Origin of the sequence: Bradyrhizobium sp. MOS001, assembly GCF_004634465.1 — a bacterium.
Taxonomy (GTDB): domain Bacteria; phylum Pseudomonadota; class Alphaproteobacteria; order Rhizobiales; family Xanthobacteraceae; genus Bradyrhizobium; species Bradyrhizobium barranii.
Genome location: NZ_SPVJ01000035.1, coordinates 1 through 54,210, shown reverse-complemented (window position 1 = coordinate 54,210; position 54,210 = coordinate 1). Strand labels below are relative to the sequence as shown.

62 protein-coding genes and 1 riboswitch (1 of these 63 only partly in view) are annotated in these 54,210 nt (G+C 65.0%); of the genes, 32 read left to right on the top strand and 30 right to left on the bottom strand.

Features of this window, described 5'->3' with window-relative positions:
- The 6 genes from CT676_RS31145 to CT676_RS31125 all read left to right on the top strand — a co-directional run.
- Positions 1-213, top strand: partial view of a glutathione S-transferase family protein gene (locus CT676_RS31145; protein ID WP_071909583.1) — the end only. It extends 438 nt beyond the left edge of the window; the window shows 213 of its 651 coding nt (coding positions 439-651); the start codon falls outside the window, past its left edge; its stop codon occupies positions 211-213.
- Positions 214-365: 152 nt separating this feature from the next.
- Positions 366-542 (top strand): hypothetical protein, encoded by a 177-nt coding sequence (locus CT676_RS44405; RefSeq protein WP_167768215.1) that lies wholly within the window; start codon positions 366-368, stop codon positions 540-542.
- Positions 543-627: 85 nt separating this feature from the next.
- Positions 628-774 (top strand): hypothetical protein, encoded by a 147-nt coding sequence (locus CT676_RS31140; RefSeq protein WP_162137015.1) that lies wholly within the window; start codon positions 628-630, stop codon positions 772-774.
- Between the two features lie 128 nt (positions 775-902).
- The gene (locus CT676_RS31135; RefSeq protein WP_085399305.1) at positions 903-1,715 is read left to right on the top strand and encodes a PAS-domain containing protein; all 813 of its coding nucleotides are present in this window, start codon (positions 903-905) and stop codon (positions 1,713-1,715) included.
- Between the two features lie 87 nt (positions 1,716-1,802).
- Positions 1,803-2,258 (top strand): GNAT family N-acetyltransferase, encoded by a 456-nt coding sequence (locus tag CT676_RS31130; protein WP_085399304.1) that lies wholly within the window; start codon positions 1,803-1,805, stop codon positions 2,256-2,258.
- 263 nt (positions 2,259-2,521) lie between these two features.
- Positions 2,522-3,463: an aldo/keto reductase gene (locus tag CT676_RS31125; RefSeq protein WP_028151823.1), complete on the top strand. Its 942-nt coding sequence runs from the start codon at positions 2,522-2,524 to the stop codon at positions 3,461-3,463.
- Positions 3,464-3,496: 33 nt separating this feature from the next.
- On the opposite strand, the gene CT676_RS31120 is transcribed toward CT676_RS31125, so the two are convergent.
- From CT676_RS31120 to CT676_RS31110, 3 genes are all read right to left on the bottom strand, one after another.
- The gene (locus CT676_RS31120) at positions 3,497-3,820 is read right to left on the bottom strand and encodes an antibiotic biosynthesis monooxygenase (RefSeq protein WP_085399303.1); all 324 of its coding nucleotides are present in this window, start codon (positions 3,818-3,820) and stop codon (positions 3,497-3,499) included.
- An 86-nt stretch (positions 3,821-3,906) separates the two neighbouring features.
- Positions 3,907-5,124, bottom strand: a complete 1,218-nt coding sequence (locus tag CT676_RS31115; protein ID WP_167768214.1) for a DUF1501 domain-containing protein — start codon at positions 5,122-5,124, stop codon at positions 3,907-3,909.
- 2 nt (positions 5,125-5,126) lie between these two features.
- Entirely contained in the window at positions 5,127-6,683 is a 1,557-nt protein-coding gene (locus CT676_RS31110) for a DUF1800 family protein (protein ID WP_135216026.1), read from the bottom strand.
- 114 nt (positions 6,684-6,797) lie between these two features.
- On the opposite strand from CT676_RS31110, the gene CT676_RS45440 reads away from it, so the two are divergent.
- Positions 6,798-7,016: a cysteine-rich CWC family protein gene (locus tag CT676_RS45440; protein WP_085399301.1), complete on the top strand. Its 219-nt coding sequence runs from the start codon at positions 6,798-6,800 to the stop codon at positions 7,014-7,016.
- A gap of 172 nt (positions 7,017-7,188) precedes the next feature.
- On the opposite strand, the gene CT676_RS31100 is transcribed toward CT676_RS45440, so the two are convergent.
- The 3 genes from CT676_RS31100 to CT676_RS31090 all read right to left on the bottom strand — a co-directional run bounded on the left by CT676_RS31100 (position 7,189) and on the right by CT676_RS31090 (position 9,076).
- Positions 7,189-7,884 carry a glutathione S-transferase family protein gene (locus tag CT676_RS31100; RefSeq protein ID WP_063985539.1) on the bottom strand — a complete coding sequence of 232 codons (696 nt, stop codon included), beginning with the start codon at positions 7,882-7,884 and terminating at the stop codon, positions 7,189-7,191.
- 185 nt (positions 7,885-8,069) lie between these two features.
- A complete protein-coding gene (locus CT676_RS31095; protein ID WP_085399300.1) occupies positions 8,070-8,300 on the bottom strand; it encodes a hypothetical protein in 231 nt (76 codons plus the stop codon).
- Positions 8,297-9,076: a sulfite exporter TauE/SafE family protein gene (locus CT676_RS31090; RefSeq protein ID WP_085399299.1), complete on the bottom strand. Its 780-nt coding sequence runs from the start codon at positions 9,074-9,076 to the stop codon at positions 8,297-8,299. Before CT676_RS31090 ends, CT676_RS31095 begins: the two co-directional genes overlap by 4 nt.
- Positions 9,077-9,383: 307 nt before the next feature.
- Here CT676_RS31090 and CT676_RS31085 point away from each other — a divergent pair, with 307 nt between their 5' ends.
- The 4 genes from CT676_RS31085 (at position 9,384) to CT676_RS31070 (ending at position 11,939) form a co-directional block, all read left to right on the top strand.
- Positions 9,384-10,301, top strand: a complete 918-nt coding sequence (locus CT676_RS31085) for a LysR substrate-binding domain-containing protein (RefSeq protein WP_063985542.1) — start codon at positions 9,384-9,386, stop codon at positions 10,299-10,301.
- Positions 10,302-10,425: 124 nt separating this feature from the next.
- Complete coding sequence (locus CT676_RS31080; protein WP_071909573.1) at positions 10,426-10,653, top strand: hypothetical protein; 228 nt, start codon at positions 10,426-10,428, stop codon at positions 10,651-10,653.
- Between the two features lie 54 nt (positions 10,654-10,707).
- Positions 10,708-10,938, top strand: coding sequence for a hypothetical protein (locus tag CT676_RS31075; RefSeq protein WP_063985544.1), 231 nt, complete (start codon positions 10,708-10,710; stop codon positions 10,936-10,938).
- A gap of 194 nt (positions 10,939-11,132) precedes the next feature.
- A complete protein-coding gene (locus CT676_RS31070) occupies positions 11,133-11,939 on the top strand; it encodes an HAD family hydrolase (protein WP_135216025.1) in 807 nt (268 codons plus the stop codon).
- A gap of 15 nt (positions 11,940-11,954) precedes the next feature.
- On the opposite strand, the gene CT676_RS31065 is transcribed toward CT676_RS31070, so the two are convergent.
- Positions 11,955-13,511: a hypothetical protein gene (locus CT676_RS31065; RefSeq protein WP_135216024.1), complete on the bottom strand. Its 1,557-nt coding sequence runs from the start codon at positions 13,509-13,511 to the stop codon at positions 11,955-11,957.
- A 245-nt stretch (positions 13,512-13,756) separates the two neighbouring features.
- Between CT676_RS31065 and uvrB the strand changes: the two genes are divergently transcribed.
- Entirely contained in the window at positions 13,757-16,729 is a 2,973-nt protein-coding gene (gene uvrB / locus CT676_RS31060) for an excinuclease ABC subunit UvrB (protein ID WP_135216023.1), read from the top strand.
- 97 nt (positions 16,730-16,826) lie between these two features.
- Here the strand turns inward: uvrB and CT676_RS31055 are convergent, their stop codons facing one another.
- Positions 16,827-17,063 (bottom strand): hypothetical protein, encoded by a 237-nt coding sequence (locus CT676_RS31055; protein ID WP_028151579.1) that lies wholly within the window; start codon positions 17,061-17,063, stop codon positions 16,827-16,829.
- A 292-nt stretch (positions 17,064-17,355) separates the two neighbouring features.
- Here CT676_RS31055 and CT676_RS31050 point away from each other — a divergent pair, with 292 nt between their 5' ends.
- The 5 genes from CT676_RS31050 to CT676_RS44400 all read left to right on the top strand — a co-directional run bounded on the left by CT676_RS31050 (position 17,356) and on the right by CT676_RS44400 (position 20,986).
- The gene (locus tag CT676_RS31050) at positions 17,356-17,808 is read left to right on the top strand and encodes a nuclear transport factor 2 family protein (RefSeq protein ID WP_085399295.1); all 453 of its coding nucleotides are present in this window, start codon (positions 17,356-17,358) and stop codon (positions 17,806-17,808) included.
- A gap of 237 nt (positions 17,809-18,045) precedes the next feature.
- Complete coding sequence (locus tag CT676_RS31045) at positions 18,046-18,486, top strand: nuclear transport factor 2 family protein (RefSeq protein ID WP_063985546.1); 441 nt, start codon at positions 18,046-18,048, stop codon at positions 18,484-18,486.
- Between the two features lie 381 nt (positions 18,487-18,867).
- Positions 18,868-19,791 carry a hypothetical protein gene (locus CT676_RS31040; protein WP_085399294.1) on the top strand — a complete coding sequence of 308 codons (924 nt, stop codon included), beginning with the start codon at positions 18,868-18,870 and terminating at the stop codon, positions 19,789-19,791.
- 215 nt (positions 19,792-20,006) lie between these two features.
- Positions 20,007-20,429, top strand: coding sequence for a hypothetical protein (locus CT676_RS31035; protein WP_071909569.1), 423 nt, complete (start codon positions 20,007-20,009; stop codon positions 20,427-20,429).
- A gap of 419 nt (positions 20,430-20,848) precedes the next feature.
- Positions 20,849-20,986, top strand: a complete 138-nt coding sequence (locus tag CT676_RS44400) for a hypothetical protein (protein WP_014492018.1) — start codon at positions 20,849-20,851, stop codon at positions 20,984-20,986.
- Between the two features lie 42 nt (positions 20,987-21,028).
- On the opposite strand, the gene CT676_RS44395 is transcribed toward CT676_RS44400, so the two are convergent.
- The 3 genes from CT676_RS44395 to CT676_RS31025 all read right to left on the bottom strand — a co-directional run bounded on the left by CT676_RS44395 (position 21,029) and on the right by CT676_RS31025 (position 22,306).
- The gene (locus tag CT676_RS44395; protein ID WP_166103493.1) at positions 21,029-21,175 is read right to left on the bottom strand and encodes a hypothetical protein; all 147 of its coding nucleotides are present in this window, start codon (positions 21,173-21,175) and stop codon (positions 21,029-21,031) included.
- Positions 21,176-21,374: 199 nt separating this feature from the next.
- Positions 21,375-21,854 (bottom strand): MaoC family dehydratase, encoded by a 480-nt coding sequence (locus CT676_RS31030; protein ID WP_085399293.1) that lies wholly within the window; start codon positions 21,852-21,854, stop codon positions 21,375-21,377.
- Positions 21,854-22,306, bottom strand: coding sequence for a MaoC family dehydratase (locus CT676_RS31025; RefSeq protein ID WP_085399292.1), 453 nt, complete (start codon positions 22,304-22,306; stop codon positions 21,854-21,856). Before CT676_RS31025 ends, CT676_RS31030 begins: the two co-directional genes overlap by 1 nt.
- 156 nt (positions 22,307-22,462) lie before the next feature.
- On the opposite strand from CT676_RS31025, the gene CT676_RS31020 reads away from it, so the two are divergent.
- Positions 22,463-22,759: a DUF4282 domain-containing protein gene (locus tag CT676_RS31020; protein ID WP_063985551.1), complete on the top strand. Its 297-nt coding sequence runs from the start codon at positions 22,463-22,465 to the stop codon at positions 22,757-22,759.
- Between the two features lie 160 nt (positions 22,760-22,919).
- On the opposite strand, the gene ychF is transcribed toward CT676_RS31020, so the two are convergent.
- The 4 genes from ychF to CT676_RS31000 form a co-directional block, all read right to left on the bottom strand.
- Positions 22,920-24,017, bottom strand: coding sequence for a redox-regulated ATPase YchF (gene ychF, locus CT676_RS31015; RefSeq protein ID WP_135216022.1), 1,098 nt, complete (start codon positions 24,015-24,017; stop codon positions 22,920-22,922).
- A gap of 54 nt (positions 24,018-24,071) precedes the next feature.
- Complete coding sequence (gene pth, locus CT676_RS31010; RefSeq protein WP_085399290.1) at positions 24,072-24,677, bottom strand: aminoacyl-tRNA hydrolase; 606 nt, start codon at positions 24,675-24,677, stop codon at positions 24,072-24,074.
- A 61-nt stretch (positions 24,678-24,738) separates the two neighbouring features.
- A complete protein-coding gene (locus tag CT676_RS31005; RefSeq protein ID WP_071909565.1) occupies positions 24,739-25,455 on the bottom strand; it encodes a 50S ribosomal protein L25/general stress protein Ctc in 717 nt (238 codons plus the stop codon).
- 198 nt (positions 25,456-25,653) lie between these two features.
- Positions 25,654-25,914 (bottom strand): accessory factor UbiK family protein, encoded by a 261-nt coding sequence (locus CT676_RS31000; RefSeq protein WP_071909564.1) that lies wholly within the window; start codon positions 25,912-25,914, stop codon positions 25,654-25,656.
- Between the two features lie 167 nt (positions 25,915-26,081).
- Between CT676_RS31000 and CT676_RS30995 the strand changes: the two genes are divergently transcribed.
- From CT676_RS30995 to pgeF, 4 genes are read left to right on the top strand one after another with little or no spacing between them, the layout of a single operon-like run.
- Entirely contained in the window at positions 26,082-26,813 is a 732-nt protein-coding gene (locus CT676_RS30995; protein ID WP_085398497.1) for a dienelactone hydrolase family protein, read from the top strand.
- A gap of 14 nt (positions 26,814-26,827) precedes the next feature.
- A complete protein-coding gene (gene lgt / locus CT676_RS30990) occupies positions 26,828-27,673 on the top strand; it encodes a prolipoprotein diacylglyceryl transferase (RefSeq protein ID WP_085398495.1) in 846 nt (281 codons plus the stop codon).
- A 21-nt stretch (positions 27,674-27,694) separates the two neighbouring features.
- On the top strand, positions 27,695-28,813 hold the full coding sequence (locus CT676_RS30985) for an SAM-dependent methyltransferase (protein ID WP_085398494.1): 1,119 nt from the start codon (positions 27,695-27,697) through the stop codon (positions 28,811-28,813).
- Complete coding sequence (pgeF, locus tag CT676_RS30980; protein ID WP_085398493.1) at positions 28,810-29,577, top strand: peptidoglycan editing factor PgeF; 768 nt, start codon at positions 28,810-28,812, stop codon at positions 29,575-29,577. Before CT676_RS30985 ends, pgeF begins: the two co-directional genes overlap by 4 nt.
- Positions 29,578-29,615: 38 nt before the next feature.
- Here pgeF and CT676_RS30975 read toward each other — a convergent pair whose 3' ends face one another.
- Positions 29,616-30,188 (bottom strand): hypothetical protein, encoded by a 573-nt coding sequence (locus CT676_RS30975; RefSeq protein ID WP_135216021.1) that lies wholly within the window; start codon positions 30,186-30,188, stop codon positions 29,616-29,618.
- Positions 30,189-30,275: 87 nt separating this feature from the next.
- Here CT676_RS30975 and CT676_RS30970 point away from each other — a divergent pair, with 87 nt between their 5' ends.
- From CT676_RS30970 to CT676_RS30950, 4 genes are all read left to right on the top strand, one after another.
- A complete protein-coding gene (locus tag CT676_RS30970) occupies positions 30,276-30,890 on the top strand; it encodes a hypothetical protein (protein ID WP_085398491.1) in 615 nt (204 codons plus the stop codon).
- 193 nt (positions 30,891-31,083) lie between these two features.
- Positions 31,084-32,037 (top strand): ribose-phosphate pyrophosphokinase, encoded by a 954-nt coding sequence (locus CT676_RS30965; RefSeq protein ID WP_028151562.1) that lies wholly within the window; start codon positions 31,084-31,086, stop codon positions 32,035-32,037.
- 254 nt (positions 32,038-32,291) lie between these two features.
- Positions 32,292-33,320 carry a putative zinc-binding metallopeptidase gene (locus CT676_RS30955; RefSeq protein ID WP_063985560.1) on the top strand — a complete coding sequence of 343 codons (1,029 nt, stop codon included), beginning with the start codon at positions 32,292-32,294 and terminating at the stop codon, positions 33,318-33,320.
- Positions 33,317-34,351: an ATP-grasp domain-containing protein gene (locus CT676_RS30950; RefSeq protein ID WP_063985561.1), complete on the top strand. Its 1,035-nt coding sequence runs from the start codon at positions 33,317-33,319 to the stop codon at positions 34,349-34,351. Before CT676_RS30955 ends, CT676_RS30950 begins: the two co-directional genes overlap by 4 nt.
- A gap of 145 nt (positions 34,352-34,496) precedes the next feature.
- Here the strand turns inward: CT676_RS30950 and CT676_RS30945 are convergent, their stop codons facing one another.
- The 9 genes from CT676_RS30945 to CT676_RS30900 all read right to left on the bottom strand — a co-directional run bounded on the left by CT676_RS30945 (position 34,497) and on the right by CT676_RS30900 (position 43,911).
- Positions 34,497-34,955: a carbon monoxide dehydrogenase subunit G gene (locus CT676_RS30945; RefSeq protein WP_085398490.1), complete on the bottom strand. Its 459-nt coding sequence runs from the start codon at positions 34,953-34,955 to the stop codon at positions 34,497-34,499.
- A gap of 10 nt (positions 34,956-34,965) precedes the next feature.
- Positions 34,966-35,805, bottom strand: coding sequence for an XdhC/CoxI family protein (locus CT676_RS30940; RefSeq protein ID WP_085398489.1), 840 nt, complete (start codon positions 35,803-35,805; stop codon positions 34,966-34,968).
- Between the two features lie 11 nt (positions 35,806-35,816).
- Positions 35,817-37,025 (bottom strand): VWA domain-containing protein, encoded by a 1,209-nt coding sequence (locus CT676_RS30935; protein ID WP_135216020.1) that lies wholly within the window; start codon positions 37,023-37,025, stop codon positions 35,817-35,819.
- Positions 37,022-37,888, bottom strand: coding sequence for a MoxR family ATPase (locus CT676_RS30930; RefSeq protein WP_085398487.1), 867 nt, complete (start codon positions 37,886-37,888; stop codon positions 37,022-37,024). The genes CT676_RS30935 and CT676_RS30930 overlap by 4 nt, the downstream gene beginning before the upstream one ends.
- Positions 37,889-37,890: 2 nt before the next feature.
- Positions 37,891-40,311, bottom strand: a complete 2,421-nt coding sequence (locus CT676_RS30925) for an aerobic carbon-monoxide dehydrogenase large subunit (protein WP_135216019.1) — start codon at positions 40,309-40,311, stop codon at positions 37,891-37,893.
- On the bottom strand, positions 40,308-40,808 hold the full coding sequence (locus tag CT676_RS30920; RefSeq protein WP_063985567.1) for a (2Fe-2S)-binding protein: 501 nt from the start codon (positions 40,806-40,808) through the stop codon (positions 40,308-40,310). Before CT676_RS30920 ends, CT676_RS30925 begins: the two co-directional genes overlap by 4 nt.
- A 13-nt stretch (positions 40,809-40,821) precedes the next feature.
- Positions 40,822-41,685, bottom strand: coding sequence for a xanthine dehydrogenase family protein subunit M (locus tag CT676_RS30915; protein ID WP_085398496.1), 864 nt, complete (start codon positions 41,683-41,685; stop codon positions 40,822-40,824).
- Between the two features lie 365 nt (positions 41,686-42,050).
- Complete coding sequence (locus tag CT676_RS30905) at positions 42,051-43,253, bottom strand: MHYT domain-containing protein (RefSeq protein ID WP_085403431.1); 1,203 nt, start codon at positions 43,251-43,253, stop codon at positions 42,051-42,053.
- 100 nt (positions 43,254-43,353) lie between these two features.
- On the bottom strand, positions 43,354-43,911 hold the full coding sequence (locus tag CT676_RS30900) for a 6,7-dimethyl-8-ribityllumazine synthase (RefSeq protein WP_071909551.1): 558 nt from the start codon (positions 43,909-43,911) through the stop codon (positions 43,354-43,356).
- Positions 43,912-43,985: 74 nt separating this feature from the next.
- Positions 43,986-44,161, bottom strand: a riboswitch (FMN riboswitch).
- 387 nt (positions 44,162-44,548) lie between these two features.
- On the opposite strand from CT676_RS30900, the gene CT676_RS30895 reads away from it, so the two are divergent.
- Together CT676_RS30895 and proC are read left to right on the top strand one after the other, a co-directional pair.
- Positions 44,549-45,049 (top strand): YbjN domain-containing protein, encoded by a 501-nt coding sequence (locus CT676_RS30895; RefSeq protein WP_028169834.1) that lies wholly within the window; start codon positions 44,549-44,551, stop codon positions 45,047-45,049.
- 191 nt (positions 45,050-45,240) lie between these two features.
- Positions 45,241-46,077 carry a pyrroline-5-carboxylate reductase gene (proC, locus tag CT676_RS30890; protein WP_244623315.1) on the top strand — a complete coding sequence of 279 codons (837 nt, stop codon included), beginning with the start codon at positions 45,241-45,243 and terminating at the stop codon, positions 46,075-46,077.
- A gap of 150 nt (positions 46,078-46,227) precedes the next feature.
- On the opposite strand, the gene CT676_RS30885 is transcribed toward proC, so the two are convergent.
- From CT676_RS30885 to CT676_RS30865, 5 genes are all read right to left on the bottom strand, one after another.
- Positions 46,228-46,620 carry a hotdog domain-containing protein gene (locus CT676_RS30885; RefSeq protein ID WP_063985570.1) on the bottom strand — a complete coding sequence of 131 codons (393 nt, stop codon included), beginning with the start codon at positions 46,618-46,620 and terminating at the stop codon, positions 46,228-46,230.
- 206 nt (positions 46,621-46,826) lie between these two features.
- A complete protein-coding gene (locus tag CT676_RS30880) occupies positions 46,827-47,075 on the bottom strand; it encodes a tautomerase family protein (protein ID WP_071909549.1) in 249 nt (82 codons plus the stop codon).
- 55 nt (positions 47,076-47,130) lie between these two features.
- Positions 47,131-48,783: a histidine--tRNA ligase gene (gene hisS / locus CT676_RS30875; protein ID WP_085403339.1), complete on the bottom strand. Its 1,653-nt coding sequence runs from the start codon at positions 48,781-48,783 to the stop codon at positions 47,131-47,133.
- Positions 48,784-48,867: 84 nt separating this feature from the next.
- A complete protein-coding gene (locus tag CT676_RS30870; protein WP_085403432.1) occupies positions 48,868-49,392 on the bottom strand; it encodes a DUF2314 domain-containing protein in 525 nt (174 codons plus the stop codon).
- 138 nt (positions 49,393-49,530) lie between these two features.
- A complete protein-coding gene (locus CT676_RS30865; protein ID WP_085403340.1) occupies positions 49,531-50,613 on the bottom strand; it encodes a branched-chain amino acid aminotransferase in 1,083 nt (360 codons plus the stop codon).
- Between the two features lie 336 nt (positions 50,614-50,949).
- On the opposite strand from CT676_RS30865, the gene CT676_RS30860 reads away from it, so the two are divergent.
- The 4 genes from CT676_RS30860 to CT676_RS30845 all read left to right on the top strand — a co-directional run.
- The gene (locus CT676_RS30860; protein WP_063985573.1) at positions 50,950-51,492 is read left to right on the top strand and encodes a MarR family transcriptional regulator; all 543 of its coding nucleotides are present in this window, start codon (positions 50,950-50,952) and stop codon (positions 51,490-51,492) included.
- Entirely contained in the window at positions 51,489-52,220 is a 732-nt protein-coding gene (locus CT676_RS30855; protein WP_028169830.1) for a response regulator transcription factor, read from the top strand. The genes CT676_RS30860 and CT676_RS30855 overlap by 4 nt, the downstream gene beginning before the upstream one ends.
- Before the next feature lie 18 nt (positions 52,221-52,238).
- Complete coding sequence (locus tag CT676_RS30850; RefSeq protein WP_028151545.1) at positions 52,239-53,627, top strand: ATP-binding protein; 1,389 nt, start codon at positions 52,239-52,241, stop codon at positions 53,625-53,627.
- A 208-nt stretch (positions 53,628-53,835) separates the two neighbouring features.
- A partial coding sequence (locus tag CT676_RS30845; RefSeq protein WP_135216017.1) for a transposase occupies positions 53,836-54,210 on the top strand: 375 nt, incomplete at its 3' end.

Here is a 54,210-nt window from a genome sequence, read left to right as displayed (position 1 = left end):
ACCAACGCCTATTTCGCCGCCCGCCAGCTCACGGTCGCCGACATCGCGCTCTACGGCTACACCCACCTCGCCGAGCGCTGCGACTACGACCTCTCGACCTTCCCGGCGATCCGGGACTGGCTGAAGCGCGTGGAAGCTGCACCCGGCTTCGTGGCGATGGACTGGCGGCCCGCCGACGTCGACGACCCCGCCAGTATCGCGGCGGGCGCCTGACGGCGCGCTGGCTCCGGGAATAGCGGGCATAAGGACAGCCTATGCCGCATTCTCGCCATTTTCGACGCTATGGCCGCCCCAATATTGCCGGTTGAAACGGGGAAATTGTTCGAGTCGCGGGTGATTCGCTCGCACGTTGAAGGATTTAGACCATGATTCGGGCGTCCGGCACGGCAGGCTTTCGGGGCCAAACCGCTACCGTTTCGTCTTCCCGGCTGACCAACGCGGTCGTGGCCTCGCTCGCCGTCGCCGCGCTCTCGCTGTGCCTGATCGTCACCCTGACTGTGCTGTCGACCAAGGCGACCATGGCGATGGGTCTGCCGGTCTGATCCCCGTTTCATCCCGGACCCGCCTTCAAGGTGCCACGCGGCCCGCGCCGACCGGCATCGCGACAGGACACCGATGAAATCGCCTGTGGTAGTCGTTGCAATCACCCTGACTGCGGCCATCCTGGTCGCGGCATCGCTGTTGATTTTCACCGGCGTGCGCAAGAGCTCGGGGACGTCGACGCTGAATGCGCCGGCGCAGCAGCAGCGCCTCAGGCACGCGCATTTGGCCTAAAATCATCCGAAAGCTTTGCCCTTGCCGGCAAGTGCTCCTTAAGCGCACCGCATGAAATCGCATCGCATGGGCGCAACGATCGGCCAGTGTTGCGGCCTTACCTCGTTCGGGAGGAGCGAGACTGGCCCATGCGGTTCGGATGGCGTGCGATCTCCGGTCCGGCGCTGACAGCGGCAATTGCGCTGCTGGCGATCCTGCTCGATCGCTATATCCATGTTCCCTCGCCTGCGCCCCTGTTCGTCTGCATCGTGGCGCTCGCCGGCTCACTGTCGGGTCTCGCTTCCGCCATGACCAGCGCCGCCGTCGCGGTGATCGGCGCGGCGTTGTTCTTTCTGGCCCATCGGGCCCTGCCGGGCTATGCGGCGGCGGATCTGGTCCGGCTCGGCCTCCTCGCCGTGACGACTGCCGGCACGGCCGCAATCACCGGCCTGATGCGCGAGCGGCTGCTCGGCACATTCGCCGCCGAGCGCCAGAGCCACGCCACCGCCGCGCGGCTGTCGGCCGCGCTCGACCAGGTCGATATCGGCATCGTGCTGCTCGACGCCGAAACGCGTGCCGAATTCATCAACCGCGCATTTCGCGACTATTTTGCGCTGCCGGACGAAGTGGCCGACGGCAAGCCGCCCTTCATTGCGCTGATGTATCACGGTCGCGACACCGGCGCGTTCGAGCTGCCCGAGGATGAGCTCGGCACCTTCATCGCGCAGCGGATGCAAATGGTGCGGATCGGCGATGCCACGCCGATCAACATCGCCTTGCGCAATGGCGAGGTGCTGCGCTTCGTCTGCGCCGTCCTGCCCGATGGCGGGCGCATGCTGGGCTACACGCCCGTGACCGACCTCGTGCGCCACACCGACCCGCCCGCGCGCGCCGAGTACTACCGCTCGCTGCGCGATCCCGCGGGCCGCAGGCTGATGCGGTACTTGCGCGTCGCGGAGTGATGCGACGGCGCGATTGATCGGCAGTGCGATCATCACGTATGAAGGACGCTTCATCGCCTTGCGTCCTCCGAGATCGCGGAAACCCACATGTCGCTCACCATTCGCTCCGTCACGAAACAGGACTACGATCAATGGCTGCCGTTGTGGGATGGCTATAACGCTTTCTACGGCCGCTCCGGCCCGACCGCGCTGGCCCCCGAAATCACGCGGATGACGTGGCAGCGCTTCTTCGATGGCTATGAACCGGTGCATGGGCTGGTCGCCGAGAGCGACGGCAAGCTGCTCGGCATGACGAACTATCTGTTTCACCGCAGCACCACGGCGATCGAACCGTCCTGCTATCTGCAGGACCTGTTCACGCTGGAGGCCTCGCGCGGCAAGGGCGTCGCCTCGGCGCTGATCTACGACGTCTACGAGCGCGCAAAGCTCGCGGGGTCCCCGCGGGTCTACTGGCAGACGCACGAGACCAACGTCACGGCGCAGAGCCTGTACGACAAGGTCGCCGAGCGCTCCGGCTTCATCGTCTATCGCAAGATCTTCTGATCGCGGCAGTCGCGCAGTCCCTGTGGATAACTCTGCCTGTCACCCGCGCGTAACATAGCGGGACTACGTTGCACCTGCGTCTGATCAGGCCCCCCGTCACCGATCAAGCGCCCCAAAGCGGTCCCCGTCAGTCGCCGCGTCTGACAGGGGCCGCATTTTTTTTGGCTTCAGTTCCCGGCAGCATGGCAGCAACGCAAGGCGACGCCTTGCCGCTAGCGGGCAGCGCAGCCACAATGGCCCGCTTTCTCCTGACAGGACCTCCCATGGAAATTCGTAATCTCGGCGCCTCCGGCCTGCGCGTGTCCGCGGTCGGGCTCGGCTGCAACAATTTTGGCCAGCGCATCGACCTGGAGGCCTCGCGCAAGGTGATCCATCGCGCGCTCGATCTCGGCATCACGCTGTTCGACACCGCCGACATCTATTCGGCCATGGGCGGCTCGGAAAACGTGCTCGGCGCCGTGTTGGGCGATCGCCGCAAGGACATCGTGCTGGCGACGAAATACTCGAAGCCGATGGCGGAGGACGGAACCAAGCAGGGCGCTTCGCGCCGCTACATCATGGCGGCCGTGGACGCGAGCCTGAAGCGGCTGAAGACCGATTACATCGATCTCTACCAGCAGCACGATTATGACCCGCTGACGCCGATCGAGGAGAGTCTCCGCGCGCTCGACGATCTCGTCCGCCAGGGCAAGGTCCGCTACATCGGCAATTCGAACTTTCCCGCGTGGCGGATCGCCGAGGCCGAGTACGTCGCGCGCGCGATGAATGTCAGCCGCTTCGTCTCCTGCCAGGACGAATATTCCCTGGTCGTGCGCGACATCGAGAAGGACCTGCTGCCGGCAGCAACGGAATACAAGCTCGGCCTGTTGCCGTTCTTCCCGCTCGCAAGCGGACTTCTGACTGGCAAATACAAAAAGGGTGAGTCCGCACCCGGCGACACCCGCTTTGGCCAAACTCCGCGACTGCGCGACCGCTACGTCACCCCGCGCAACGAGGCGATCGTCGAGAAGCTGCAGGCCTTTGCGCAAGCGCGCGGACACTCGATGCTCGAGCTCGCCTTCTCGTGGCTCGCCGGCCGCCCGCAGGTCTCGAGCGTCATCGCGGGCGCCACCCGCGTCGAGCAGATCGAGCAGAACGTCAAGGCGATCGCGTGGAAGCTCAGCGCCGATGAGATGGCGGAGATCGACAAGATCACGCAGGGCTGATGTTTAAAGCGCGGCGCGTTACTTCGCGGCGCGTTACTTCGCGCCGCGTCCCACCGTCTGCATCACCTCAAAGCCTTCGAACTGGGGATGGCCGAGATAGAGTGGCTTGTTATCGCCAGCGCGCTGATGCGCCGCGCGAAACGCCTCCGACTTGGTCCAGGCCTCGAACGCGGCGTGGTTCGCCCAGATCGTGTGTGAGGCATAAAGCGTGTGGTCCTCGAGCTCGGGGCCGCGCAGCAAATGGAATTCGACGAAGCCCGGCACCCCGTCGAGAAACGTGTCGCGCGAGAGCCAGACCTGTTCGAAAGCGGTTTCAGAGCCCTTGGTGACGCGGAAGCGGTTCATGGCGATGTACATGGGGGTGATCTCCTGATGCTCGGCTCATCATGTCGTCATTCCGGGACACACCGCAAGGCGCGGGCCCGGAATGACGGTGGCTGTTATTACACCACCAGTCCCTTCATCGGCCGCGCAGCGGCGCTGTCCGGGAACACCGTCTCCGCCAGCACGCGATCGGACAGGCCGAACTGTCCCTGCAGCACGCCCTTGATTACCGAGCGCAAATCCGTGGTCGGCTTGAGGTCGCGGCCTTCGTAGAGGTTGGCGAGCTTGAGGCCGGGCCAGTCGGAGATGACGCGGCCGCCTTTCACTGCGCCGCCGGCGAGCAGCGCGATCGTTCCGGTGCCGTGATCGGTGCCGTCGGTGCCGTTGATGCGCGCGGTGCGGCCGAACTCGGTGGCGACGACGATTGCGGTGTCGCGCCAGCGCTCGCCGAGGCCGCTTTCGAACTCGGCAAGCGCGCCATCGAGGCCGCCGAGCAGGAAGGCCAGACGCCCGACCGGACCGCCTTCATTGGCATGCGTGTCCCAGCCGTCGAAGGCGAGCGCGGCAATGCGAGGGCCGTCGTCGGCCGCCATCAGTTTTGCGGCGCCGCGCGCGACCTGGCGCATCTGCGCGACCTGATTGCCGGGCTTCGGCTTCATGTCGTCGCCACTCGCGGCCTTCTCTAGCTGGAGGCCCTGCGACAGCGCGGAAGCCAGCGCGGGATCGCGGTGGCGATAGAGATCGACCAGCCGCATCGCGGTGTCGTCGTCGGCTTGCGGCAGCGCCACCGGCGCCCAGCCGACGGTCGGCGCATTGCCGCGCAGCACCAGTGGCGTGGTCGGCCCGACCGCGAGCCCGCTCGACACACGCTCGCCGCGCGGCAGCGCTTCGAGCGCGCGATTGAGCCAGCCGGATTGCACGCGGCCGGGGCCGGTATAGCCGCTTTCGAGCACGTCCTGGCCATCGAAATGCGAGCGGTCGCGATAGGGCGTCGCAACAGCATGGATCACCGCGGCATGCATGTCGCGATACATGCGCGCGAATTCCGGCATCGCCGGATGCAGCGCGAAGAAAGGATCGAGCATGATGGCGGGATGCGCGCCGTCGGCGGCAAGCGCGATCGAGCCGTGCAGGCCGGCATAATCGGGGTCACCGAGCGGCGCGACGGTCGAGAGCCCGTCGAGCGCGCCGCGCAGGATCACCACGATCAAGCGCGGATCGCGCCCGCCGGCCGCGCGCGCGAATTTCGGCAAATAAGCCCATGCCGCGAAGGATGCGCCGCCGAGCAGGAGGCCGCGGCGCGAGGTGAGGAGCCGGTTCTCGACGCAGTCGATCATCATCATCTCCTCTGCATTTCCGGCGACATCAGCAGCAGCGCCAATGCCTGTTGGCGCGATTCCGCCCGTTCGATGGTTTTGCGCGTCTCGATGGACGCCGCATCAGCGGCGGCGAATTCGAGCAAGTCGAGCGGATCGATATTGGGCCCAAGCCGCGCGCCCATTTGTGCCGCGATGTCGAGCCGGAGCTTGATGCCTTCGGGTGCGGCCCAGGCCGCGCTGGTATCCGGGAAGCCATTGGGACCGGCCGGCGACCACAGTGGCTGGCCGAGCAGATTGAGATTGTTGAGATAGCCGCCGGGATCCTCCGGCACGCGCGCGAGCAGCCGGCCACTCGCGACCACGAAGTCGTAGGGCGAGCGCATCTTGGTCAGCGGCGCCTTCCACGCTTCGTCGGAATCGACGAGCGCCGTCGCCATCGCCTTGAGATCACCGTCGGTCTTGACGAAGACGTCGCGCAATCGCGCCACGAGGGCCGGCGGCGGATCGTCGGCAACGAAATGGCGGACGAATTTGGTGGCGATGAAATTGGCGGTCGAAGGGTGGCGCGCGATGTCGGCGAGCGCGGCCTCGCCTTGCGCGAGTCCGGTCGGCTCGTAGGTCTTGCCGAGCAACATCTGCGGCCCGGGCTGATGCGCGTTGGCGTTGAACGCGAAGGAGCCGGGCGTGCCGAGCTGCCCCTGCCTTCCGGCAAAGGTCCAGCCGGTGATGATGCGCGCGAGCGAGGTGACGTCGTCCTGTGTGTAGCCGCCGCCGACGCCGAGCGTATGCAGCTCCATGATCTCGCGCGCGAGATTTTCGTTCAGCCCGCGCTTGCGGTTTTGCCCGGCGCGCGAGTCCGGCCCGAGCGATTGCTGGTTGTCGAGGAAGAACAGCATCGCCGGATGCTGCTCGACCGCCCTCAGCATGTCGGCGAAGCGCCCGAGCACATGCGGCCGGATCGCCTCGCGCTCGAACGCGCCGGCCCAGATCCGCGCCAGCTCGCCCTTGCTCGCGGAGATGCAGAAATGGTTGGACCAGAACACCACCAGCCGCTCGGTGAAGCCGCACTCGACCAGCGTCGCGCGCTGCAACCGCGCCAGCGCCTCGGCACGAAAAGTTTTCTGGATCACGTTGAGCGGCTGCGGCGCGGGCTTGGCGGCAGGGGGCGCGGCAGCGTTGGGCTGCATGGCGTCCGGTTTCGCCGCATTGTCGGCGGGCTTGGCCTCCGCCATCTGGCCGGCGATCTCGGTCGCGGCCGCATTGAGCGAGAGATTGCGGCGCAGCCCCGGCTTCGGATCGGCCGGTGCCTGCTGCGCCCCTTCAGCGGGCGCAGCAGCCTTTGCGGCCTCGCGCGCCTGCTTGACCTGGTCCTGATAGGCGAACACGGCCTGGCCCAGCTGCGGTGTCGATTGCAGGCCCGGCGCCTCCAGCAGCACGCCGTTGGGGCGCGCGAGTTCCGCCTTCACGAAGCCGCGCGGATCGGAGGCCGCGTTGATGAGATCGCCGGACGCCCCGCCGCGCGCTCCGAAACCGAAACGGTTGAGCGCGACGAGGGCAGCTTGCGAATCGCGGGCCATCGATGTGTCCTTCGCGCGTTGCCAACCGCTTTCCGAGTCTGAGCGCAGCGCCTAATATACCGTAGCGGGAGATGAACCCGGCATGAAAATGACGGCGAAGCCTTTGGGCAAATCATGACAAATCCGAAAGAATTTCCCTCCGAATTTCCCTTGCCGGAACCGCGCCGCCTCGCCTGCTCCCGTTGCGGCACCGAATTCGGCTGCGATCTCTCGGGCACCTGCTGGTGCGCGGAGGAAACGGCGCGCCTGCCGATGCCGGTCAAGGGCGAGGATTGTTTGTGCCGGGAGTGTCTGAGGAAGGCGGCGGCGGAGGCGGTGAGCGCGGCTCGTTAAGCGTGAGAGGATCGCCACAACCTCGGTGTCGTCCCTGCGGACGCAGGGACCCATAACCACAGGAAGGCGTTTGGCGAAGACTCGTCGTTCGGTATGCGACCATCCGCAACATTCAGATCACGCGGTATGGGTCCCTGCGTTCGCAGGGACGACGGTGTCGAGAGAGCCTGCCTTACACCGCGTGCCCCGGCGACTTCCGCGCCATGCCGTCGAACGCGTCGAGCAGTTTTTCGCGCCACGCATAGACGGGATCATCCACTTCCAGCAGCCTGAACGGGCTCACCACACGCGCCCATTGAAAACCGCCGAACACGATATAGTCGGCATAGTTCGGCGCGCTGCCGCCGAGATAGGCCTGCGTCTTGAACGTCTGCCGCATTACTTCGAGCGACTTGCGGAACGCGACGACGCCGGTCTCGCGGCTCGCCTGGACCTCTTCCAGGGGCTTGCCGAACCGCGCCTCACGCGACTGGCGGAAATAGGCGGCGTCGACCTGGCCGAGGTTTTTCGGGATGTCGGCGACGATCAGCAGAGAGAGGCCGCCGACGATGGCGATGTCGCCCCAGGCATTGAGCATGCGCGCCATGGCGCGGCCGCCCTCGCCGCCGAACAGCGACGGCTGGTCTGGAAAATTGTCTTCGAGATAGTTCGCGATCGCCCAGGAATCGATCACGGGCTTGTCATGATGCAGGAGCACCGGGACCTTCTCCGAGCCGTGCGGCGAAATCGCGCCCTTCTCGGTGAAGCGCCAGGGCAGCGATTCCGCCGACAGCCCCTTGTGCGCCAGCGCCATCCGCGTGCGCCAGCAATATGGGCTGAACGGGCGCGCGGCATCGGTACCGACGAGTTCGAAGAGCTTGAGCGACATGAAAGGCCTTCCCTGCCAGAGCCTCATCCTGAGGAGCGCGGAACGCGCGTCTCGAAGGATGAAGGCCCGATCTCGGCCTCGCCCTTCGAGACGCGCGCAAGATGCGCGCTCCTCAGGGTGAGGGTCTCCCATTCTGGATTGCTTCGCTTGCGCTCGCAATGACGATGTGGCGGCGGAGGTGTGTGTCACCGCCCGTTCGTGCGCAGCAACTTCTCGCCGTCCGTCGTCACCGCGATGATCAGCCCCACGCCTGCAATCGTTTCGCGGGTGACGTAGCCGCGCTCGGCGGCGTCTTCCCAGATCGTGAGACGCGGGCATGAGGTCTTCCAGGTCGCGATCACCTCGGCATAGGCGCGCGGCTCGCGCGCGATCCATTCGACGAAGTCCAGCACCAGCGGGTCGGCCATCTCGCTCATTGCAAACCTCCCTTGTCGAAAGCCGCCAGCACCGGGGTACGAAGCAGGAGCCAGCCGCCATAGGCGATGTAGTAGCAAGCGATGGTGGTGATCAGCTTGTTCGACCAGGCCACGAATTGCTGGTCGGTCATGGCTTCGAGGATGCGCCGCGCCAGCGTGGTGCCGAGCATAGAGGCTGCGATCGCGACGCCGGCGAGCACGGGATCGAGGCTCGCGGCCTGGTCGATGATGCGGCCGAAATAGACGAGCTTGGTGAAATGGCTGACGAGCTGGCACATCGCCTTCGTCGCCACCTTCTCGCGCCGGCCGAAATCGCCGCCGAGGAAGAAGGTGTCGAGCAACGGGCCGGACACGCCGGTCATCAGCATCAAGCCCATGCAGATCGTGCCATAGACGGTGCCCTGCCAGAGACGGTCGGGATCCGGCTTGATGTTCGACGGCAGCAGCCGCGCCATGAACGGGGTGATGCCGAGCAGCAGCAGCGCCATCGGCTTGTCCGGCACATAGCGGGTGAGCGACCAGGCCGCGAGCGCGACGGCAGCGCCGACCATGTAGTTCGCGACCGGCCGCCAGCGGATATGCGCGCGCCACAGGAACGCGCGCCAGCCGTTCGAGGCCATCTGCGTGATCGCATGCAGCACCATCGCGGTCGGCAGCGGCATCAGCGCCAGCAGCACGCCGATCAGGATCAGCCCGCCCGCCATGCCGAACAGCCCCGACAGGAACGCGGTGGTGACCATCAGCAATCCAAGGGCAGCGATCATGATGGGCGTCACGAGAGATTCTCCTGCAAGCACGTAAGGGACGAAGGCTGCATCACTCCCTCGCCCAGCTTGCGGGGAGAGGGTGGGGTGAGGGGGAGTCTCCGCAAGGAAGGTGGCAGAGGGACTCGCGGAGAGTCCCCCTCACCCGGAATTTGCTCTCGCAAACTCCGGCCTCTCCCCGCGTGCGGGGAGAGGCGAAGAACGCGGCGGCGGCCCCGAAACACAACTTGGAATTACTCTCATTCTTGTGCCTCGCTTGCCCCGGCTGCGCAAACTGAGTTATCTTGGCCTTGCATCAGCTTTCCTGAGGGTGGGTCATTTGCGGCGGCTGCTGTTTCTCAACGGCATCAAGGCATTCGAGGCGGCGGCGCGGACCGGCAGTTTTGCGGCGGCCGGGCTCGAGCTCAGCGTGTCGGCGGCGGCCGTCAGCCGCATGGTGCATCTGCTGGAGGAACGTCTTGGCGTCGCGCTGTTCGAGCGCAAGGCCAACAAGCTCGTGCTGACGCAGGCAGGCCGCGCCTATCAAGGCGGGCTGACGCCGATCTTCGACGCGCTGGCAAGCCTCACCGCGCAGGTGACGGCGCCCTCCAGCGTCCGCGTGCTCACCATCGGCGTCGGCCACACCTTTGCGATGCGCTGGCTGATCCCGCGCCTGTCGGAGTTTCGCAGCGAGGAGCCCGACATCGAGGTGCGCTTCACCACCGGTGGTGCCGAGGTCCCATTCGGCGAGGACTGGAGCTGCGGCATCAAGCTCGGCACCGGCGACTGGCCCGGCCTGGTCGCCGAGCCGCTATTCGCCGGCGACCTCACGCCGGTCTGCGTGCCTCGCCTCGCCACCGGCCTGAAGCGGCCCGCCGACCTCAAAGGGCCAGGCCTGATCCGCGTCACGCATTCGCCGGAGGATTGGCCGATCTGGCTCAAGGCGGCGAACCTCACCCGCATCAACGCGCGCGGACCGGAATTCCAGTTCTACGGCCAGGCGCTCCAGGCCGCCGCCGACGGCCTCGGCATCGCCATGGGCATCCGGCCCTATATCGACGACGATCTCGCCGCCGGCCGGCTGGTCGCGCCGTTCGATCTCTCGGTTCCCAAGGGCATGCGCTGGTACCTGCTGTATCGCAGTTTTCAGACCGAGCAGCGCGACTTCGCCGCGTTCCGGCGCTGGATCATGCGGGCGGCCTCGGAGCCCGCCGCACGCCCCGCCAGGCGGATCGGCCGCGCCGCGCCGCGGAACTGACGCCCGTTCCACGAGGCCCTGGGCAAAAAAGCCGGCCGCTTGTGAATGGCTTCACATACTGAACCCGCCAAACGTGGTCCCCTGACCCTTCAACAAGACACTTACGGAACATTTGGGGACTACAATGACGACCATCTACGACGGCTTTGACATCGAATCCTTCGAGGCCGGCAAAGGCCTCTGGCATGCCCGCATCCGCCGCGCCGATCTCAGCCCCCTCGCCATCGACGGCGTGCTGTTTCCGGCCATGGAAGTCGGTTTCGCCTGGCCGGATCAGAACGCGGCGATCGCCGATGCCAAGCACCACATCGACCGCTTCCGCCGGCGGGCCGACGACCACGACGACGAATAAGCGCGGGACTCCAAGCGAACCAAGGGACAGCGCAGCATAAAGGGGGAACCGGTCATGTCAGTCATCGAATTCGAAGACACGCCGCGGCCGAGAATCTATGCCCGCAATGTGCTGTCGAAATGTCCCGAATGCGATGGCGATCTCGCGGTGCTTCGCGTGATCGGCGGCCGCGCCGGGTGCGAGTACTGGACCATGCGCTGCACCGATTGCGGCGGGATCCATCTCGACATCCTCGAGCCGCACCGGGCGAGCAACGACGACGAGGCCCCGCCGCCGGCGGCGTAAGGCGCGACCGGCGATCCGGTCGCACGCTCGCAATCGCAATTCCATCCGGCCCCTGCAACTGCTATGCTGGCGCAGCAACCGCGCGCGCAGGCGAGGCATGACGGATGATCAAGGCTCTGCTGCTCGATCTCGGCGATACACTGATCGACTCCGCCAGTGAAAAACCGTTTCCCGGCGTCGAGGACGCGCTCGGCGTGATCGAGACCTTCGAGACGGCGGACCACGCGCCGCTGGTCGTGTGCCTGGTCTCGGACTACACGATGCCTGAACCGCGGACATCACGGGCGATCGCTGCGACCTTTGCCGAATACCTTGAGTTGCTCGACAGGACCGGCCTGCGGCGCTTCTTCGAACCGGTCGAGGAACGCGTGACGCTGTCGACCCATGCCGGCGCGAGAAAGCCCGATGCCTTGGTGTTCGAGACAGCCTTTAAGCGCGCCGGTGTCGATGGCGGCTTGAATCAGGCGCTGTTCATCACGGAAAATGCCGAGCATATAGCGGCCTGCCGCAAACTTGGGATGAAGACCCTGCGATATGGCACCGATTTCACATCCTGGTCGCAGGCCCCCTTGCTGATCTCGCAGGACATTGGCGCCGCCGGTTTCAAGAACAGCGAAGCGGTGTTCAGACCCGCTTTGGCCGACCGTGGCCTGAAGCTTCAATCCATCGAGGACCTCAGCCCGAACAAGCTCCGCGGCACTGCACGCAATCTGGTGCAGCTGCATTCGCCCGACCTCGGCAGCTTCAACGACGTGCATGTTGAGTTGCCGGTGGAGGTCGCGGCGAGCCTCGATTCGGCCGGTCGCATCACCACGGTGCACTCGACGCCCCGTCCTGACGACGTGGCCGAGGCCATTCTGAATGTGCAGTCGCTCGCGGCCAACAAGCAGATCGCCGACGGTCCGCCCGATCCCGCATCGCCCGTGCTGCCGACCTATCGGGTGGAAACGGATTCTGAGGGGCGGCGCATTCTGCGCCGCCGCCGCTTGACGGCCTTTTGACCGCAGACCGCCGCCTCAAATGCAGCAGCCGCACAGGAAGCGGATGCGGGTCAGCACCTTTTTGCCGCCGACCGTGCGGATGACGTGGGTGCGAATATTGTTCGACGACGCATCGTCGGCCGCGGCGGCGGCCACCAGCCCTTTCTTCTTCGCCGTCTTTGCGGCCGCCTTCGGCTTGCCGTCGAGCTCGATGCGACCGTTCCTGAGCAGCGTCTCGACGAAGGCGCCGACCTCGTCCTCCGTGCGATTGTGCTCTGGCAACGCGCCGAGCACCGCCGCACGGGCGCCGGAGCGGCCGATCAGAACCGGCTCCGCCGCGAAGGCGACCACGCCGCGAAGTCTGGTGTCGATATCGCCGAGCGGGACTTCGCGCCGATGCACCGCTTCCGCCACGCCCTCCCCGAGCATGGCGAGCGGGCGGATCGCGAATCTGGCGCCCTTCGCGCCGATCCGCTCGCGCAGATCCGAGAGCGTGCTCGGCGCGATCGTGGCGCTCGCCTTCAGGATCTTGGGTGGCGGCCCCGCCAACGCCGCCGTCGGCGCGGTCATGGCGGCGCTGCCGAGCATGATGTCGTGATCGGAGAACGCCTTGCCGATGATCTCGCGATTGGCGCCGTTGTTGATCTGGCCGTCGGCCTTGACCATGGCCCGGCCCACGGACTGAAAATATCGCGCCGTCTCCGGCGTCTGCCGCACCGCTTCGACCAACAGCCTGCCGCAGGTCTGCGCGGCGGTCAGCAGCGCCGCCTCGCTGCCGGCGCCGCTCGCCGCGAACACGCCGCGGAGCGTGTCATAGAATGCGCCGGTGAAGACGCGGCTGAAATTGTGGCTCTCGCGCGTGAGCAATTCGGGCGGATCTTCGAACTTGCCGGCCGGCAAGGTGCTGGGCAGCTGCCATTTGAACGTATTCAGCGCCCGCCGCGGCTTCGAGGGGTTGACGTTGCCGAACTGCTTGAGAATGGCGGCCGACAGATATTCGGAACTCGCCTCGACGAAATTCGGCTGGGACAGGTCGGGCGTGATCTGAAGCAGCTTGATCCGCGTCGCCTGGTCCGACAGCGCGGTCAGCAGGGCAACCACGTCGCCGAACGCTTCGTGAAACGCTCCGACCTCAGGTAGCGGGCTGTTGAACAGCTCCGGCCGCTGGGAATCGAGCAGGGCGTGGCCGACCTCATGGCTGACCGTGTCGGTGCTGGCCGCGGAGAAGGTGGTTGTGGTGCCGTCGTTGAAGTCGAAGAACCGAACACCTTGCGTGTCGTAATAGGCATTCAACCGCCGGGGGCCGACCGTTTCACCGTCATTGTAGGTCAGGCTGATGTCGATGCGAGGCCCTTGCGACCATCTGGCGAGGTTGCCGGCATAGGTCTCCCAGGCCTCCACAGCGGCGAGCGCCGCTTCCCGGCTCTGCCAGAACAGAAAGTCCCGCTGATTGACACCGAACGGGGCCTCGGCCGCGTGAGCCTCATAGTTGAAATTTGCACGCCCGGCCGGACGGTCGGGCCGCGCGTCCTGCTGCCGTTGCGGCATGTCGGTCACGGCATTGGGGTCGTTCGGGATGAAATTGATTGTCATGGAATCTACCCGCTGTTGAGGCGACTGGCCGCGCCTGCGGCCGAAAGCGCCGCCGAGATGCATGAAAATGGTCAGATCATCGCGCAATAAAGACTACCTAAAGTAGCGCCATTGCCGTCCGACGCAACGACAAATTTGTCGCGTCGGGGCGATCATGGCTCCTGCTGCCAACCTGCTGTCAGCAGCCTGAGCACGGAAGGGCATTCGCCCTTTTCTGAAGCGCTGACTCGTCCCATATTCGGGGCATGGCGAAGAAACCTGCTCCCCCGAAATCCCCCAAATCCAAAGCCCCGAACTCGAAGGCACATCGGCCCGACGTGCAGCCGATCGGGCCGGCGCTGGCCGAACTTCTGAATCCCGCGATCAATCGCGGCGATGCCGGGCTGGGATCGGGCACCGGGCTGCAGCCGCCGCCGGACAATTCGCGCGACCGCCGCGCCGGGGGCGAGGCCGCCGCGCACCGGGCGCGCGCCTCGACACCGAGAGATTTTCCGCAGGATAATGCCAAGAATCTGACTAAGCCGATGCCGCTGCGGCCCAATCCGCAGCCGCCGGGGGCGCGTGCGTCGGAGAGCGGCGGCTTCGACGAGGCGCCGCAGGCCAATTACGGCACCGCGGCCACGATCCCGACGCTCGATCCGGAACTGGCGCGGCAGCTCGGGATGCCGACAGAGGAGGACGATGCGGAAGCGCTGGCGCGTCCGCCGCGCAACAAAATGGAGGCGCTCGGGGTCAAGGCGACCGCGGATGCGCTGGAATCGCTGATCCGCGAGGGCCGTCCGGAGTTCCGCAGGGACGACGGCTCCACCAAGGTGTGGACGCCGCACCGGCCGCCGCGCCCGGAAAAGTCCGAAGGCGGCGTGCGCTTCGAGCTTAAGTCCCACTATGAGCCGCGGGGCGATCAGCCGACCGCGATCAAGGAGCTGGTCGAGGGCATCGAGCGCAACGACCGTTCGCAGGTGCTGCTCGGCGTCACCGGCTCGGGCAAGACCTACACCATGGCGCAAGTGATCGAGAAGACGCAGCGTCCCGCCATTATCCTGGCGCCGAACAAGACGCTCGCCGCCCAGCTCTATGGCGAGTTCAAGAGCTTCTTCCCTGATAACGCGGTCGAGTATTTCGTCAGCTATTACGACTACTATCAGCCCGAGGCTTATGTCCCGCGCACGGACACCTACATAGAAAAGGACTCGTCGATCAACGAGCAGATCGACCGCATGCGCCACTCGGCGACGCGCGCCCTGCTCGAGCGCGACGACGTCATCATCGTCGCCTCGGTGTCCTGCATCTACGGTATCGGCTCGGTCGAGACCTACACCGCGATGACGTTCGCGCTGAAGAAGGGCGAGCGCATCGACCAGCGCCAGCTGATCGCCGACCTCGTCGCGCTCCAGTACAAGCGCACCCAGGCCGATTTCACCCGCGGCACGTTCCGTGTGCGCGGCGACGTCATCGACATCTTCCCCGCGCACTATGAAGACCGCGCCTGGCGCGTGAATCTGTTCGGCGACACCATCGAGACCATCGAGGAATTCGATCCGCTCACCGGCCACAAGCAGGACGAGCTCGAATTCATCAAGATGTATGCGAACTCGCACTATGTGACGCCGCGCCCGACGCTGGTGCAGGCGATCAAGTCGATCAAATCGGAGCTGAAGCAGCGGCTCGACCAGCTACACGACCAGGGCCGTCTGCTGGAAGCGCAGCGGCTGGAGCAGCGCACCACCTTCGATCTCGAGATGATGGAGGCGACCGGAAGCTGCGCCGGCATCGAGAACTATTCGCGCTATCTCACCGGGCGCCTGCCCGGCGAGCCGCCGCCGACGCTGTTCGAATACGTCCCCGACAACGCGCTGGTGTTCGCCGACGAAAGCCACGTCACCGTGCCGCAGATCGGCGGCATGTTCCGCGGCGACTTCCGCCGCAAGGCGACGCTCGCCGAATACGGCTTCCGCCTGCCCTCCTGCATGGACAACCGCCCGCTCCGCTTCGAGGAGTGGGACATGATGCGGCCGCAGACGGTCGCGGTGTCGGCGACGCCGAGCGGCTGGGAGCTGAACGAAAGCGGCGGCGTGTTCGTCGAACAGGTCATTCGCCCGACCGGACTTATTGATCCTCCCGTTAATATCCGCCCCGCCCGCACCCAGGTCGACGATCTCGTCGGCGAGGTCCGCGCCACCGCCCAGGCAGGCTATCGCTCGCTGATCACGGTGCTGACAAAGCGCATGGCGGAGGATCTCACCGAATATCTGCATGAGCAGGGTATTCGCGTTCGCTACATGCACTCCGATATCGACACCATCGAGCGTATCGAGATCATCAGGGATCTTCGCTTGGGCGCCTTCGACGCGCTGGTCGGCATCAACCTGCTCCGCGAGGGTCTCGACATTCCCGAATGCGCACTGGTCGCGATTCTGGACGCCGACAAGGAAGGCTTTTTGCGCAGTGAAACGTCCTTGATTCAGACCATCGGCCGCGCCGCGCGCAACGTCGACGGCAAGGTGATCCTCTATGCCGACCAGATGACGGGCTCGATGGAGCGCGCCATCGCCGAGACCAACCGGCGCCGCGAAAAGCAGGTCGAGTACAACACCGCCAATGGCATCACGCCGGAGAGCGTGAAGAAGCAGATCGGCGACATCCTCAACTCCGTCTACGAGCGCGACCACGTGTTGGTCGAGGTCGGCGGCCACGACATGACCGACGACGTCATCTCGATCGGCCACAATTTTGAAGCCGTGCTCGCCGATCTCGAAACCCGCATGCGCGAGGCCGCCGCCGATTTGAACTTCGAGGAAGCCGCCCGCCTCCGCGACGAAGTCAAACGCCTGCGCGCCACCGAGCTCGCAGTGGTCGACGACCCCACCGTCAAGCAGCGCACCGTGCAGGGCAAGGCCGGCGCCTATGCCGGCACCAAGAAGTACGGCGACGCCGCCAACCTCCCCGTCAGCGCGATGAAGAAAAAGACCGTGAGCTCCGCACTGAAAGCCAGCGGCGGCGGCAGCGGCTCGAAGGTGCACAAGCCGCATCTCGACGAGATGCACGGGCCGGAGTCGTTGCCCTATCGCGAGAACCCGAGCCTGCCGGCAAAGCCGTTCGGCAGCACGAGCCGGATCATCCAGCCGACGGACTCGAGGCAGTCCGGGCCGGAGTTCGGACCTGCGCCGAAGTCGACGGGTGGACAGCCGGGACGGCGGGGTGGGTGGAAGAAGAGGTAGGCGGCGGAGTATCGTCCGCGCTTGTCGTGGTTATGGATTCCGGGCTCGCGCTTCGCGCGCCCCGGAATGACGAGGGAGCATGTGGTGCCGTTCGCGCCTACAACTTCCCCTGCCCGTTTACCTGACCCTGCTGTTGCTGCTGCTTTTCCTGCTCCTTGGCGTGATGCCTGCCGTAGAGGCAGCCGGCGGCGGCGCCCAGGACGCCGTGATGGCCGGCATAGTGGCCGGCGACGCCGCCGACGACGGCGCCCTTGATGCAGCCCTTGGCGTTGGCGGCGGAGGTCGCGCCCAGCATCAGAAGTGCTGCGGCGACGGTGAGAAGCGGGGATTTCATGATCGATGTCTCCGGATCGGTTTCGGTGTCTCAACGAGCACCGACGGGCGCGGGTTCCCGTGTGCCGTGCGTGGCGGACGCGCCCACCGGCATGCACGCGGCGTCATGCGGGACGCGAAAGCCCGCTCGAATTCTTGCAGGCGGCCATCAACACAAGCTTTAATTGCATTTCATGAACCGGGCTTTGCATCGGCGCGTCATATGATCCGGACACCATTGTTTTTGCGGATTGCTGGACCCGCAGAGCGCGCATTGGCGTTTGCAATCGACACCCCACGAGGGCGGGAGCGGCATGACGGTTGGATCGCTGAACAGGCAACGCGTGCTGCATCTGCTGGACAGCTTTGCGCGCGGCGATATCGAGGCCGCGCTGTCGTGCTGCACCGACGACGTCGACTTTCTTACCCACGCGCCGATCGACGTACTGCCGCACATGGTGCCGCGCCACGGCAAGCAGCAGCTGCGCGATCTGTGGCAGACCGTCTGGTCGCGCTATTCCGAAATCCGCTACAGGGCGCCGCACATCCTCGCCGAGGGCGACGAGGTCGCGACCTACATGCACACCTACTTCAAGAAGCGCAGCAACGATCGCGTCGTGCAGTTCGACATGGCGGTGTTCTACAGCTTCCGGGGCGGACTGGTGGCGCAGATCCGCGAGATCATCGATTCCTACGATCTGGTGCAGCAGGTGCTGGAGCGGGAGATCGGGCCGCTGATCGTGGGCGCGCGGGCGGACGGGGGATGATCCTTCGCGCTCGCCCCGTTCTGACGGGCAGAGGTGGAGCAGAGACCGGGAGATTACGGGGTTCTGTTGTAAATCTCACAAACCCGCATCAATTGTGCATTGCGAAAACGTGAATTGCGTTTTGGCCGAAATCGCCTATTTTATTTGTATACGAATGAATTGAGCGGCCCCCGCACCTTTTCTGTGCATGGGGTTGCTTTCCGTTTTTTCTGCAAGCCAGCTTCAGGACGCCCCCAAATGACAGAGCACAGCCTCTGGCGTTTCTCGCGCGCGTTGCATCGCGCGGTGAACGACCGGGATTTCAGGGACATCGAGGCCCTGATCGACGAGGACGTCGAGTGGGCGATCTACGGCCCGATCGACATGTTTCCGTTCCTCGGCGCGCGCCAGGGCCGGGACGCCGTGCTCGACGTCATCCGCCAGCTCGCCGACAATTTCCACGTCCGCCGCTTCGACCGCGAGAGCATCATGCTCGGCGTGGATTCCGCCGCCTCGATGCTGCGCTATTCGCTGACCGCGCTGGATTCCGACAAGCCGATCAGCTTGCGGGTGGCGCAGTTCGCCCAGTTCAGGGCGGGCAAGCTGATCAGCATGCGCGTGCTGGTCGACACCTTCGATCTGGTTGAACAGGCACTCGGCCGCGCCATTCATCTGCCGAAGATGACCCGCGTCGGCTGAGGGGGACGCCAACGGGCCCCGCTTGCCGGGACCGATGATTGATGCTCGCCCGACCCGCGTCCTGGCCTCCAGCCCCGCCGGATGCCGTCGTGGCGAAGCTCGTCATCGGGCGCGCCTTTCGCGCGGCCCGTTGGTTCGCCATTCCAGTGGTTTGAGCATGATCTCCGCGCAAACGCGTTCCGCGTTTGTCGCGAGGGAAAACCGCTGCACACTTTGCGCTGGCGCGGCCCTTCGGGTCCGGATCATGCTCTGGCCGAGGCGAGCCGCCACAATTTCGCAACGATAGATCACCATGTGTTGAGCGGACGGAATGGCGCATGGTCATCACCGAAGGCCGCATTATAGTGGCGGCAGGCATGCGCTGGGCTCGCGGGCAGGACGATGGAATTCTCGACAGGTTTTGGCTGGACCAGGCTGCCGGTGCTGGCGGCCGCATTCATTTTGGGCTCGGTTCTGACGGTCTCGGCGCAGATCATCCCGCCCTTCTCGGCGGCTGCGCCTGACGACGAGGCCGAGACCGAAGCCACGGAGACCGCCGCAGCTCCCGACGTCAACGACCCCGACATTTTAAAGGGCATCGACGTCGACAAGCTCGACTGGAGTCAACTCGCGGTCGACGCCGGTACCGGCAACGACGTCATGGCCGCCAAGAAGCGCGCCCAGGCCGCGGCCAAGGACGGCCTGAACTGGTCGTCGAACGCGAACGCCAACGGCTCCTCCGCGGTGACGGTGAAGCAGTCGGTCTCCTCGTTCTGGGACGCCCGCATCGGCGCCGACATGACGGTGACGAGCGAGCCGCGGACGATGTCCGAGCTGCTGGCGCAGAAAGCCACCAATGGCGGCAGCCTGCCGCAATCCTCCGGCAGCGCCTGGGCGGCCGCGACCGCGCCGGGCGCCGGCTCGATCTGGGACAAGACCGCGGTGGAAGCCCGCGTCGATCCCGGCGCCGAGCAGAGCAAGATCGGGGCGTCGCTGATCAAGTCGGTGCCGCTGTCGAGCGACACGTCGCTGACGCTCCAGAACGGCTACAGCGTCAACCAGCAGGGCACCACCGCGGTGCCCGGCATCGGCGGCCACATCACGCGCAATTACGAGACCGAGCAGAGCGCCAAGGTCACCCTCACCGACACCGGCACCAGCATCACCGCCGGCCAGTCGCTGTCGACCACCGACGACAAATGGCTGCGCAAGGTCGGCGCCGAGCAAAAGCTGTTCGACAACGTCACCGTCTCCGGCTCGGTCGGCGAGACCTCGCAGGGCGCGATCAACAAGAGCCTGACGGCGGGCTTCAAGAAGAGCTGGTAGCAGTCCTGCGCCCCCCTCTGCCATCATCCCGGGATAGGTTCGTTTTCCCAGCAGTTCAGACTCTCGTAACCATACGCCACGGCAAAGCCCCCGAATCGTCCGCCCTTGCCGTATCTCGGCCAAGTTGCGGTCAAAATCCGACGCCCTAGTCGGATGACCGAACTCGTCGTGCGGGGGACACTCGCGCTGCGCTCAACGCGAACAGGGGAATAACGATGAACGCCATGCGTCCGGAAAAGACCGAACCCACCGAGACCGAGACGGTCGACACCAACCTCGCCGCAGTGACGGAAGTCGAAGCCGGCATCCGCGACTTCGTCCGCAACGACATCGCCTATCTGCGCCGGCCGGCATCGGGAACCACCGACACGCCGCCGCTCGATCCGAGCGCGGAAGCCACCGTCACCAACGTCAACTCGCTGATCCAGCGCGTCGCCGGCACCTCGCTCGCCGAGATCGAGAACCTGATCTCCGAGCTCGAGAGCCTGCGCGACCTGCTCCATGCCGAGGGCCAGCGCGTCCAGCGCGAGATCTCCGGCTACGCCCAGCTCAGCCAGGCCGCGATGAAGTCGACCCGCATGATCGCCGACAACGTCGCGCAGTGGAAGCGCGCCGCCGACGGCCTGCGCAACAGCTGATCACTCACGTCAAGCATCACCGGCCGCCGCGTTCCGCAAAGGACGCGGCGGTTTTGATTCGCGGGGAGTTGGGTGCGCACAAGCTCCCCACGATAGGTGTCATCGCCCGACTTGCCGCCTTCGCTAAGGCTTCGGCGGCCGAGTGAGTTCTTGGCCCGGCGAAGCCCTTGGCGGAGACGGGATCGGGCGATCCAGTATTCCAGAGACAATGAGGCAAGAGCCGGGACGCCGCGGCGTACTGGATGCCCCGGTCAAGCCGGGGCATGACAGCGGAGGGTGTGGCTGCGAAAGATTGAGGCAGTGGACATGCGTTCACGCAGTCAATGCAGCCGACCCGGTTCGCTTTGAACCCTCCGCGCCCCAGCGCCGACCAATGCCAAGCGCCCGCAGCCTTGCGGCCGGGCCTGGGGACATTTCAGATGGAAAGCATTCGGCCCGACAACACGGACCCTATCCCGCTGCGGCCCGCGCCGAACCAGTTCGGCACGATCATGCTGCGCTTCGTCGGATTGCTGGCGGTGGCGATCGCGGTGCTGGCGTTCGTCTATAGCCGCTGACGGCGGAGGCCGGACGTCCGGCCCCGAAGAGTTAACGAGCCCTTAACGGCTCGCGTCGACCGTCGAGGCTTCCAGGGTGTAGCCGCCATCGGCATAGCCCTTCACCACCATGCCGGCGACCAGCATCACTGCCAGCGTCGCGGTCGCAAAGATAAATCCCACCAGCTTGAGTGCGCCGCGGTCTGCCATGGTCCTCGTCCCCTGTTCTCTGCCCAATTCGTTTCAATTAGACAGCGACAGGTTCATAATTGGTTAGCAACTCGATGGTTCCGCCAACTGCTTCGCGGGTCATCATGTTGAGCAGGCTTATGGCAGCCGCCCGGAATCGCGTCCATAGCGCGCGGGCAACACTCGCGCATACATTTGGACCGTTCATCCTGGAACAGGTCTAACCGCCCTTCCGCATCGGCACGAAGGCGCTGGCGGTGATGGAATAGACCTCCTCGCCGCGCTGGTTGGTGCCGGTGGTGCGGGCCGTCAGAATGCCCCAGCCGGGGCGCGAGGCGGAGCTGCGCTTGTCGATGACTTCGTTGACGTAGGCGACGGTGTCGCCGGCGAGCACCGGCCTGATCCAGCGCAGGTCGCGAAAGCCCGGCGACGGCCCCCACACCGCGACCTCCTCGCCGCGCGAAGCGGCCTCACGCGCCAGACGCTGGCCATCCGCGACAAGCAGGCTCATGCAGGCCGAGCCGACATGCCAGCCCGAGGCCGCAAGGCCGCCGAACAGCGAGTTCTTGCCTTCCTCCTCGTCGAGATGGAAGCGCTGTGGATCGAACTTTGCGGCGAAAATCTTGATGGACTCCGCGGTGAACGTATAGGCGCCGATCTCGCGGCGGTGGCCGATCTCGATCTCCTCGAAGAAGGGCATCAGACTGCTCTCTCGCGCCGCTTGATCAGGATCGGCGAGGTCATCTCGCACAGCGCCTCGTCCTTGGCGTTGCGCACCGTGCATTTGAACTTGACGATGCCGAGCTCCGGCCGGCTCTTCGAGGCGCGCGCCTCCAGCACGTCGACGTCGAGCATGAGATCGTCGCCGGGCCGCAAGGGTGACAGCCAGCGCACCTCGTCGACGCCGGGCGAGCCGAGCGAAGCGGCGCGTGTGATGAAGCCATCGGCCATCATCCGCATCATCAGCGAGCAGAGGTGCCAGCCCGAGCCGGACAGGCCGCGCAGCATGCTGTTGGCCGCGGCCTCCTCATCGAGGTGCATCGGCTGCGGATCGAACTCGGCGGCGAAAGCCAAGATCTCGTCGCGGGTGACATGGCGCGGGCCGAATGTTCCGAACCGGCCGGGCGGGAAATCTTCGAAGGTCAGGGTCATCTCGGGAATGCTTTGAGGGAATGACAGATTGTGGCCGCACTTTGCGGCAATCTCAACCCGCCGGCCCGCATGGCTCGTGCTACATATGGGGTGTCGGCGTTGGTCTTGAGTCGGATCAACCGGCAGGCCGAGGCCCGATTTGCCCTGGGGAGAGCAATGTTTTCATTCAGCGACCTGTTTCAATGGGACCGATTCATAACCCCTACGATCATCAAGACCTTCTACTGGCTGGTGATCGCACTGATCTGCCTGTTCGGCCTTTCCGGAATCTTCTCCGGTCTCGCGACGATGGCGATCAGCCCGTTCGGCGGCTTCCTGGTGCTGCTGTCATCGATCGCGAGCATCGTTGTCGGCATCGTGTTCTCGCGCATCGCCGCGGAGCTGATCCTGATCGTCTTCCGCATCAACGAGCATCTCGGCGCGATCCGCGACCAGGGCGGCGGGGCGCGGTGAGGCGGCTGCAGGTGCCGTAGGGTGGGCAAAGGCGCAAAGCGCCGTGCCCACCATCCTTTCGCGATTTGAGAGAGACGTGGTGGGCACGCTTCCGCCTTCGCTCTTCGAGCTACGGCGGACAAGTCGCTTTGCCCACCCTACAGCACCGCTCTTTCGCGTCTTACGTATTGAACCTGAAATGCATCACGTCGCCGTCGGCGACGACGTATTCCTTGCCTTCGAGACGCAGCTTGCCGGCATCGCGGGCGCCGGCTTCGCCGTTCAGCGCGACATAGTCCTCATACGCCATCGTCTCGGCGCGGATAAAACCCTTCTCGAAGTCGGTGTGGATCACGCCGGCCGCGCCCGGGGCCTTGGTGCCGCGATAGATGGTCCAGGCGCGCGCTTCCTTCGGGCCCACCGTGAAATAGGTGATGAGGTCGAGCAGGGTGTAGCCGGCGCGGATCAGGCGATCGAGGCCGGCCTCTTCGAGACCCAGCGTCTCCAGGAAGTCGGCGCGTTCCTCGCGTGAAATGGTGGCGATCTCGGATTCGATCTTGGCGGAGATGACGACGGCAACGGCGCCTTCCTTGGCCGCCTGCTCCTCCACCGCCTTGGAGAACGAATTACCCGTGGCGGCCGAGCCTTCCTCGACGTTGCAGACGTAGAGCACCGGCTTCGACGACAGCAGGCCGAGCATCCCGAAGGCGCGCTCCTCCTCCGCCTTGCGCTCGACGAGGCGGGCGGGCTTGCCCTCGCGCAGCAGCACCAGCGTGCGGTTGACGAGGTCGAGCTGCTCCTTGGCGTCCTTGTCGTTGCCCTTGGCTTTCTTCGTGAGGTTGTCGACGCGCTTCTCGAGGCTGTCGAGGTCGGCGAGCATCAGCTCGGTCTCGATGGTCTCGATGTCGGCGAGCGGGGCGATCTTGCCCTCGACATGCGTGATGTCGGAATCCTCGAAGCAGCGCACGACATGCGCGATGGCGTCGACCTCGCGGATGTTGGCGAGGAACTGGTTGCCGAGGCCTTCACCCTTGGAGGCGCCGCGCACGAGGCCGGCGATGTCGACGAAGGTCAGCCGGGTCGGGATGATCTGCGCCGATTTGGCGATGGCCGAGAGCTTGTCGAGCCGCGGATCGGGCACGGCGACTTCGCCGACATTCGGCTCGATGGTGCAGAACGGATAGTTCGCGGCCTGCGCCGCGGCCGTCTCGGTCAGCGCATTGAACAAGGTCGACTTGCCGACATTCGGCAACCCGACGATCCCGCATTTAAATCCCATGGTCGTCCTCTATCCGTATTCGTCATGGCCGGGCCTGACGGAGAAAACGGTGCCCTATTCCTTGCCGTTCTCGTCCTTGGTCAAAAAGCCCTTCGCCTGCATGGCGAGATGCACCCTGTTGGCGAAGGTCGCGTCCGTGCCTTTGGCAACCAGTGCCGCGTGCTCGGCCACCGCCTCGCACAGCGTCGCCACCCAGTCGTTGTCGGCCTTGGCGAAGTCCGACAGCACGTGGCCGTGCACCAGTTCCTTGACGCCGGGATGACCGATGCCGAGCCGGACCCGGCGATACTCGTTGCCGATGTGCGCGGAGATCGAGCGCAGGCCGTTATGGCCGGCGATGCCGCCGCCGATCTTCACCCGCACCTTGCCCGGCGGCAGTTCGAGCTCGTCATGGAACACGGTGACGTCGCCGGGCGCGATCTTGAAGAAGCTTGCCGCCTCCTGAACGCTGCGGCCGGAGTCATTCATGTAGGTTGTCGGCTTGAGCAGGATGATGCGCTCAGTACCGAGCGCACCTTCCGAGGTCTCGCCCTGAAACCTGCGGCGCCATGGTGCAAAGCCATGCCGCCGCGCGATCTCGTCGACGGCCATGAAGCCGATATTGTGCCGGTTACGTGCGTATTTCGCGCCGGGATTGCCGAGCCCAACAAAGAGTCGCATGACGCGGCGCGCCCCTCGCTCGGCGCGCGATCAAGGACCGCGCGCCCAGCTCTTTGAGAGATTACTTCTTCTTGTCGCCGCCGGCGGGAGCCTTGGCAGCCGCAGCCGGAGCAGCAGCACCCGCAGCCGGAGCCGCAGCGCCAGCCGCCGGAGCAGCCGCAGCAGCGCCCGGAGCTGCAGCCGCAGCCGCGGCCTTCTGCTCTTCGGCGTAGCCGGACGGCGGCACGATGGTGACGAGGGTCGCGTCCTCGCGGGTCAGCGCCTTCACGCCGGCCGGCAGCTTGATGTCCGACAGATGCAGCGAGTGACCGATTTCGAGTGAGCCGACATCAGCCTCGATGAATTGCGGGATGCTCTCGACGCCGCATTCGAGCTCGATCGAATGCGCGACGATGTTGACGGCGCCGCCGCGCTTCACGCCGGGCGAACCTTCCGCTTTCACCACATGCAAGGGAACGCTGATGCGGATGGTGGCACCTTCGCCGAGACGCATGAAGTCGACATGGATCGGGAAATCCTTGACCGGATCAAGGTGATAGTCACGCGGGATCACGCGGTGCTTCTTGCCCTCGAGGTCGATGTCGACCAGCGTGGTGAGGAACCGGCCGGCGAGGATGCGCTGGCGCAGTTCACGATCGTCAACCGAGATCGGGAGCGGGGGTTGCTTGTTGCCATAGATCACTCCGGGCACTTTCCCGGCGCGACGCTCAGCCCGGGCGGCCCCCTTGCCGCTCTTCGGACGTGCGGTCGCCTTCAATTCCTTGACGGTCGTCGCCATAGTCTAAGTCCTTGTTTTTGCAAAAGTTAATGGGCCGCAGCGCGGCCCATGGTGCAGTTCGCAGCAAGCCTCCAGGGGTGCGGGGGCCGCGAACTTGGCGGGCTTTTACCCGGAAGATGCGGAAATGACAAGGAGAATGGCCCGCCCGGCGGGGTCCCCACCCTCCCCTGGAGGGGAGGGTAAGCGAGAACGGCGGCCTTATGTCGGCGTTCCGCCGAACTTGGCCTCCAGCGCCACGATGCGCGCCTTCAGGGCCTCGTTCTCCTCGCGGGCGAGGCGGGCCATGTCCTTGACCGCCTCGAACTCCTCGCGCTTGACGAGGTCCATGTCGCGCAGGAATTTCTCGGCCTGGGTGCGCATCACGGTGTCGAACTCGCGCTTGACGCCCTGGGCGGCACCGGCGGCGTCGTTCATCAGGCGGCCGATCTCGTCGAAAAACCGGTTGTTGGTCTGGGTCATGTCGGTCTCCTGGCGGCCTCAGATAAACTTTGCGCGAACGCGCGAAAAGACAATGGCAATCCGGGCGAAACGGTTCAAGGGCCGATCGGCGGTATCCTTGTCATGCCCCGGTTTCCTTGCAATCGTATTCAACGTCCCTGCATAACAAGAATCAGAAGGCGCACGAGATGATCGATCAGCAGATCGCGATTCCCACCAAGGACGGCCACACCGCAACCTTCATCACCCATCCCGAACGCGGCGGGCCGTTTCCGATCATCCTGTTCTACATGGATGCGCCGGCGATCCGCGAGGAGCTGCGCGACATGGCGCGCCGGCTCGCCACCTCGGGCTATTACGTGATGCTGCCGAACCTCTACTACCGCTCCGGCGTGATGGAGCTCGGCGCGCTGCCGGCCGATCCGAATGCACCCGAGCGCAAGCGCATGTTCCAGCTCATGGCCTCGCTCAACATTCCCATGATCATGGAGGACACCAGGGCCCTGCTCACCTATGCCGAGGGCCAGGCGGCTGCCAATACGAAAATCGTCGGCACCGTCGGCTATTGCATGAGCGGCCGTTACGCCGTCAACGCGGCCACGCACTTTGCCGACCGCGTCAAGGCCGCCGCCTCGATCTACGGAACGCATCTGGCGACCGACGAAGACAACAGCCCGCATCTCGCCTCAGGCAAGACCAAGGCCGAGCTCTATTTCGCCTGCGCCGAGACCGACATCTACGCGCCCGCCGAGGTCATCGAGAAGGTCAAGCAGGGCATGAGCGGTGCCAAGGCCGAGGTCGAGATCTATCCCGGCACGCATCACGGCTTCGCCTTCCCCAAGCGTCCGGTCTACGACCGCGACGCTGCCGAGCGGCATTGGGAGCGTCTGCTGGCGCTCTATCGCCGCAATCTCGTTTAAGTCTAGAAGGCCTGATGCCCTTTCTGCTCATCGACTTTCCCGCCTTCAAGCCGATCGCCATCGAGATCGGTCCGTTCGCGATCCGCTGGTATGCGCTGGCCTATATCAGCGGCATCGTGTTCGGCTGGCTCTATGCGCGCTCGCTGCTGAAGAAAGAGCGCCTGTGGAGCGGCCCCGCGCCGATGTCGCTGGTGCAGATCGACGACTTCATCCTGTGGGTCACGCTCGGCATCATCCTCGGCGGCCGCACCGGCTACGTGCTGTTCTACAATCTGCCCTTCTTCATCGATCACCCCGCCGCGATCTTCAAATTGTGGGAGGGCGGCATGTCCTTCCATGGCGGCTTCCTCGGCTGCGTCGTCGCGGTGATGTGGTTTGCCTATCGCAACCGCATCTCGATCCTGTCGCTGGGCGACATCACCACGGCAGTCGCCCCGGTCGGGCTGCTGCTCGGGCGCATCGCCAATTTCATCAATGGCGAATTGTGGGGCCGCGCCGCCGACCCCAGCCTGCCCTGGGCGATGATCTTCCCCAACGATCCGACGCAGCTGCCGCGCCATCCGAGCCAGCTCTATGAGGCCGGCATGGAGGGCATCCTGCTGTTCACCGTGCTCGCGATCATGATCCGTTTCGGCGCCCTGAAGCGGCCCGGCATGATCCTCGGCGCCTTCATCCTGATCTATGGCCTGACCCGCATCGCCGGCGAGCATTTCCGCGAGCCGGACGTCCAGCTCGGCTTCCTCTGGGGCGGATTAACCATGGGCATGCTGTTGTCGATCCCGATGCTTATTGTAGGCCTCATACTTATTGTATTGGCTATCAGGCGCGGCGCGCCGAAGCCCGCCGGGGCTATCAGTTAATTCCTTTCGAGAAGACAGACCGTGACCGAACAGCCGCTACTCAACGAGATCAGGGCGCTGATCAAATCCTCAGGGCCCATGCCGGTCTGGCGGTACATGGAACTGTGCCTGATGCATCCGCGCTATGGCTATTACGTCTCGCGCGATCCGCTCGGGCGCGAAGGCGACTTCACCACCGCGCCCGAGGTCAGCCAGATGTTCGGCGAGCTCCTGGGGCTGTGGACCGCCTCGGTGTGGAAGCAGATGGGCTCGCCGCAATTCCTGCGGCTGATCGAGCTCGGCCCCGGCCGCGGAACCATGATGGCGGATGCGCTGCGCGCACTGCGCGTGCTGCCGCCGCTCTACCAGGCGCTTCACGTCCACATGGTCGAGGTCAATCCGGTGCTGCGCGAGCGGCAGAGTGCGACGCTGGCGGGCGTGCGCAACATCGCCTGGCACGACAGCATCGACGACGTGCCCGAAGGGCCGAGCATCATCCTCGCCAACGAATATTTCGACGTGCTGCCGATCCGCCAGATGGTGAAGCGCGAGAACGGCTGGCACGAGCGCGTGATCGAGATCGATCCCAACGGCAAGCTTCAATTCGGCGCGGCCGCCGACCCGACGCCGCGCTTCGACGTGCTGCTGCCGCCTCTGGTGCGCGCCGCTCCCGTTGGCGCCGTGTTCGAATGGCGCCCCGACGGCGAGATCATGAAGCTCGCCACGCGCGTGCGCGACCAGGACGGCGCGGCGCTGATCATCGATTACGGCCATCTGCGCAGCGATGCCGGCGACACGTTCCAGGCGATCGCGCGCCACACCTTCACCGATCCCCTGAAGGCGCCGGGCCAGGCCGACGTCACAGCCCATGTCGACTTCCAGGCCCTGGCGCGCGCGGCCGAGGATGTCGGCGCCCGTGTGCACGGCCCGGTGACGCAGGGCGATTTCCTCAAGCGCGTCGGCATCGATACCCGCGCAGCTGCCCTGATGCAGAAGGCGACGCCTGAAGTCGCCACCGACATTTCGGTGGCGCTCAAGCGCCTGACCGATACCGGGCGCAGCGGCATGGGCTCGATGTTCAAGGTGCTCGGCATCTCCGAGCCGCGGCTGACCGGCATCGCCGGCCTCAGCGATCTCGAACGGGCCGGAGGCGCTTCATGACGCTTGCTTCGTCGCTGCTGTCGGCCGTGCCCGGCCTGCGCCATGCCTTCTTCACCCGCGAGGGCGGTGTCTCAGGCGGGATTTATTCGGCGCTCAATGGCGGGCTCGGCTCCAACGACGATCCGGCGCATGTCGCGGAGAACCGCCGCCGCATGGCCGAGCATGTCGGCGTCGCCCCGGAGCGCTTCATCAGCCTGCACCAGATCCATTCGCCCGATGTCCTCATTGCCGAAGCGCCGTGGCCGAGCGGACCGCGGCCGAAGGGCGATGCGCTGGTCACGAAAACACCCGGCATCGCGCTCGGCGTCTCCACCGCCGATTGCGGGCCGGTGCTGTTCGTCGATCCCAACGCGCGCGTGATCGGCGGCGCCCATGCCGGCTGGAAAGGCGCGCTGACCGGCGTGCTGGAACAGACGATCTCGGCGATGGAGAAGCTCGGCGCCACGCGCAGCGGCATCATCGCCGCGATCGGCCCCTTGATCCGACAGGACAGCTACGAGGTCGGCAACGAGTTCGTGGCCCGCTTCATCGAGGCGGACGCGGACAACGCCATGTTCTTCATCCCGTCGGTGCGCGCCGGACACGCGATGTTCGACCTCGCCGGCTTCATCCGGAAGCGGCTCGAAGCCGCCGGCATCCTGATGATCGACGATCTTGGCCTGGACACCTATGCCGACGAGCGCTTCTTCAGCTATCGCCGCTCGGTACATCGCAAGGAGCCGGATTACGGCCGCCACATCCACGCGATCGCGCTGGAGAATTAAGAACGAATTCGGCCTAGTTCTTGCCGCAACCCATTAGGTTAGTCGCTGCATCTTTCGAACAATGGCGTTTCATTCTTTCCGCGAAGCCATTTAGTCGGCAAATCAACGTACATTTGAGCTGGTGGAGGCGGCGGCGGCGGTCGGACCTCGAAACCTTCATCGACTTCGATCTTCTTCCAATCGTCGCGATGCGCGGAGAAAGTCCGATATTTGTCGCCGACCTTGAGCAGAACGATCTCCCAAACCTCGCCCGGCTGACGCCACCAGATCAGTGTCGTGCTGGGTGGAGGGTCCTGAACCGACACGATCTTGATCTTGTCGTCGGCAATACGCGTCGCCGAATAGATCGCGCTGATGAATGTCCTTACTTGCCCAGGTGTGAACGTCCCGATCACATTCCTTGTCGTCGGCGCTCCGGAGGACGACGCGATGTACGTCAATCGCGCGCCACAGCGGTTGTTCTCACAGGCCTGATACGGATCCCGTTTGCAATCAACCGACCAGGTACCGGTCAGTCCGAAAGCCCGGATTGCCTCGGCCGCACTTTCTGCCGCCGCGGCCCGCCCCACGATGAGGCAGGCAACGATTACCCCCAAAGTCGCTCCCCTCATCGACAATTCCTCGGCCGGATCGGCCCAATGATGTGTCCTTCCTGCCCTAGACCTTAATCGATTTTAACGATATCGCTGCCCCTCATAATGAGGGACGCGTCATTCATCCTGGGCCGCGCGGGTTCGCGTGTGCTGGCGGTCATGCTGCTGGCAGCGGCGGTCGCGCTTGGCGGCTGCGCCGGCGGCGGCGGTGCCGCCAACTCCTATGCGATGGCGCCGAGTACCGGCTCAGGGGCGACCGTGGCCTTCGAATCGATCGACGGGCCGCCCCCGCAGGTGTTCGACCGCATGGTCGGCGTGCTCGACAGCGAATCCAAGCTGCGCAGCCTGTCCGTCGTCTCCCGCGAGGGGACGGCTGCCTATCGCGTGCGCAGTTACCTCTCCGCCCAAATCGTGCGCGGCAAGACCGTGATCGCCTGGGTCTGGGACGTCTACGACGCCAACCAGCAGCGGGCATTGCGCCTCTCCGGCGAGGAATTGACCGCCGCCAAGGGCGGCCGCGATCCCTGGGGCGCCGCCGACGACCTCGTGCTGCGGAAGATCGCCCAGGCCGGATTCAGCGGACTTTCCAACATGATCAACGGAACGCCGGACGCGCCGAGCACTGTTCCCGGCTTGCGGGGACCGGCGGTGGCCAGCGTGATCCCGGAGGCTCCGGCGGCCGAGATGCCGGCCTCGGCGCTGGGCTATGCCGAGCGATAACCCCCGCGAAACCACGGCCCCAAGTTGCGGCCAAACCGTTGGCCCGACTCAGGATTTCGGAGGGAAAACGTAGCATGCCGGGTTGCCATTGCAGGCCCCGGCCTGATATTTCCTCGCCCGTCGTAACCGTGCTTCCAGTGGGTATTCTCTGATGTTGAACGTCGTATCCAGCAAAGCGCGGGAGGAAGCGTCCATGTCGGCCAAGAACGGCTCCATCAAGCTTGTCGCCGGCAACTCAAACCCGGCTCTCGCGCAGGCGATCGCGCAAGGCCTCGACCTGCCGCTAACCAAGGCCGTGGTACGGCGCTTCGCCGACATGGAGATCTTCGTCGAGATCCAGGAGAACGTCCGTGGCTCGGATGCTTTCGTCATCCAGTCGACCTCGTTCCCCGCCAACGACCATCTGATGGAACTGCTGATCATCACCGATGCGCTGCGCCGCTCCTCGGCACGCCGCATCACCGCGGTGCTGCCCTATTTCGGCTACGCCCGGCAGGACCGCAAATCGGGTTCGCGCACGCCGATCTCGGCCAAGCTCGTCGCCAACCTGATCACGCAGGCCGGCGTCGACCGCGTCATGACGCTCGACCTGCATGCCGGCCAGATCCAGGGCTTCTTCGACATCCCGACCGACAATCTCTACGCGGCACCGCTGATGGTGCGCGACATCAAGGACAAGTTCGATCTCTCCAAGACGATGGTGATCTCGCCTGACGTCGGCGGCGTGGCGCGCGCACGTGGCCTTGCCAAGCGCATCAACACCCCGCTCGCGATCGTCGACAAGCGCCGCGAGAGGGCGGGCGAATCCGAGGTCATGAACGTGATCGGCGACGTCGCCGGCTACACCTGCATCCTGATCGACGACATCGTGGACTCCGGCGGCACGCTGGTGAACGCGGCCGACGCGCTGATCGCCAAGGGCGCCAAGGACGTCTACGCCTATATCACCCACGGCGTGCTCTCCGGCGGCGCGGCCGCCCGCATCGCGGGCTCGAAGCTGAAGGAGCTCGTGATCACCGACTCGATCCTGCCGACGGAGGCGGTGACCAAGGCTCCGAACATCCGCACGCTTCCGATCGCCAGCCTGATCTCGGACGCCATCGCGCGCACCGCGGCGGAAGAGTCGGTGTCGAGCCTGTTCGACTAGTTTTTCCGATCCCGGAAGGTCTCGTAGGGTGGGCAAAGGCGCAAAGCGCCGTGCCCACCTTTTCTTTTTATATTGAAGGTGGTGGGCACGCTTCCGCCTTCACTCTCCGAGCTACGTCGGACAAGTCGCTTTGCCCACCCTACGGCGTTGAGCGCTGACGCGCCGCAGCCCGCTTCGCAGCCCCACGGGTTGTTGCCCGCCGCCGCCCATGACATCATCCGGATACCGAGTCATCCCTGCCCCCTGGATTCCTGATGCCGCGCCGGAAATTTGCCTGGGAGAAGCTGTCGGATGACGAGTTGCTCAAGCAGCGCCTCTCCAGCCTGAGGGTTACGGTCAAAGGCACCTGGCTCGAGGACTGCGTCAGCACGCTCCATGAGGAGCTCGAAGAGCGGGGCATCCGGCTGCGACCGCACACATGGATCTCGAGCGAATGGTTCAGTCCGGGCGATGTGCCGGGCATCGCCATCCCCTTCTATCTCGCCCATCCCCGTCTGATGAAGCTCGAGAAGAAGATGATGTTCGACGTCGAGGGCGGAACCTGGCGCGAGTGCATGGGTATCCTCCGTCACGAGGCCGGCCATGCCGTGCAGCACGGCTATCAGCTGCAGCGCCGCCGGCGCTGGCAGCAGCTGTTCGGCCCGTCGTCGAAACACTACCCGCGCTACTACCGGCCCAATCCTGCCAGCAGGCGCTACGTCCAGCACCTCCGGCTGTGGTACGCGCAAAGCCATCCGGATGAAGACTTCGCCGAGACCTTCGCGGTGTGGCTGCGCCCACGCTCGAACTGGCGGACGCGATATGCCGGATGGCCGGCGCTGAAGAAGCTCGAATATGTCGACGAGCTGATGCACGAGATTGCGGGAAAGCGGCCGCTGATCACGACGCGGGAGCGTGTCGATACGCTGGGCCGGCTCAGCCAGACGCTCGAAGACCACTACAAGAAGAAGCAGGCGTTCTACGCCTTCACAGCGCCGAAGACCTACGACCGCGACCTCTCCCGGCTGTTTTCAGCCGATCCACGGCATCACCGCTCAAAGCCGGCTTCGGCCCTGATCAGACGGCACCGCGCGCAGATCAGGCAGCTGGTCGCGCGGTGGACGGGCGAGAACCAGCTCACGCTCGATGCCGTGCTCGATGATATGATCTCCCGCTGCCGTGAGCTCGATCTGCGCGCCGTCGGCCCCGAACAGAAGCTCGTTCTCGATTTCACCGTCCTCGTGACCGCCAAGACGATGCACGCGCTGTTTGGCCCGTCTCGGCGCAAATGGATCGCGCTATGAGACGCTCACGCATTCTGGTGCTGATGCATCCGGACTTCATGCCTCCGGACTCCTCCGACGGATACACGCCGCAGGAAATCAACAACTGGAAGACGGAATACGACGTGGTGAGCACCTTGCGTGCGGCCGGCCACGAGGTTCGCGCCCTCGGTGCGCAGGACGAGATCAAGCCGATCCGCGAGGCGATCGAAGAATTCAAGCCCCACGTGGTCTTCACGCTGCTCGAGGAATTCCACAACAACGTCGCCTACGACCAGCACATCGCCAGCTATCTCGAGCTGATGAAGGTCCCTTATACCGGGTGCAATCCGCGCGGCCTGATCCTGGCGCGCGGCAAGGATTTGTCCAAGACGCTGGTGCATCACCGCCGGATCGCAGCGCCGGCCTTCGCCGTCTTCCCGATGCGCCGCAAGGTGAAGCGCCCGACGCGCCTTGCGCTGCCGCTGATCGTCAAGAGCCTGAACATGGACGGGTCCTTCGGCATCTCGCAGGCCTCGATCGTCGATACCGACGAGAAGCTCGTGGAGCGCGTCGCCTTCATCCACGAGCGGGTCGAATCCGCCGCCATCGCCGAGCAGTTCATCGAGGGGCGCGAGCTTTATGTCGGCGTGCTCGGCAACAACCGGCTGCGCGTCCTGCCGGTTTGGGAACTGAAATTCGGCAGCATGGGCGGGCGCAGATCACGGCACATCGCCACGGAGAAAGCCAAGCACGACACCGACTATCAGGAGAAGCTCGGCATCGTCGACGGGCCGGCCAAGGACCTCGCGCCCGAAGTCACCGCGCGCATCCAGCGCGCCGCGAAGCGCATCTACCGGGCGCTTGGCCTCGACGGCTACGCACGCATCGATTTTCGTCTCGCCGCCGACGGCACGCCGTATTTCATCGAAGCCAATCCCAACCCCGAGATCGCCAAGAGCCAGGAGTTCGCCACGGCGGCTCAACATGCCGGGCTCAAATATCCGGATCTCCTGCAGCGCATCCTGACGCTGGGGATCAGCCGGGCCAAGGCGGGGGTGTCGTTGGGGTGATGGCGGCTTGCGCGACTATCGTAGGGTGGGCAAAGGCGCAAAGCGCCGTGCCCACCTTCTTTTGTAGCGATGAAGACGGTAGGCTCGCTTCCGCCTTCGCTCTTCGAGCTACGGCGGACAAGTCGATTTGCCCACCCTACGGCAGCTAGCCTGCCTCGGCCTTCGCGCTCACCACGTCGGCAAATGACTTGAAGAACTCCCCCGCCAGCTTCGTCGCGGTCGAATTGATCAGCCGTGCTCCCAACTGCGCGAGCTTGCCACCGATCTGCGCATCGACTTCGTAATGCAACACCGTCACGTCGGCGCTCTCGGATTCCAACCGCACCACCGCGCCACCCTTGGCGAAGCCGGCGACGCCGCCGGAGCCCTCTCCTGAGATACGGTAACTGTTGGGCGGATCGAAATCGGACAGCGTCACCTTACCGCTGAACGTCGCCTTCACCGGGCCGACCTTGAAGACCACCGTCGCGGTCATCTCGTTCGGCGCGGTCACCTCGAGCGACTGGCAGCCCGGGATGCACTGCTTCAGCACAGCGGGATCGTTCAGCGCCGCCCACACCTGCTCGCGTGAGGCGGGAATTCGCTGGCTGTCGTTCATCTGCATGATCGGTGTCTCACTCTCTGCTTGCTGTTTGATTGGCCGCGCGCTGGCCACGCCGGCGTTCTCTGGTGATCTCGGCGAGGATCGACATTGCGATCTCCTCCGGCGTGATCGCGCCGAGATCGAGGCCGGCCGGCGCCTTGAAATCGTCGATCGCAGCCGCGCTGGCGCTCTCTGCAAGGAGTTTTGCGCGCAGCGAAGCCATCTTGCGGCGGCTGCCGACGAAGGCGTGATAACAGGCTTTGGTCGCGACCGCCGCGCGCAAGGCGGCCTCGTCGCCCTTGCCCTGCGTCGAGACGACGACGAAGCGCTTGGAGTCGTTGAGCTCGCCGAGCTGATAACCATCGATGACCGCGTCGGCGTCCGGCTGCGCCGTGAGATCGGCGGACGGCGCAGCAAACGTGACGTGATAGCCGAGCACGCGCGCCTGCGCCGCAAGCGACAGCGCCACCGGGCTCGCACCGAGAATGACGAGCGAGGGATGCGGCAGCACCGGCTCGACGAAGATGTCCATCGTGCCCTTGCTCGGGCACATGTTGCTGGCAAAGCGGATGCCGTCGCGGCTCTCCCCCGCGCTGACGCCGAGCTCGGCCAGCAGGTTCTCCGGCTGCACCGAGACCATGCGCGGCTCGCCATCGGCGAGCGCCTCGCGCGCCGCCTTCAGCACCGCGCCCTTGGCGCAGCCCCCGCCGATCCAACCCGCGACGATGGTGCCGTCGGCGGCGATGATCGCCTTGGCGCCAGCCTTCGCCGCGGTCACCGACACCGTGCGCACCACCGTCGCGAGCACGAAGGCACGCTCGGCGGCCTTCATCTGAGCGACTACATCAAGCACTTCGACATGAGCGGTCATCGGAAGCCTCCTCAAAGCTTCGCTAAATAGGGTTCGAGCGCTCGCAGGCTGCTCAGCGAATTCGCGGGCGCATAGAGATCGACATGCGGCAACGCAGCTCTTATGCCCCGCGCTTCGGGCGTGTAGCCCTCCCACGCCATCATCGGGTTGAGCCAGACAATGCGGCGACAGCGCCGGTGCAGCGCCGCCATCTCGCGGCCAAGCAATGCGGCATCGCCGGTCTCGTAGCCGTCGGACACGATCATCACGCAGCTGCGGGAATGGATCACGCGCGCGGCGTGCCAGCGATTGAAGGTTTGCAAGCACTCGCCGATCCTGGTGCCGCCGCCCGCGCCTTGCGCCATGATCGAGAGCCGGTCGAGCGCGCGGCCGGCGTCCTTCTCCTTCATCGCGTCGGAGACGTAGGCGAGGCGCGTGTGGAACAGGAACGCCTCGGCCTCACGGAACTGGTCGAGCACACCGTGGATGAAGCGCAAGAAGACTGCCGTGTACATGCTCATCGAGCCCGAGGCATCGAGCAGCACGACCAGCCGCAACGGCTTGTCCTTGCGCTGGCGTTTCACCAGGCTGATGGGAACGCCGCCATGGCTGATGTTGCGGTGAATCGTGCGGCGGAGATCAAGCCGGTAGCCACGCCGGCGCGCCAGATCGCGCCGGGTCAGCCGCGTCCGCATTGCCTTGGCGAGCGCTGCTGCGGCCTCATGGGCCTGCGCGACCTGGTCTGGATCGCTCAGCTTTCGGAAATCGACCTCGGCAAAATTGTCGGCGCGTGAAGCACCTTCCATGCGGCCCTCGCCGGAACGGCCTTCCGGCGCGTCGTCGGAGGACGGAAGCTGGTCTACGGCGGACTGGTTACTGCCCTGCTCCGCCGCGGCATCCTGCAAGCTCTTCAGCGAGGGATTGCTGGCGCCCGGTGTTGATCCATTCGTGCGGGAGCGCGAGCGCACGCGCTTGCCCAACCAGAACGCGTCGAACAGACCGTCGAACTTGTCCCAGTCGGATTTGCGTGCCGAGAACAGGTGCTTGAACGCCGTGCGCAGCAGACCCGGCCGCGCCGCATAGCCCGATGATATCAGCGTCGCCGCATCCTGCCCTTCGGCGAGCCCGACGCGAAAGCCGGCCTCGCGTAGCGTGCGCAGGAACGCCGCAAGCTTCGCGGAGACGAGGCGCGAGACCTCGTTGAGGTCATCATATCCGGGGCTGGAGCCACAGCAGCTCATGCGACCTTTCCCAGCAGGCGCTGTGTCACCTCTGGCGTGACACGGGCGCGGTCTTCGTGAGTCTTCAACAGGCAGACGAGCGTCTCATGCACAATCTCGGGTGCGTCGTGAAGATTGGTTACGTCGAGGCCGACGAGAGCTGCCGCCCAATCCAGCGTCTCCGCCACGCCCGGGACTTTTCGCAGCTCCTCCTTGCGCACACCCTCGACCATGCGCGCGATCTGGAGCGACAGCGACGGGCTCGCGCCCATGACGCGCGCCAGGATGATGCGGGTCTCGCGGTCGACGTCGGGATAGTCGACATAGTGATAGAGGCAGCGCCGGCGCAACGCGTCGGAGAGCTCGCGCGTGCCGTTCGAGGTCAGCACGACATGCGGGATGGTGATTGCGGGAATGGTGCCGAGCTCGGGGATCGAGACCTGGAAGTCCGAAAGCAGCTCCAGCAGGAACGCCTCGAACTCGTCGTCGGCGCGGTCGATCTCGTCGATCAGCAGCACCGGCGCCTTCGGCCGACGGATCGCGGCGAGCAAGGGGCGCTCGAGCAGGTATTTTTCCGAGAACACCTGGTCCTCGATGCTATCGCTGCCGCGATGGGCCTGGATCGCCAGCAATTGCCGCTGGTAATTCCACTCGTAGAGCGCGGAGGACTGATCTAGGCCCTCGTAGCATTGCAGCCGGATCAGCTCGGTCGCATGCACTTTTGCAAGTGCTTTCGCCACTTCCGTCTTGCCGACGCCCGCCTCGCCCTCGAGCAGCAGCGGACGCCGCAACAATTGCATCAGCGAGATCGCAGTCGCGAGGTCCGCATCGGCGATATAGCCCGATGCGGCCAGCGCTTGCGCGATCTCATCACGGCCCTTCATCGCTACGCCACCGCGCCCAGATCCTTCGCCGCCTTCCAGTTGCGCCAGAAATCATGCGGCATCTGGATGTGCGTGCTGCCCAGGAACGAGAACGCGTCGTTGACGGCATTGGAGAAGGCCGGCACACCGCCGACATTCGGGCTTTCGCCGACGCCCTTGGCGCCGATCGGGTGATGCGGCGACGGGGTGACGGTGAAGTCGGTTTCCCAATGCGGCGTCTCCACCGCAGTCGGCATGAAGAAATCCATAAACGAGCCGGTGACGACGTTACCTACCTCGTCGTAGCGGATCTCCTGGCCCATCGCGATGGCGAAGGCTTCGGTCAGGCCGCCATGCACCTGCCCCTCGATGATCATCGGGTTGATCCGGGTGCCGCAATCGTCGAGCGCATAGAAGCGCCGGACCTTGTACACGCCGGTATCGACGTCGATGTCCATCACGCAGAGATAAGCGCCGAACGGATAGGTCATGTTGGGCGGATCGTAATAGCTCACCGCTTCCAGTCCCGGCTCCATGCCCGGCGGCACCGAGTTGTACGCCGCCCAGCAGATGTCCTTCATCGACATGAACTTCTCCGGCAGGCCCTTCACCCGGAAGCCGTCGATGTCGAATTCGAGATCGTCCTCGTGGACCTCGAGCTTGTAGGCCGCGATCATCTGCGCCTTGGCCTTGATCTTTCGCGCGGCCATGGCGATTGCGGCACCCGCGACCGGCGTCGAGCGTGAGCCGTAAGTGCCGAGCCCATAGGGCGCGGTGTCGGTGTTGCCCTCCTCCACCATGATGTTATCGGCGGGAATGCCGATCTCGGTGGCGATGATCTGGGCCCAGGTGGTCTCGTGGCCCTGGCCCTGGCTTTTTGAACCGACCCGCGCGATGCCGGCCCCGGTCGGATGCATCCGGATCTCGCAGGAGTCGAACATCGCAATGCCGAGGATGTCGCAGTTCTTCGACGGGCCAGCACCGACGATCTCGGTGAAGAAGGAGATGCCGAGCCCCATGATCTCGCGGGTCTCCCCCCGCGCGAACGCGGCACACTTCTCCGCCTGCTCCTTCCGGAGCGCGGCGTAGCCGGTCGTCTCCATCATCTTGCGCATGGCGGTGTGGTAGTCGCCGGAATCGTATTCCCAGCCGAGCGCCGAGTGATAGGGGAACTGCTCCGGCTTGATGAAGTTCTTCAGCCGGAGTTCAGCGGGGTCCATGTTGAGCTTCTGCGCCAGAATATCCATGGCGCGCTCGATGCAGTAGGCCGCCTCCGTGACGCGGAACGAGCAACGGTAGGCGACGCCGCCCGGCGCCTTGTTGGTGTAGACGCCATCGACAGCCAGATGTGCGGTCGGGAAGTCATAGGAGCCAGTGACGATGTTGAAGAAGCCGGCCGGCCATTTCGACGGGTCGGCGCAGGCGTCGAACGCACCGTGATCGGCGAGCACGTGGACGCGAAGGCCGGTGACCTTGCCGTCCTTGGTCGCGGCGATCTCGGTGGTCATGTGATAGTCGCGCGCGAACGAGGTCGCGGTGAGGTTCTCGATGCGGTCCTCGACCCATTTCACCGGCTTGCCGGTGACGATGGAGGCCACCGCCGCACAGATATAACCGGGATAGGCGCCGACCTTGTTGCCGAAGCCACCGCCGATGTCGGGCGCGATCACGTGGATCTTATGCTCCGGAATTTTTGCGATCAGCGCCACCACGGTGCGGATCACGTGCGGGGCCTGGAAGGTGCCGTAGATCGTCAGCTCGCCCTTGATCTTGTCAAAAGAGCAGACGCACTGGCAGGTTTCGAGCGGCGACGGATGGGTGCGGTGATAAGAGATCATCTCCTTGATCGTGACCTCCGCCTTCCTAAAGGCGGCGTCTGTGAGGTCCTTGTCGCCGACGGTCCACTCGAAGATGTGGTTGTCGTGCTTGCGCGGACCATGCGCGCCGGACATCTTGCCGACGAGATCCTCGCGCAGCACCGGCGCGTTCGCGTCCATCGCCTTGAAGGGATCGACCAGCGGCGGCAGCGGCTCGTATTCGACGATGACCGCGTTGATGCCGTCATCGGCCGCATAGCGGTCGGTGGCGACGACGAAGGCGACCTCCTGATTCTGAAACAGCACCTTGCCGTCGGCCAGAACCATCTGCACGTCGCCGGCCAAGGTCGGCATCCAGGCGAGGTTCACGGTCTTCAGCGTCTCGGCGGTGATCACCGCGAGCACGCCGGGCACCTTCAGCGCCGCGCTGTCGTCGATCTTCTTGACGCGCGCATGCGGGTGCGGCGAGCGGACGAAGTCGCCGTGCAGCATGCCGGGCAGCTTGACGTCGTCGACGTAATTGCCCTTGCCTTGGGTGAAGCGGATGTCCTCGACGCGCTTGCGCTTGCAGCCCATGCCTTCGAGTGCGGCGGTGCGTTGTTCCCGCGTGGGAGTGAGGTCGTTCATTCTGCGGCCTCCTGGAATTCCACGCCGTTGATCTTTGCGGCGGCGTATTGAATGGCTTTGACGATGTTCTGGTAGCCGGTGCAGCGGCAGATGTTGCCGGAGATGCCCATCCGGATTTCCGGCTCGCTCGGCGAGGGATTTTCCTTCAGCAGCCGATGCGCGCGGACGATCATGCCGGGCGTGCAGAAGCCGCATTGCAGGCCGTGCATCATGCGGAAACCTTCCTGCAAGGCCGACAGCGTGCCGTCGGCGTTGGCCATGCCTTCGATCGTGGTGATGTCGGAGCCATCGGCCTGCACCGCGAACATGGTGCAGGACTTCACCGACATGCCGTCGATGTCGACGGTGCAGGCGCCGCAATGCGTGGTCTCGCAGCCGATATGGGTGCCGGTCATCTGCAGATTCTCGCGGATGAAATGCACCAGCAGCGTGCGCGGCTCGACGAGGCCTTCGACCTCGGCGCCGTTCACCTTCATGGTGACGTGTGTTTTAGCCATCGATCCCCCTCCCTTACTTCGCGACAGCGGCGGCGCGCTGAAGCGCGCGCGTCACCATGATGCCGCCGACATGTTTTCGGTATTCGACCGGGCCGCGGGCATCCGCAGCTGGTGCCATGATCGCTGCGGCCGCAGCGGCGGCCTTCTTCAACGTCGCCGCATCGAGGCTGGTGCCAATCACGGCCTTGGCGGCATCGGCAGCCAGCAGCGGCGTCTCGTGGACGTTGGTGAGCCCGATCGCGCAGGTCGCGACCTTGCCGCCGGACATGGTGAGAACCACGGCGGCGGCGGCGGTGGCGTAGTCACCGACCTTGCGCTTGAGTTTTTCGTAGGCGTAGCCGTGGCCGGCCGCGGGCACGGGAACCGAGACGGAGGTCAGGATCTCGCCGGGCTCGAGCGCGGTGAAATAGGCGCCCTGATAGAAGTCGGCCGCCGCGACGTCGCGGGAGCCACCCGGGCCTTCGAGGCGATAGGTTGCCCCCAAGGTCATCATCAGCGCCGGCATGTCATTGCCGGGATCCCCATTGGCGACATTGCCGCCGATCGTGCCGCGGTAGCGCACCTGCGGGTCGGCGATCAGCAGTGCCGCTTCATGCAGGATCGGCATCGACTGGGCGATTTCGTCGGAGGCCAGCAGCTCGTGCTGGGTGGTCATCGCGCCGATGACAAGATTGTTGCCGTCGCGGCTGATGCCCTTGAGGGCGGCGATGCCGTGCAGGTCGATCAGATGGGCGGGGGTGGCGAGCCGAAGCTTCATCATCGGCACCAGACTGTGCCCGCCGGCCAGCGGCCGGGCATCCTCGCCGAGGTCTGCCAAGAGCTTGACGGCATCGGCGACACTCGCCGGCCGGTGATAGCTGAATGAGCCTGGGATCATCATCTCCTCCTCGTCGTCCTCTTGCGCGTGACGGCGCGGACGTTGGAGGGGACGGTCACTCCGAGAGGGGCAACCCGCAATCATTCGGGCACGGAACAGCGGATTTCGCACGAGTTGCGGCGGGGAACGCACGAATTGCGTCAGGTGAGGCGACGTATGGCGCGGCGGCCACCTACCCTCCCCTGGAGGGGGAGGGTCGACCGCGCGAAGCGCGGGCGGGGTGGGGTGATCTCTCCACTCGGGGGGTATTCATCGCGGAGGGACCGTCACCCCACCCCGCTCCGCACTACGCTCCGCTCCATGCGAAGCGACCCTCCCCCTCCAGGGGAGGGTAAGAAAGAACGCGCCTCCCGTGCGGCCCGACTCTACGCGTGCCGCCGGTTCGCTAGGCCCAACCTTGCCTTCACCTCAGCTATCTTGGCACGGCTGACCGGGACCCGATGCGGCGACGGACCGTCGAGCTCGAGCACGGCGCCATCCCCCTCTTTGCGGACCAATGCGACATGGGGGATGGCAACGATATGGCTGCGGTGCACCCGGAGGAACAACGAGGGATCGAGCTGGGCCTCGGCCTCCGAGATCGACCAGGGGCACATTCGCTCGCGGGTGCCGTCGTGAACACGGGTGTAATGCGCATCGGCCCGGACGCTGCGGACATTGGCTGTCTCGATGAAGTGCGTGCCGTCGGCGCTCTCGACCGGCAACCGGGGAACCGGCGTGCGGGGCGGCTGGCCGAGACCGCCGAGCGGGGCCACCGGGCGCGGAGCTGCAGCCGGCGCAGCGATCAGTTCGATGGCGGCCGCCGCGACCGGCGAAGCAGCCGGTTCGGCAGCAACAGAGGTCGACGTCTGACGCCGCTGGTCGGGAACCAGCGACAGCAGGAAGCCGGCTGCGATGACGAAGCACAGCACCGCAACGATGATCGACAGGATTTGCTGCGACGCGGCAAGACCGCCGCCGGCATGGTGATGCGCCGCGCCGGTCAGCGGCTCGAAATGCATGCCGAGCATCGCCGTGTAATGCATGCCGGAGACGGCGATGCCGAACGCAACCGAACTGACGATCAGCCGGACGCCCTCCTGCTGCGCCAGGAAGGCGCGCAAACCACCATAGGCGGTGACGATCGCGACCACGACCGAGAGCAGCACCATGGTCCGGTCGTGGACGATGCCGAAGTGACCGGCGAGACCATGAATGCCGACATAATGCATGCTGGCGATGCCGACGCCGAGCAGGACCGCCGACGAGGCCACTCGCTTCAGGGATGGCTCGCCGATCGAGACAAAGAAAAGAGAAATGCCGACCACCAGCGCGCAGATCAGGAACGAGATGATGGTGGGAAGAACGAGATAGACCGTGTCCGGCGGCAGCGGCGCGGCCAGCATGCCGACGAAATGCATGGTCCAGATGCCGACGGCCAGAAATGCCGCCGCACCCGCGAGCAGAACGCGGTTGCTGACGCCGGGCGTGTTGCGGATGCGAGCAGCAAGCGCAAAGCCGGTATAGCCACCCAGACTCGCGATCGCCACAGAGAGCGCGACGAGATAGGGATCGTGTCCTTCGAACATGATCTTGTCGGCCGCCCGTCTCCACGGCACGGCCTCCTCCCGCCGCCGACTTTATAGGGACGGCGACGGGATTGACAATCAGCGGCGTGTGAGCGGACGGCTACACAATGCCCGCCGCGACCTGACCGCGCAGGCGCTCCAGGCCGAGCAATGTCTCGGCACAGGCTGCGGCGACCTCGACGCCCTTGATCGCAAAATGCCTGCGGAAGAAATCGTAGTGCACCTCGGTCTCGTGGAATTGCTGCGGCGTCAGCACCGCCGAGAACACCGGCACCTCGGTGCGCAGCTGCACGTCCATCAGCGCCTTGATCACGGTGTCGGCGACGAACTCGTGTCGGTAGATGCCGCCGTCGACGACGAGGCCCGCCGCGACGATCGCGGTGTAGCGCCGCGTCTTGGCGAGGATCTGCGCATGCAGCGGGATCTCGAACGAGCCCGGCACCTCGAACACGTCGACATGATTGAGGTGACGTGCGGCCGCCTCCTTCACGAAGGCGATGCGGGCCTCCTCGACCACGTCGCGGTGCCAGCAGGCCTGCACGAAGGCCACCCGCTGCGGTTTCGCGAAGCGCGGATGCTCGGGTGCCGGATCCTGCGGAACCGGCGGTTGGGTGACTTCGGAAGTTTCGGTTTGGGGGTCTTGCAACATCTGATTCATGGCTTTCCTTCAAAGGACCAGAATCAGGGCACACGGAACGACAAGCAGCCGCACCTTGCGATGCGTCTGCCACCGACCGTTCTCTTTCATCCGGACTTTAACCGTCGGCTTCGGAGTTGCACCGAATCTGCTGACCCTTCCCTTCGGCAAAATTCCTTTTCAGGAAGATCCTTGGGGGAAGGCGCTCGCGGGCTTGGGCCTTGCGACCCTTACCGCCGGTGGGGACTTTCACCCCGCCCTGAGAACATCGGCCGCCCGGGATGAACGGCCTGACCGGAAATATGACGCCACCCGGCGGCCGCAGCAAGCGCGTTCCGCATGAAAAACCGCATGGTCCCATGCCGCCATGACGGGTGTGGCCTCGCCCGGCGGAATTAACGATTGGCGCGCCATCGGCGAATCCGATTCCGATTTGTTCTCATTCGTTAAGAATTGTGGCGGAGATGAGCTGTGGACGAACGAGTCCTGGCTTGTGGACGGACTCGGCAGCCAGTTGCGCAGATTCCGCAAATCACATCACTTGATCCGCGATAGGCTCGCGCTGATCCGAGGGGATCGCGACAGCGACGTTGAGGGAGCGCGCCGGGCCGACCGAGTGCGTATCAAAGACAACAAAAAGGCAAGAGGTCGAGACGGAATGTCCCTGCTCGAAGGCACTATCGATTCCAGAAATCACCCGCTCGCGGTGGTCGAGGACATCGCTGCCAGCAACAACTGGCCGTTCGAACGCTCCGGCGAAGACGAGCTCACGATTGTCTCCAAGGGACAATGGACCGACTATCAGATCTCCTTCACCTGGATGGGTGAGATCGAGGCGCTGCATCTGGCTTGCGCCTTCGACATGAAGATTCCGGTTGCACGGCGGAGCGAAGTGCAACGGCTGGTCGCTGCGGTCAACGAGCAATTGTGGGTCGGCCATTTCGACCTGTGGACCAACACCGGCATGATCATGCACCGCCAGGCCCTGGTGCTGCCGGGCGGGCTCACCGCCTCGACCGCGCAATGCGAAGCCATGCTCGCCGGCGCCATCCACGCTTGCGAGCGCTACTTTCCGGCGTTCCAGTTCGTGGTGTGGGCCGGCAAGACCACCGCGCAGGCGATGGACGCGGCGATGTTCGACACGGTGGGAGAGGCGTAAGGCCTCTCTCCAAGATGGTGAGGGGCGCGCGCGCCCTCCTCAGCATCGTGCCGGACAGGCGGAGCGCAGATCCGGACCCATACCGCGTGATTTCTCCGTATCGCGCGATGCTTGTTGCTCCGCCCTCCATCCACTAGAACCGCCTGTGGTTATGGGTCCCGGCCTTCGCCGGGACGACACCTTTGTTTGTGGTGACCACAGTGGCAGACAGCAGCACTCTCAAGAACATCACCGGCACCATCCTCCTCGCCGGCGCCGGCAAGATGGGCGGCGCGATGCTGACCGGATGGCTTTCGGGCGGGCTCGATCCGCGCCGCGTCGCGGTGATCGATCCGCACATCTCACCTGAGATCACCGCGCTTGCCGCCAACGGCGTTGCGCTCAATCCCGATGTCAGCGCCGTCGGCACGGTCGAGACTCTGGTCGTCGCGGTGAAGCCGCAGATGTTCCGCGAGGCCGGCGCCAAACTGAAGCAATTCGTCTCGGACAAGACCTCGGTGGTCTCGATCATGGCGGGAACCACGATCGCATCGCTCGAAGAGGTCTGCGGTGGCGCCGTGGTGCGCGCGATGCCGAACACGCCGGCCGCGATCGGTCGCGGCATCACGGTCGCCGTCGCGGCGAAGAACGTCAGCACCACGCAGCGCGCGGTAGCCGATGCGCTGCTGCGTGCCACCGGCTCGGTCGAATGGGTCGAGGATGAAGGCCTGATGGATGCGGTCACCGCGGTGTCCGGCTCAGGCCCGGCCTATGTGTTCCTGCTCGCCGAAGAGCTCGCGCGCGCCGGCGTCGAGGCCGGACTGCCCGAGGCGCTGGCGACGAAGCTTGCACGCGAAACCGTCGCCGGCTCTGGTGAACTTCTGCACCAGTCGGAGCTTCCCTCCAGCACGCTACGCCAGAACGTCACCTCGCCCGGCGGCACCACCGCCGCGGCACTCGGCGTGCTGATGGGCGAGCCGGGCCTGCGCGATCTGATGATCCGCGCAATCGCGGCCGCGACGAAGCGGTCGAAGGAGCTGGCGAAGTAAGCAGGTGTCGTAGGGTGGGCAAAGCGGCTTGTCCGCCGAAGCTCGACGAGCGAAGGCGGAAGCGTGCCCACCAACTTCGTTCGCGATCCCGAAAAGATGGTGGGCACGGCGCTTCGCGCCTTTGCCCACCCTACGGCATCGCGCTCGCCGCTACGCCCCGAGCCGCTTGTTGAACATCTCGACATTCACGAGCCCGCGCGCATGGCGGCCCTCGCCGAGCCTGCGCGTGCCCTCGAACGCCTCGACCTCGAAACGGATGACGCGGCGCTCGACCGCGACCACCTTCGCGGTGGTCCGCACCGTCGCACCGACGAGAGCGGCTGCGAGGTGGCGGATGTCGACTTCGGTGCCGACGGTGACCCAGCCCGGCTGAAGCGCGGCGCGGATCGCATCGCCCGACGTCATCTCCATCTCCAGGATCATCATCGGCGTCGCATAGACCATGGGCATGCCGGGCACGAAATGCCCGACCGTCCGCTCGGCCGGCACCACCAGCGTGCGCTCGGCGCTCATGCCGACCTTGATGAAGTCGCGTGCGTCCATGGGGGCCTCAAACTCCGCCGTCGTCCCGGACAAGCGCAGCGAAGCGGAGCGCCGATCCGGGACCCATAACCACAGGGAGTAGTTTGGCGAAGACTCGGAGTTACCAGCTCGCCAAATAACCACTGCCTGTGGTTATGGGTCCCCGCTCCCGTGCGCAATTGCGCACTCGGCGGGGACGACAGTGGAGACTGCCGATATAGCGCTGGCTACTTCTTCGCAGCCGCCGCGCGCTCCACAAACGTCTTGCCGCCCTTCATCTTGTGACGGAGCGGGGCTTCGTTGATCTGGATGACGACGGCATCGGCATCGACGCCGAGATTCTTCACCAGGGCCTGGGTGATGTCGCGCATCATGCCGGCCTTCTGCTCGTCGGTGCGGCCTTCGGCCATGCTGACGGTAATCTCAGGCATCGTTCTCTCCCTTGCGGCCGAACACCGGCCATTGACGGTCGCCATCAAACAAGACGTGGATGCCGGGGACAAGCCCGGGCGTGACGGCCTTCCGGAATGGCTATCCCCACTTTACGTCATGGCGGCCCAGGACTTCGCGCACCTTGGCGACGAGGTCGGCTTCGCTGCACGAGAACTGCGCCGGGCGGCTCTCGCGCCACTCCTGGTTGGAGGCGATCGCGGCGGCGGCCTTGGCGCCTTCAATCAGATCCTTGATCTGCAGCTCGCCGCGCGCCTTTTCATCCGAGCCCTGGATGATCACGCAAGGGCTGTTGCGGCGGTCGGCATATTTGAGCTGGTTGCCCATGTTCTTGGGATTGCCGAGATAGAGCTCGGCTCGGATGCCGGCAGCGCGCAAGGACGCCACCATTTTCTGATAGTCGGCGACGCGGTCGCGATCGAACACGGTGACGACGACGGGGCCGAATTCGGGCCGCGTGTCGAGCTTGCCGAGGAGCGTCAGCGCGGCCTGAAGCCGTGATACGCCGATCGAGAAACCGGTCGCCGGCACCGGCTCGCCGCGGAAGCGCGAGACGAGGCCGTCGTAGCGGCCGCCACCACCGACGGAGCCGAACCGCACGGGCCGGCCCTTTTCATCCTTGGTCTCGAGCAGCAGCTCGACCTCAAGTACGGAACCCGTGTAATATTCGAGACCGCGGACGACTTCGGAAGCAATACGTATCCGCTGAGAGCCATAACCAGCCGACGTCAAGATAGAACAAATCTGCTCAAGCTCCTCTAGCCCCTGTAATCCGGTTGGAGAATTCAGAAGTGGTCGCCAATTTGTGAGCAAAGTGTCGTTAGAAAAGAAGTAGCCGGGGGCACCATCATCTGCGGCCCAAGCTTGATTGTCGGACAAATGCTGTTTGAACTGCGCGGGACTTAAGCACCAGTCGTCTTCGTAGGGCTGGTTGTCGCTATCAACTCTTACCCAAGACTCATTGTGTCCGCCTGCAACACGAAAGACTATCTCCATTTGATCTGGAGTAAGGCCCGCGCCCTTAGTAAAATCCCCTTTGCCTTCCTCACCGCCATCCCAACGACCAGGTCCGAGCAGTTTCCTGATGTCGTCGGTTGAAAACTTATCAAGTTTATCGATTGTCCTCAGAACGGTGAGCCTACGTACCGCATTTTCTTCGCCGCCCAGTCCAATGGATTCCAATACCCCATCAAATATCTTGCGACTATTGATCTTCACTACGTAGGAGCCGCGAGGAACTCCCAATGCCTCCATCGTGTCCGCGGCCATCATGCACATCTCTGCATCCGCCGCCGGCGTCGCCGAGCCGACCGTGTCGGCATCGAACTGCATGAACTGGCGGAAACGGCCGGGGCCGGGCTTCTCGTTGCGGAACACGTAGCCGACGCGGTAGCTGCGGTAGGGCAGGACCAGACCGTCGGTGCCGTATCGCTCGCCGACATAGCGGGCGAGCGGCGCGGTCAAATCGTAGCGCAAGCTGATCCACTGCTCGTCGTCGTCCTGGAACGAGAACACGCCCTCGTTCGGACGGTCCTGATCGGGCAGGAACTTGCCGAGCGCGTCGGTGTATTCCATCGCCGGCGTTTCCACGGGCTCGAACCCGTAGAGCTCGTAGACGGTGCGGATCTTCTCGACCATCTCGCGCGTCGCCCGGATCGCGGCGGGGTCGCGATCCTCGAGCCCGCGCGGCAGGCGCGCCTTCAGTTTCTGGGGTTTTTTGGGTTTCTCGGCCATGCGCGGCGTTTACCAGCCGACGCGCGGTGCGGCAACCGAAGTTCGCTTTACTTCGCCCCGCTTGCGGGGAGAGGGGAAGAGAATCTACGGCTGCTCCATCCGGGCCCTCAGGGCATCCGCGTCGGCCTTTGGCAGCGACTTCAGCGTCGGCTTGATGGTTTCGCCTCCGACGATCTTGCCGTTGCGCATGAACATCCAGTCTGAAATGTCCGCTTCGCTGAACTTGACCGCGTCGCCGGCCCGTTTGCCCGGCAGATCGCGCGGCTCGTTGGCGAAGAGGCCCGAATAGGTACCGTTCGGCAGCTTCTTCACGTCACCGATCCAGATATGCTCTCCGCCCCTGCGGGTCGAAAAGCGCACCTTCAAGGCGTGCCCGCTCTCCGACGGCTTTGGCGCGTCATAGGACGCCCAGAAGGTGGGAAGCGTACCGCGGGCGCGCGCGATCGCGGTGTTCATCTCGGGATCGGTGGTGCGCACGTCGACGATCGGCGAGCGGTCTTGCGCTACGACCTCCGGCATGGGCCCGATGGTCAGGATGCCGAAAACGCTGACGCCGGTGATTGCGGCGAGAACGACCCATTTCATGGGCTGGGAGAGTTTTGTTGCCATGTTCGCGATGTCCAGGATGCTTCGATGTCTCCTGGCTTTGTCGCGTGTCGGCAGCAGCACGTTCATAGCGCAATAAGCCACAAACGTTGCGCGTTTCCCCTCTCCCTTGTGCGAGAGGGGAAACGTAATCGCCGTCGATCAAAACACCTTGCGGATCCAGTTGTGCGGATCGTTGGTGCGGCCGTACTGGATGTCGATGAGCTGCTTGCGCAGGCCCGTGGCGACGGGGCCGGCGGCGCCGCCGCTGATCTCGAAATCGCCGCTCACCGAACGCACCTTGCCGATCGGCGAGATCACGGCAGCGGTGCCGCAGGCGAACGCTTCCTTCAGCTTGCCGCTCGCCGCATCCTTGCGCCACTGGTCGAGCGAGTACGGCTTCTCGCGCACCGTCTTGCCGGCATCCTTCGCGAGCGCGATGATGGAGTCGCGGGTGATGCCGGGCAGGATCGTGCCGAGCGGCGGCGTCGAGAGCGAGCCGTCCTCGAACACGAAGAAGACGTTCATGCCGCCGAGCTCCTCGATGTAGCGGCGCTCGACCGCGTCGAGGAAGACGACCTGATCGCAACCGTGCTGGATCGCTTCGGCCTGCGCACGCAGGCTCGCGGCATAATTGCCGCCGCACTTGACGGCGCCGGTGCCGCCGATCGCGGCGCGGGTGTAGTTCTCCGAGACCCAGATCGAGACCGGCGCAGGTCCGCCCTTGAAATAGGAGCCAACCGGCGAAGCGATCACCGCGAAGATGTATTCGGACGACGGCTTGACGCCGAGGAAGGTCTCGCTCGCGATCATGAAGGGGCGCAGATAAAGGCTGCCCTCGCCACCCGGCATCCAGGCGCGGTCGATGCGCACGACCTGCTCCACCGCCTCGATGAAGACGTCCTCGGGCAGCTGCGCCATCGCCATGCGGTCGGCGGAATCCTTGAAGCGGCGCGCATTGGCGTCGGGGCGGAACAGGTTCACACCGCCGTCGTCACGCTTGTAGGCCTTGAGGCCTTCGAAGATTTCCTGCGCGTAGTGCAGGACCGCGCCGGCCGGATCGAGCTGGAAGTTGGCGCGCGCCTCGATGCGTGCTTCGTACCAGCCGCCCTTGGCCTGGTTGTAGCGGACGATCGCCATGTGATCGGTGAAAACCCGACCGAAGCCGGGGTCCACCAGCTTGGCGACGCGGTCCTTCTCGGATGTCGGATTGGATGCGGGCTGGATGTCGAATTTCATACTCATGTCCTTGCCTCCCGCTGCCGGTAGCGGCGCTGTTCTGGCGCCCGCCTGCCCTGTTTGGGCCCGGCTGGCTTGATTAGGTTGTGGCTGGACCGCCGCCAGCCTTGTTACGGCCGGTTTCCGTGGCCAGCATGTCGCCGAGGACATGCTTTTGCGGAACGCGGAAGTCCAGTATGTTTTGCCGAAATGCCGCTCGACAATCGCACGGTAGATCTGCTTCGGCCGTCGTCGCCTGTCCGGCTCTCTCCGGCCGCTCCTAGAACTGCCACCCGACGCGAAGCGATCTAAAATTTCGTGCGGGCTGATCGTTTTGTAACATTGAACCCAAGATACGTCAATATGCCTGACATAAATTTCGCAACTCCCTCTCAAGACGCAGCCGAGCCGCGGCCGGCCGCAGGCGATGGAGGCAATTTGCGCTGGGATATCATCGAACTGCTGTTCTTCGCCTATCGTGATTTCGTCGGCGATCCCGACCAGGAGCTGGAGGCTTTCGGCTTCGGCCGGGCCCACCACCGGGTCATGCATTTCGTCTATCGCTATCCCGGCCTCAAGGTCGCCGACCTGCTCGATGTCCTGCGCATCACAAAACAGTCGCTCGGCCGCGTGCTCAAGCAGCTCCTGGACGAGGGCTATATCGTGCAGAAGACCGGCGACAATGACCGCCGCCAGCGCCTGCTCTACGCGACGCCGAAGGGCGAGGCGCTGGTGCAGAAGCTCGCCGGGCTCCAGACCACGCGGATCACCAAGGCGCTCGCCGAGTTGGCGCCGCAGGATGCCGATACCGTCAAGCGTTTCCTGCGCGCGATGATCGACCGCGACGATCCGGACAAGGTGCTGGAGACGATCTTCGCCAACGTCAATCAGGACGGAAAGGAGTGAACGTGCCGTTCGCTGCCACGCTCGCCCGCCCGCCGGTAGAACCGGCCGACGATGCGCCGCATCTGCTGCTGGTCGACGACGACCGCCGCATCCGCGATCTGTTGTCGCGCTTCCTCGCCAGCGAAGGTTATCGCGTCACTACCGCCGCAAGCGCCGGCGATGCACGCTCGAAGCTCATGGGGCTGCATTTCGATCTCCTGATCCTCGACGTCATGATGCCCGGCGAGACCGGCTTCGATCTCGCCCGCTTCATCCGGACCTCCTCCTCGGTGCCGATCGTGATGCTGACGGCGCGGCACGAGGCCGAAGCCCGCATCGAGGGCCTGCAGATCGGGGCCGACGATTACGTGGCAAAACCGTTCGAGCCGCGCGAGCTTGCGCTGCGCATCAACAACATCCTCAAGCGCGCCGCACCGCCGCCGCAAACCGCCGCGGTGGAGAAGATCGCGTTCGGCCCTTACGTCTACCATCTCGATCGCGGCGAGCTGCGCCAGGGCGAGGAGGTCATTCACCTCACCGACCGCGAACGCGAGATGCTGCGGATTCTCTCGGAGACCCCGGGCGAGACCGTGCCGCGCAGCGCGCTCACCGGCAATGGCAGCGTCAACGAGCGCGCCGTCGACGTGCAGATCAACCGCCTCAGGCGCAAGATCGAGACCGACCCCGCCAATCCGCTGTTCCTCCAGGCGGTACGCGGGATCGGCTACCGCCTGGTGGCCTCGCCATAAAGCAGTGAAGCGCGACCGATGAGCACGATCGATACCGGCCTGACGCTGTTGAAGAGCGCCGCCGGCCGCGTCTCCGCCGCCAATGGCTGGATGGGCAACGCATTCAAAGGCTGGATGCCGACCGGCCTCTATGCCCGCGCGCTGCTCATCATGATCGTGCCGATGGTGATCCTGCAATCGGTCGTCGCCTTCGTGTTCATGGAGCGGCACTGGAACACGGTGACGCGCCGCCTGTCGGCTGCCGTCGTGCAGGACATCGCCGCGCTGATCGACGTCTACAAGGGCTATCCGCAGGACAAGGACCGCAACGAGATCCGCCGCATCGCCCAGCAGCGCCTCGGCCTCGTCGTCGACTTCCTCCCCGCCGGCGACATGCCGCCGCCGGGCCCAAAACCGTTCTTCTCGCTGCTCGACCAGACGCTGTCGGTGCAGCTCGGCCGCCAGATCGGACGCTCGTTCTGGATCGACACCGTCGGCCGCTCCAACCTCGTCGAGATCCGCATCCAGCTCGACGATGCCGTAATGCGCGTGTTCGCGCAGCGTAGCGCCGCCTATGCCTCGAACTCGGAGATCTTCCTGTTCTGGATGGTCGGCACGTCCTCGATCCTCCTGATCGTAGCCGTGCTGTTCCTGCGCAACCAGATCAAGCCGATCCTGCGGCTGGCAGACGCCGCCGAGAGTTTCGGCAAGGGCCGCGAGGCGCCGAACTTCAGGCCGCGCGGCGCGCGCGAGGTACGGCGCGCGGCGGTCGCCTTCCTCGAGATGAAGTCACGCATCGAGCGCACGATGGAGCAGCGCACCGCGATGCTAGCCGGCGTCAGCCACGATCTGCGCACCATCCTGACCCGGTTCAAGCTCGAGCTGGCGCTGATTGGCGACAACCCAGAGCTTGAGGGCATGCGCAAGGACGTCGACGAGATGTCGATGATGCTGGAGGACTACCTTGCGTTTGCCCGCGGCGATTCCGGCGAGCAGTCGCAGCCGACCGACATGGCGCAGGCGCTCGAGGAGCTGCGCAGCGACGCCGAGCGCCACGGCCACACCGCGACCGTCGCGTTCCACGGTCTGCCCGTGGTGACCGTGAAGCCGGCCTCGTTCAAGCGCTGCCTCGCCAACCTCGTCACCAACGCGGCGCGCTACGGCAAGAGCATCGCCATCAACGGCCAGCGCGATCACCGTTATTTGACCGTCACGGTCGAGGACGACGGCCCCGGCATTCCCGCGCACTTGCGCGAAGAGGTGTTCAAGCCGTTCCTGCGGCTCGACAACGCCCGCAACCAGGACGAAGGCGGCACCGGCTTGGGGCTAGCCATCGCCCGCGACATCGCGCGCTCGCATGGCGGCGACATCACCCTCGGCGACAGCCCGATGGGGGGATTAAGGGCGAGTGTCCGGATTCCGGTGTAGGCGGCTCTTCCTTCTCCCCTTGTGGGAGAAGGTGGCGCGAAGCGCCGGATGAGGGGTTGTTTCCGCGAATTCAGAAGTAAGAGAGTCACGCGCGGAGAGATACCCCTCACCCGTCTCGCCGCTACGCGGCGAGACACCCTCTCCCACAAGGGGCCTGTTGCGTAATTCGTCAATTGTGATTCCCTAGGGCAAAGCCTTGGAGGTATCGATGGCGGTGAAGCGGACGGGACAGCCGAGCTTTGTGGAAGCGCTGATGCCGAAGGGGGCCGGCGCCAATGCGGCGCTGGATCGGCTGGCTGGCCTGGTCAAGTGGTATCGGTTCGAGAAGCTGATCGGCCATTTGCGGGATGAAGGGAGCCCCGGTCGACCAGGCTATCCGGTGCTGGTGCTGTTTCGTGCTGTGCTGTTGCAGTCGCTGTATGGTCTTTCGGAGCGCGAACTCGAGGAAGCGCTGGGCGACCGGTTGTCGTTCAAGCGCTTCGTCGGTTTGAGCCTTGAGGATGCGACGCCCGACCACACGGTCCTGAACCGCTTCCGGAACCAGCTCGTTGAACAAGGCCTGCTGGAGAAGCTGTTTGGCGAA

Excerpts from the sequence above, each read along its gene's own strand:
- CT676_RS31125 (WP_028151823.1), top strand. The coding sequence starts at position 2,522 with ATGGAAATTCGTAATCTCGGCGCCTCCGGCCTGCGCGTGTCCGCGGTC.
- CT676_RS31055 (WP_028151579.1), bottom strand. The coding sequence starts at position 17,063 with ATGAAATCCCCGCTTCTCACCGTCGCCGCAGCACTTCTGATGCTGGGC.
- CT676_RS45440 (WP_085399301.1), top strand. The coding sequence starts at position 6,798 with ATGACAAATCCGAAAGAATTTCCCTCCGAATTTCCCTTGCCGGAACCG.
- CT676_RS30885 (WP_063985570.1), bottom strand. The coding sequence starts at position 46,620 with ATGGACGCACGCGACTTCATCAAGGTCGGCATGAGCGCCGAGCGCACG.
- CT676_RS31040 (WP_085399294.1), top strand. The coding sequence starts at position 18,868 with ATGGAATTCTCGACAGGTTTTGGCTGGACCAGGCTGCCGGTGCTGGCG.
- CT676_RS31100 (WP_063985539.1), bottom strand. The coding sequence starts at position 7,884 with ATGTCGCTCAAGCTCTTCGAACTCGTCGGTACCGATGCCGCGCGCCCG.
- CT676_RS31020 (WP_063985551.1), top strand. The coding sequence starts at position 22,463 with ATGTTTTCATTCAGCGACCTGTTTCAATGGGACCGATTCATAACCCCT.
- CT676_RS30880 (WP_071909549.1), bottom strand. The coding sequence starts at position 47,075 with ATGGCGACCGTCAATGGCCGGTGTTCGGCCGCAAGGGAGAGAACGATG.
- CT676_RS31115 (WP_167768214.1), bottom strand. The coding sequence starts at position 5,124 with ATGATCGACTGCGTCGAGAACCGGCTCCTCACCTCGCGCCGCGGCCTC.
- CT676_RS30940 (WP_085398489.1), bottom strand. The coding sequence starts at position 35,805 with ATGACCGCTCATGTCGAAGTGCTTGATGTAGTCGCTCAGATGAAGGCC.
- CT676_RS30955 (WP_063985560.1), top strand. The coding sequence starts at position 32,292 with ATGCCGCGCCGGAAATTTGCCTGGGAGAAGCTGTCGGATGACGAGTTG.
- CT676_RS31110 (WP_135216026.1), bottom strand. The coding sequence starts at position 6,683 with ATGGCCCGCGATTCGCAAGCTGCCCTCGTCGCGCTCAACCGTTTCGGT.
- CT676_RS30915 (WP_085398496.1), bottom strand. The coding sequence starts at position 41,685 with ATGATCCCAGGCTCATTCAGCTATCACCGGCCGGCGAGTGTCGCCGAT.
- hisS (WP_085403339.1), bottom strand. The coding sequence starts at position 48,783 with ATGGCCGAGAAACCCAAAAAACCCCAGAAACTGAAGGCGCGCCTGCCG.
- CT676_RS30905 (WP_085403431.1), bottom strand. The coding sequence starts at position 43,253 with ATGTTCGAAGGACACGATCCCTATCTCGTCGCGCTCTCTGTGGCGATC.
- CT676_RS31120 (WP_085399303.1), bottom strand. The coding sequence starts at position 3,820 with ATGTACATCGCCATGAACCGCTTCCGCGTCACCAAGGGCTCTGAAACC.
- CT676_RS44405 (WP_167768215.1), top strand. The coding sequence starts at position 366 with ATGATTCGGGCGTCCGGCACGGCAGGCTTTCGGGGCCAAACCGCTACC.
- CT676_RS31000 (WP_071909564.1), bottom strand. The coding sequence starts at position 25,914 with ATGACCCAGACCAACAACCGGTTTTTCGACGAGATCGGCCGCCTGATG.
- CT676_RS44400 (WP_014492018.1), top strand. The coding sequence starts at position 20,849 with ATGGAAAGCATTCGGCCCGACAACACGGACCCTATCCCGCTGCGGCCC.
- CT676_RS30870 (WP_085403432.1), bottom strand. The coding sequence starts at position 49,392 with ATGGCAACAAAACTCTCCCAGCCCATGAAATGGGTCGTTCTCGCCGCA.
- CT676_RS31080 (WP_071909573.1), top strand. The coding sequence starts at position 10,426 with ATGACGACCATCTACGACGGCTTTGACATCGAATCCTTCGAGGCCGGC.
- CT676_RS31075 (WP_063985544.1), top strand. The coding sequence starts at position 10,708 with ATGTCAGTCATCGAATTCGAAGACACGCCGCGGCCGAGAATCTATGCC.
- CT676_RS30900 (WP_071909551.1), bottom strand. The coding sequence starts at position 43,911 with ATGAATCAGATGTTGCAAGACCCCCAAACCGAAACTTCCGAAGTCACC.
- CT676_RS30850 (WP_028151545.1), top strand. The coding sequence starts at position 52,239 with ATGAGCACGATCGATACCGGCCTGACGCTGTTGAAGAGCGCCGCCGGC.
- CT676_RS30930 (WP_085398487.1), bottom strand. The coding sequence starts at position 37,888 with ATGAAGGGCCGTGATGAGATCGCGCAAGCGCTGGCCGCATCGGGCTAT.
- CT676_RS30865 (WP_085403340.1), bottom strand. The coding sequence starts at position 50,613 with ATGAGTATGAAATTCGACATCCAGCCCGCATCCAATCCGACATCCGAG.
- lgt (WP_085398495.1), top strand. The coding sequence starts at position 26,828 with ATGCCCTTTCTGCTCATCGACTTTCCCGCCTTCAAGCCGATCGCCATC.
- CT676_RS31095 (WP_085399300.1), bottom strand. The coding sequence starts at position 8,300 with ATGAGCGAGATGGCCGACCCGCTGGTGCTGGACTTCGTCGAATGGATC.
- uvrB (WP_135216023.1), top strand. The coding sequence starts at position 13,757 with ATGGCGAAGAAACCTGCTCCCCCGAAATCCCCCAAATCCAAAGCCCCG.
- CT676_RS30995 (WP_085398497.1), top strand. The coding sequence starts at position 26,082 with ATGATCGATCAGCAGATCGCGATTCCCACCAAGGACGGCCACACCGCA.
- CT676_RS31135 (WP_085399305.1), top strand. The coding sequence starts at position 903 with ATGCGGTTCGGATGGCGTGCGATCTCCGGTCCGGCGCTGACAGCGGCA.
- CT676_RS31035 (WP_071909569.1), top strand. The coding sequence starts at position 20,007 with ATGAACGCCATGCGTCCGGAAAAGACCGAACCCACCGAGACCGAGACG.
- CT676_RS30945 (WP_085398490.1), bottom strand. The coding sequence starts at position 34,955 with ATGCAGATGAACGACAGCCAGCGAATTCCCGCCTCACGCGAGCAGGTG.
- CT676_RS30970 (WP_085398491.1), top strand. The coding sequence starts at position 30,276 with ATGAGGGACGCGTCATTCATCCTGGGCCGCGCGGGTTCGCGTGTGCTG.
- CT676_RS30860 (WP_063985573.1), top strand. The coding sequence starts at position 50,950 with ATGCCTGACATAAATTTCGCAACTCCCTCTCAAGACGCAGCCGAGCCG.
- CT676_RS30935 (WP_135216020.1), bottom strand. The coding sequence starts at position 37,025 with ATGAGCTGCTGTGGCTCCAGCCCCGGATATGATGACCTCAACGAGGTC.
- ychF (WP_135216022.1), bottom strand. The coding sequence starts at position 24,017 with ATGGGATTTAAATGCGGGATCGTCGGGTTGCCGAATGTCGGCAAGTCG.
- CT676_RS30965 (WP_028151562.1), top strand. The coding sequence starts at position 31,084 with ATGTCGGCCAAGAACGGCTCCATCAAGCTTGTCGCCGGCAACTCAAAC.
- CT676_RS30895 (WP_028169834.1), top strand. The coding sequence starts at position 44,549 with ATGTCCCTGCTCGAAGGCACTATCGATTCCAGAAATCACCCGCTCGCG.
- CT676_RS31045 (WP_063985546.1), top strand. The coding sequence starts at position 18,046 with ATGACAGAGCACAGCCTCTGGCGTTTCTCGCGCGCGTTGCATCGCGCG.
- pgeF (WP_085398493.1), top strand. The coding sequence starts at position 28,810 with ATGACGCTTGCTTCGTCGCTGCTGTCGGCCGTGCCCGGCCTGCGCCAT.
- CT676_RS30925 (WP_135216019.1), bottom strand. The coding sequence starts at position 40,311 with ATGAACGACCTCACTCCCACGCGGGAACAACGCACCGCCGCACTCGAA.
- CT676_RS30975 (WP_135216021.1), bottom strand. The coding sequence starts at position 30,188 with ATGAGGGGAGCGACTTTGGGGGTAATCGTTGCCTGCCTCATCGTGGGG.
- CT676_RS31050 (WP_085399295.1), top strand. The coding sequence starts at position 17,356 with ATGACGGTTGGATCGCTGAACAGGCAACGCGTGCTGCATCTGCTGGAC.
- pth (WP_085399290.1), bottom strand. The coding sequence starts at position 24,677 with ATGCGACTCTTTGTTGGGCTCGGCAATCCCGGCGCGAAATACGCACGT.
- CT676_RS30950 (WP_063985561.1), top strand. The coding sequence starts at position 33,317 with ATGAGACGCTCACGCATTCTGGTGCTGATGCATCCGGACTTCATGCCT.
- CT676_RS31065 (WP_135216024.1), bottom strand. The coding sequence starts at position 13,511 with ATGACAATCAATTTCATCCCGAACGACCCCAATGCCGTGACCGACATG.
- CT676_RS31130 (WP_085399304.1), top strand. The coding sequence starts at position 1,803 with ATGTCGCTCACCATTCGCTCCGTCACGAAACAGGACTACGATCAATGG.
- CT676_RS30920 (WP_063985567.1), bottom strand. The coding sequence starts at position 40,808 with ATGGCTAAAACACACGTCACCATGAAGGTGAACGGCGCCGAGGTCGAA.
- CT676_RS31030 (WP_085399293.1), bottom strand. The coding sequence starts at position 21,854 with ATGCCCTTCTTCGAGGAGATCGAGATCGGCCACCGCCGCGAGATCGGC.
- CT676_RS31025 (WP_085399292.1), bottom strand. The coding sequence starts at position 22,306 with ATGACCCTGACCTTCGAAGATTTCCCGCCCGGCCGGTTCGGAACATTC.
- CT676_RS31005 (WP_071909565.1), bottom strand. The coding sequence starts at position 25,455 with ATGGCGACGACCGTCAAGGAATTGAAGGCGACCGCACGTCCGAAGAGC.
- CT676_RS44395 (WP_166103493.1), bottom strand. The coding sequence starts at position 21,175 with ATGGCAGACCGCGGCGCACTCAAGCTGGTGGGATTTATCTTTGCGACC.